Raw genomic sequence first — 56,928 nt, 5'->3', positions numbered from 1 at the left:
CGGCTGAGGAGCAGGCCGAGGCCGCCGGCCAGGACCCGGCCGAGGTCGTCGCCAAGCTCGGCGGCACGACGCAGAACGACATCATCAAGGAGTACCTCAGCCGCGGGACGCACGTCTTCCCGCCCGGCCCCTCCATGCGCCTGATCACCGACATGGTCACCTACACGGTCGGGGAGATCCCCAAGTGGAACCCGATCAACATCTGCAGCTACCACCTGCAGGAGGCCGGCGCGACGCCCGTGCAGGAGGTCGCCTACGCGATGTCCACGGCCATCGCCGTCCTGGACGCCGTGCGCGACTCCGGTCGGGTGCCGCAGGAGGAGTTCGGCAGGGTCGTCGCCCGCATCTCCTTCTTCGTCAACGCGGGCGTGCGTTTCGTCGAGGAGATGTGCAAGATGCGCGCCTTCGTCGAGCTGTGGGACGAGATCACCCGGGAGCGCTACGGCGTCACCGAGGCCAAGCAGCGCCGCTTCCGCTACGGCGTCCAGGTCAACAGCCTGGGCCTGACCGAGGCGCAGCCGGAGAACAACGTCCAGCGCATTGTCCTGGAGATGCTCGCGGTGACGCTGAGCAAGGACGCCCGCGCCCGCGCCGTGCAGCTGCCGGCGTGGAACGAGGCGCTCGGTCTGCCGCGCCCGTGGGACCAGCAGTGGGCACTGCGTCTGCAGCAGGTCCTGGCCTTCGAGTCCGACCTGCTCGAGTACGACGACCTCTTCGCCGGCTCCCCGGTCGTGGAGGCCAAGGTCGCCGACATCGTCGCGGGCGCCAAGGCGGAGATCGATCGCATCCAGGACATGGGCGGCGCCGTCCCGGCCGTCGAGTCCGGCTACATGAAGTCGGCGCTCGTCGCGAGCCATGCCAAGCGACGCCAGCGCATCGAGGCCGGCGAGGACATCGTCGTCGGCGTCAACAAGTTCGAGACCACCGAACCGAATCCGCTGACCGCCGACCTGGACACCGCGATCCAGACGGTCGACGAGGGCGTCGAGGAGGCCGCGATCGAGGCCGTGCGCGCCTGGCGTTCCGAGCGTGACGCTGACCCCGAGCGCGGTGGGCGCGCCACGGCCTCCCTGGAGAGCCTGCGCGAGACCGCCCGGACCGACGAGAACCTCATGGAGGCCTCCCTCGAGTGCGCCCGCGCGGGTGTCACGGTCGGGGAGTGGGCCCAGGCGCTGCGCGAGGTCTTCGGTGAGTTCCGCGCCCCGACCGGTGTCTCCGGCTCGGTCGGTGTCGCCGACGGCGGCTCGCAGGAGCTGCAGGCCGTGCGCGACCGGGTCGCCAGGACGCAGGAGGAGCTCGGTGAGAAGCTGCGCGTCCTCGTCGGCAAGCCCGGACTGGACGGTCACTCCAACGGCGCCGAGCAGATCGCGGTGCGGGCGCGCGACGCCGGCTTCGAGGTCATCTACCAGGGCATCCGCCTCACACCCGACCAGGTGGTCTCCGCCGCGGTCGCCGAGGACGTGCACCTCGTCGGTGTCTCGATCCTCTCCGGCTCGCACATGGAGCTCGTCCCTGACGTCCTCGAGGGGCTGAAGGCGCAGGGAGCCGGTGACATCCCGGTCATCGTCGGCGGGATCATCCCCGAGTCCGACGCGAAGCGGCTGACGGAGATGGGCGTGGCCGCGGTGTTCACGCCCAAGGACTTCGGTCTCAACGAGATCATGGATCGCTTCGTCGACATCATCCGCGAGCAGCGCGGCCTGCCGGCACAGGAGCCCGCCACCGCCTGATCCTCGGCCGTCCTAGAGTGGCGGGGTGACCATGCACTGTCCCGCGACGCTTCTGCTCACCGGCACACCGGAGGGCGAAGGGGGCGTGCCCGTCCTCGTCGAGCGGCTCGCCGGCGAGCGGGTCCTGACGGTCGTGACCGCCCCGGGTGATGCCCGGGGGGCGGCGGTGGCTGCCGGGCTGGACGTGCCGCTGGAGCAGGAGCCCGGCCTGGCTGCGGGCCCACCCTCGTCGTCCGTGCTCGGGGAGATCGCCGACCTGCACCGGGGCGAGACCGTGCTCGTGCTCAGCGGCGGCACCGGCAACGCAGCAGCCACCATCACGCGGATCGAGCTCGGCGAGGCCTTCTAGAGGGTCACTCCCGGTCGCCGCTTTCGTGGCCGACCGGTCCGGGGTGGTCGCCCTGCGGCGGTGCCTCGTGCCCGTCGTCCGACCATGCGCCGTGGTGGGTGGTCGCGCCCTGAGCCGCTGGCCGTGCGGCCGGGTCGTCTGCTGCCGGCCCGCCGGAGGTTGGCCCACCGGCTGCAGGTGCGGCGGTGCTGCCCGCTGGGGCATCCCCCTTCGCCGTGCCGGATTGGCCTCCCAGCGCCGTGCCGGCGGCGTCGAAGAGGCGCAGCAGCTCCATCGGCAGCGGGAAGACGACCGTGGAGTTCTGCTCCGCGCCCAGCTCGAGCATCGAGGAGAGGGTGCGCAGGTGCATCGCGGCCGGGTGGGCCTCCATGACCTCCGCGGCCCGGGCGAGGTTCTCGGCGGCCTCCTGCTCACCGATGGCGTGGATGACCTTGGCGCGACGGTCGCGCTCGGACTCCGCCTGGCGGGCCATGGCGCGCCGCATGCTCTCCGGGAGCATCACGTCCTTGACCTCGACGATCGTGACCTTGATGCCCCACGGGTTGGTCACCTCGTCGATGATCTGCTGCAACTTGGAGTTGATCTCCTCGCGCTTGGTCAGCAGGTCGTCCAGGGTGGTCTGGCCGATGATGCTGCGCAGGGTCGTCTGGGCCACCTGTTGGGTACCGACCTGGTAGTTCTCGATGGACAGCACGGAGCGGACCGGGTCGACGACGTTGTAGTAGGTCACCGCGTTGACCTGCACCGTGACGTTGTCCTTGGTGATCAGGTCCTGCGGCGGGATGTCGTAGGTGTGCGTGCGCAGGTCGATCTTGTTCACCTTGTCCACGATGGGCGCGACGATGATGATCCCCGGGCCCTTCGCTTCCTGGATGCGCCCGAGCCGGAAGACCACCGCCCGCTCGTACTCGGTGATGACTCTCACCGCCCGGGTGACGATGTAGATCACGACCAGGGCCGCGATCACCAGACCGATCAGGGTGGTGTTGATCATGACTCCTCCTTGTCACGCGACGACTCGAGGGGTTCGACGAGCAGCTCCAGCCGCTCCACGGCGGTGATCCGCACGTCCTGGCCGGGGCGCAGGGGCACGTCGCTGCGTACCGACCACCAGCTGCCCTCGACGAAGACCTGACCGTGGCTGCCCTCCGCCGAGCGCAGGGCGACCACCTGGCCCGGGAAGACGTCGGCGCCGGTGCTGCTCGAGGGGGAGCGGCTGTACCGCCGCCACAGCAGTGCGGTCAGGACGAGACCGACGGCGGCCAGGACGAGCAACGGCACGACCAGGCCCCAGAGCAGGCCCCACCCGATCCCGAGCTCGTCGGCCAGCCAGGACAGCACGTCACCGGCGTCCGGTTCGAGCGAAGGGGGATGGAGTGGCTGCGTGGTCGCCATGCCTCGTCCTTCCCTCGGCTGCTGTGGCCAGCCTAGTCTCAAGGGGGTTTCGCGGCTCGTCCCTCGCACCTCAACCACCGGTGGTTGAGGGGGAGGGAGCGTCTGCGGCCGAGCCCCGCAGCGAGGCTCAGAAGAGGCGGTGCATGCTCGTGTCGATGCCCTTCAGCTCGTCGTAGTCGAGGGTGACGCAGCGGATGCCGCGGTCCTGCGCGAGCGTGCGCGCCTGGGGTTTGATCACCTGGGCGGCGAAGACGCCGTTGACCGGCCGCAGCGCCGGGTCGCGGTTCATCAGCTCGAGATAGCGCGTCAGCTGCTCGACGCCGTCGATCTCGCCGCGGCGCTTGATCTCCACGGCGACCGAGACCCCCTTCGCGTCCTTGGCCAGGATGTCCACCGGCCCGATGGCCGTCATGTACTCCCGGCGCACGAGGGTGTAGCCCTCGCCGAGGGTCCCGATGTGCTCGGCGAGCAGTTTCTGCAGGTGGGCCTCGACGCCGTCCTTGACCAGGCCAGGGTCCACCCCCAGCTCGTGGGAGGAGTCGTGGTGGATCTCGTGCAGGCGCACCCGCAGGTGGTCCTCGGTCTTGGCGTGCTGGACGTTCCACACGGCGACGACGCCCTCGCTGGCCTGGGTCTCGTCGGGCTCCACCTCGGCCATGGCGCACGGGGGAGCCATCCAGTTCAGCGGCTTGTAGGAGCCGCCGTCACTGTGGATGAGCACGGAGCCGTCCGCCTTGACGATGAGCAGACGGGTCGCCAGGGGCAGGTGGGCGTTCAGCCGGCCCTCGTACTCGACACTGCAGGTCGCAATCACCACTCGCACGGGGTTGACCCTACGACCCCGGCGGGCAGGGCCCAAGCGGGTCCACCGGTCCCGGATCGGGTGCGGTGTCGCGGATCACCTGTGCCCACTGTCACGCCGCTGCGCACTACCCGGTGGCCGGCCGGACTGCAACACTCCCAGACATGTCTGAATCGCCCTCTCTCGCCGACGTCCTCGTCTTCCCGTACCTGAACCACGCGGCCTCGATGTTCGAGGAGAAGTATGCCTCCCGGGAGGACCTCGACAACGGCATGCGCTTCGGGTGCGGCCTGCCCAGAGGCCCCCTGACCGTCATCGACGAGCTCGGCCTCGAGACCGTCCGCGACGCCCTCGACGCGCGCTTCGCCGAGACCGGCGATCCGCGCCACCAGCCGAACGCGGCCTTCGAGCGGCTCATCGCCGACGGCCGCACCGGCAAGGCGGCCGGCAAGGGCTTCTACACCTATGAGGGTGACGAGGTCGTCGCCGACGACCTGACCCCCTCCACGGGCGGCGGCGGCGCGGCCCGTGAGGTCGAGGCCGTCGGCGTGGTCGGCTCCGGCACGATGGCCACCGGCATGGTCGAGGTCTTCGCGACCAGCGGGTTCCCGGTCACCTACGTCGCCCGCAGCCAGGAGAAGGTGGACGCGGTTGCCGCGAAGATCGCCAAGAACCTCACCCGCAAGGTCGACAAGGGCCGGATGGAGCAGGCCGACGCCGACGCGGTCCTGGGCCGCCTCACCGGGTCCCTCGAGCGCGAGTCCCTCGCCGACGTCGACCTCGTCGTCGAGGCGATCGCCGAGGAGATCGGCATCAAGAACCAGCTCTTCGCCGACTTGGACCGCATCTGCAAGGACGGTGCCGTGCTCGCCACGACGACCTCCTCGCTGTCCATCGCCGACCTGGCCGCCCGGACGAAGCGTCCGCAGGACGTCGTCGGCATGCACTTCTTCAACCCCGCACCGGTGATGAAGCTCGTGGAGGTCATCGATCAGGAGCACACCGGTCAGGACGTCCTGGACACGGTCGTCGAGCTGTGCAAGCGCACCCGCAAGGTCCCCGTCCGCTGCTCCGACCGGGCCGGTTTCATCGTCAACGCGCTGCTCTTCCCCTACCTCAACGACGCCATCAAGGCGCACGAGGCGGGCTCCTCCCTCGATGAGATCGACGCCGCGATCACCGCGGGTTACGGCTACCCGATGGGACCCTTCGCGCTGCTGGACGTCGTCGGTAACGACGTCGCCCTGGCGATCGAGGAGGAACTGCTCGCCGAGTTCGGGCACGAGTCGCTCACCCCGGCGCCGCTCCTGCGCGAGGTCGTGGCGGCAGGCAAGCTCGGCCGCAAGACCGGTGAGGGCTTCCGCAGCTACTGACGCCTGCACCACCTGTGCACAAAAGGGACTCCCGGAGCAGTAGCACCCCGATTCGTCGGGGGTCGGTCTTCGGGAGTCCCTTTTGTGCGCGTGCCGGCGCCGGGAGACGATGGGCGCATGCCTCGCTCCAACCGCCGTCGTCGTGACGAGCACCGCCCGTTGCGGATGGGGGCCATGGGGTCGCAGACGACGCAGTCGTGGATGGGGCGCTCCTGGGTGGTGCGCCAGCTGAGTGGCCACAGCTCGACCCGCAGCTACACCTGCCCGGGGTGCACGCACGAGATCGCCCCCGGCACACCGCACGTCGTCGTCTGGCCCGACGACGGCCTCGGGGGAGTCGACGACCGCCGGCACTGGCACGGCAAGTGCTGGAAGGCCCGCGACCACGGGCGCTACGGCCGCTGAACCTCCCTTCGCCCACCTCTGCAAGAGAAACCCCGGGTGTGCAGGAGTATGAAACTCATGCACACCCGGGGTTTCGCGGGTGACCCGATAATCGTGGGCGTCAGGCGTCCTGGAAGCGGTTGATCTGCTTGACGAACCGGGCGCGCTTCTCGGTGTTGGTGACACCGAGACCGGCCTCGGGGGCGAGGGTGAGCACGCCGACCTTGCCCTGGTGCTTGTTGTGGTGCACGTCGAGCGTGGCCTGGCCGACCTCGTCGAGGGAGTAGGTGCGGCTCAGCGTCGGGTGGATCAGGCCGCGGCTGATGAGCGCGTTGGCCTCCCAGGACTCGCGGTAGTTGGCGAAGTGGCTGGAGATGATGCTCTTGAGGTTCATCCACAGGTACCGGTTGTCGTACTCGTGCATGTAGCCCGAGGTCGAGGCGCAGGTGACGATCTTGCCGCCCTTGCGCGCGACGTAGACCGAGGCACCGAAGGTCTCACGACCCGGGTGCTCGAAGACGATGTCCACGTCGTGGCCGCCGGTGAGCTCGCGGATCTTCTTGCCCAGGCGCTTCCACTCCTTGGGGTTCTGCTTGGTGCCGTCCTCGTTCCAGAACTGGTAACCCTCCGCGCGCCGGTCGATGATCAGCTCGGCGCCCATGGCGCGGCACATCTCGGCCTTCTCGGGGGAGGAGACGACGCAGATCGGCTCGGCGCCGGCGGCCAGCGCCATCTGGACGGCGTAGGAGCCCAGGCCACCGGACGCGCCCCAGATCAGCACGCGGTCACCGAGCTTGAGCGAGGCGCCGTTCTTGGAGATCAGCTGGCGGTAGGCGGTGGAGTTGACCAGACCGGGGGAGGCGGACTCCTCCCAGGTGAGGTGGTCGGCCTTGGGCATCAGCTGGTTGGCCTTGACGATGGCCAGCTCGGCCAGGCCACCGAAGTTGGTCTCGAAGCCCCAGATGCGCTGCTGCGGGTCCATCATCGTGTCGTCGTGGCCGTCGGCGTCCTCGAGCTCGACGGACAGGCAGTGCGCGACGACCTCCTGACCGGGCTTCCACTTGGAGACGTGGCCACCGGTGCGCAGCACGACGCCGGACAGGTCGGAGCCGACGACGTGGTACGGCAGGTCGTGGCGCTTGGAGTACTTGTTCAGCTTGCCGTAGCGCTCGAGGAAGGAGAAGGTCGACACCGGCTCGAAGATCGAGGTCCACACGGTGTTGAAGTTGATCGCGCTGGCCATGACCGCCACGAGCGCCTCGTCCGGGGCGAGCTCGGGGATCTCGACGTCGTCGATGTGCAGCGACTTGCGCGGGTCCTTGTCGCGGCTGGCCAGTCCCTCGAACATGTCGGCGTCGGCCTTGTGGACGGTCGCGGCGCGGTAGGTCTGCGGGAGGGGGAGGTTCGCGTAGGTCTCCTCGCTCCGGTCACCGGAGAGGATCGCGTCGCGGATCTGGTCGATTGCCATGTGGGTGGGCTCCTCGGCCTCGTGGGGTCGGTCGGTCAGCTGCCGTCGGGGCGACAGTCACTGCGTGCAACTTAAGGGGGTCGCGGCGCCGTTGGGACGGTGCCATGACTGACTTCACACGCCGGGCTCGTGGGGCGGGCCCACACCCCGGGGCGAAGGGGGATGAGGGCTCAGTGGGCCCGGGCCCCGGTCTGATCGGGCTCCACGAGCTCGACGAGGACGCCGCGGGCGTCCTTGGGATGGATGAAGTTCACCCGGGAATTGCTCGTCCCGCGCTTGGGGGTGTCGTAGAGCAGACGCAGGCCGCGCTCGCGCAGGGTCGCGCAGACCGCGTCGATGTCCTCGACGCGGTAGGCGAGCTGCTGCATGCCCTGGCCGTTGCGGTCGAGGAACTTCGCGATCGTCGACTCGGGGGACAGCGGCGCGAGCAGCTGGATGCACGACCCGGAGTCGCCGACGCGCATCATCGCCTCCCGCACGCCCTGCTCCTCGTTGGTCTCCTCGTGCGCGAGCTCCATGCCCAGGGAGTCCCGGTAGAAGGCGATCGCGTCGTCGAGGTCGGGCACGGCGACACCGACGTGATCGATGGCGGTGAAAAGATCAGTCATGCGTCGCAGCCTATTGACGCGACTCCCGCAAGGGGAGCCCATCGCCCTGTGAGGCCCACCACCGCCGGTGCCCGGGCAGCGGGGATGACGCGGTCCCGGATCCTGAGGTGCGACGAAGGAGCCTCGAAGGGCACTCCCTGAGTCGGGCCACCACCCGCCACCCCCGCCACGCCGGTGGTGTACTCGTTGCCTCGCGGTTGTGGCCTGCCCCACCGTCCGGGGGCCTGCCCTCCCTTCGTCCGCGTCGATAGAATCGAGACAACACACGCGGTGTCGCTCCGGTGCCGCGCACCCCACGAATGTTGGAGGCATCCACATGTCCGAGCGTCCCGTGTCCGTCATCGTTGCCGGGGCCCGCACCCCGATGGGCCGCATGAGCGGCTCCCTCAAGGGTTTCTCCGGGTCCGACCTCGGTGGCTTCGCCATCAAGGGGGCCCTGGAGAAGGCCGGTATCTCGGGCGAGCAGGTCGACTACGTGATCATGGGCCAGGTGCTCACCGCCGGTGAGGGCCAGATCCCCGCACGCCAGGCCGCGATCAAGGGCGGTATCCCGAAGAACGTGCCGGCGCTGACCGTCAACAAGGTCTGCCTCTCCGGCATGGACGCGATCGCCCTGGCCGCCCAGCTCGTCCGCGCCGGCGAGTTCGACGTCATCGTCGCCGGTGGCCAGGAGTCGATGACCAACGCCCCGCACCTGCTGCCCAAGAGCCGCGAGGGCATCAAGTACGGCGACACCAAGCTGAAGGACTCGATGGCCTACGACGGCCTGCACGACATCATCACCGACCAGGCGATGGGCTCGCTGACCGAGGCCAAGAACGCCGACAACTCCGAGTTCTCCCGCCAGGAGCAGGACGCCTTCGCCGCTGCGAGCCACGCCAAGGCCGCCAAGGCCTGGTCGGAGGGCAAGTTCGCCGACGAGGTCGTCGCCGTGGAGGTCCCGCAGCGCAAGGGCGACCCGGTCGTCTTCGACACCGACGAGGGTGTGCGCCCTGAGACCACCGCCGAGTCGCTGGGCAAGCTGCGGCCGGCCTTCGCCAAGGAGGGCACCATCACCGCCGGCTCCGCCTCGCAGATCTCCGACGGTGCTGCCGCGGTCGTCGTGATGAGCAAGGCCAAGGCGCAGGAGCTCGGCCTGGACTACCTCGCCGAGATCGGCGCACACGGCGTCGTCGCCGGCCCGGACTCCACGCTGCAGGCCCAGCCGGCCAACGCGATCGAGGCCGCGCTGAAGAAGGACGGCATCTCCGTGAATGACCTCGACGTCGTCGAGATCAACGAGGCCTTCGCCGCTGTCGGCCTCTCCTCGACCAAGCAGCTGGGCCTCGACCCGGAGAAGGTCAACCCCAACGGTGGCGCCATCGCCATGGGGCACCCGCTGGGTATGTCCGGCGCGCGCATCACGCTCGCGCTCGCCCACGAGCTCAAGCGTCGCGGTGGCGGCACGGGCGCGGCCTCCCTCTGTGGTGGTGGCGGTCAGGGCGACGCCCTGATCGTGCGCGTACCGAGCGCCTGAGTGTGATCCGCAGCGTCGACGTCCCCGTCCTGGTCGAGCAGTCCAGGGCGGGGATGCCGCGTGCCATCGGGCGGTTGATCTCGCTGGTCGACGACCAGCACCCCGCGCTGCGGGAGACGATGGCCGCCCTGGCGCCGCACACCGGTGGGGCGCACGTCATCGGCCTGACCGGCTCTCCGGGCGTCGGCAAGTCAACGACGACCAACGCCCTGGTCGGGGCATTCCGGAAGGCCGGCAAGAGCGTCGCCGTGCTCGCGGTGGACCCCTCGTCCCCCTTCTCCGGCGGAGCGCTGCTCGGTGACCGCATCCGGATGAGTGAGGCGGCCACCGACCCGGGCGTCTACATCCGCTCGCTCGCCTCGCGGGGGCACCTCGGCGGACTCTCGGTGGCCACACCGCAGGCGATCCGGGTCCTCGATGCCGCCGGCTTCGACGTGGTCCTCGTCGAGACGGTCGGCGTCGGCCAGTCCGAGGTCGCGGTCGCCGGCTCCGCCGACACCACGCTCGTCCTGCTCGCGCCCGGGATGGGCGACGGGATCCAGGCCGCCAAGGCCGGCATCCTGGAGATCGGCGACGTCTTCGTCGTCAACAAGGCCGACCGCGAGGGGGCCGACGCGACCGTTCGCGACCTGCGGCACATGATCCGGATGGGAGAGGGGACCGCTCCCCGCGGCTGGCGCCGCCCGGTCGTGCGCGCCTGCGCCATGGACGGCACCGGCATCGACGACATCGCCGCGTCCGTCGGCGACCACCTCGACTGGTTGGCCGCCAGCGGTGAGCTGCGCCGGCGGCGCACCGCGCGTGCCCGCGACGAGATCTCCGCGCTCGCCGTCGCCGAGCTGCGCTCGCGGATGGGTGACCTGGGGGCGGGCGGGACACTCGAGCAGCTCGCCGCTGATGTCGTCGACGGCGCGAGCGACCCCTTCGCCGCCGCTGACGCCCTGCTCGAGTCCGTCGTCGGCTGACTCGTCAGGAAGCCTGCCGCAGGGTCAGCTGGAGTCGCTCCAGGAGTTCGCTGCGCGTCTGCGCGCCGCTGCGCTGCCGGATGCGGGCCATGTGGTGCTCGACCGTCCGCGGGGAGAGATAGAGCATCTCGCCCACCTCGCGGTAGGTCTTGCCGTCGAGCACGAGCCGGACGACCTCCACCTCCCGCTCGGAGAGCAGGACCGAGCCGGGGACCGACTGACCGACGGCCGACTCACCGCGGTCCTGGTCCGGGTCGCGCAGGGACCGAGCCAGCTCGCGAAGGGCGGCAGCCTCCCGTGGGTCCTCGCAGCGGGCGGCGGCGTGGGCCGCCAGTCGGGCGCCGTCCCAGGCTTGGCCGACACGGGTCAGTCCGATGACGGCTGAGTGGACCTCGGCCGGATCGACGTTGCGAGCCAGCACGTGCATCCACGCCTTCCCGGCACTGGCCAGACGCGCGGCGAAGGGGTGGTGCTCCGCCGCGTGGAGCAGCGCGGTGGCGTGGGGCGCGATGGCAGCGGGCTGATTGGCCAGGATGGCGGCCTGCACGCTGGACCAGTTCAGTGGCGTGCTCCACAGCGGCGGTGAACCGAGGTTCTCCAGCAGCTCGTGTGCCCGGTCGAGGTCGGCCGTCAGGACCTCCGCCTGGTGCATCCGGACGGCAGCGATGTTCAGCTCACCGAGCGCGAGGAGCATGAAGAGGTCGGGCTCGACTCGACCGAGGCACTGGGTCGCGTCGGTCCACGCGTGCACGGCTGCCGCCTCGTCGGTGGTGCGACGGGCGATCCCCGACCTGAGCCCGGCCAGGACGAGGCGGTTGCGCAACTGGCTGTCGTGCAGGCCGGAGGCGGCCCGGTCGGCGTGGTCCCGCGCGCCCGGTGGGTTCCCCTGCCACAGCGCCGCCCATCCCAGGAGCAGCTCGCGCTGGACGATGTGGGGCCGCAACGACGGTCGAGCGCGCTCGGCAACGGCACGGGCGGTCGCGGAGTCGCCCAGGTGCAGGGCCGCCCACCCGGCAACGAGGGAGATCGGGTAGGGACTCAGCGCGGAGGGGGCCGGCGGTAGGAGGTGAGCGGCCTTGACCAGCTGGCCGACGGCGTCCGCGGTGGCCCCGGTCAGGGAGTCCTGCAGCCCTTGGTACGCGGTCCTGGCGGCCATTTTTCCCAGCGTCGGCGCACCCGCACCCGCAGCCGTGGCGGTGGCCGCACCCGTGTCCTCGGGCACGTCATTCTGCGCAGGATCCCCTGCGGCCTGACGCGCGGCGAGGAGGTCGACGGCGGGGACCGTGCCCAGGGCACTGCTCGCCCACAGTGCCAACGCTCGAGCCTGAGATGCCAGCCCACGCTCGACGTGCGCCACGATGGCCGTGGAGACGGCACGGTCGAGGTCGACGTCGTGGCCGGAGGCGAGCATGCGGTCGCAGGTGTGGGCTGCAGCGTCCACGTCCCCGATGCGAAGGAGGGCCTCGGCGCGACGTGACGCAAGGTGCGAGGGGGAGGCCCCGGATGCCTGCGAGCGGTCGTACCACGCGAGGGCCATCTCGGGTGAGGACTGCAGCTCGCTGTCGCCGAGATCGCGGGTGATGTCGACCAGACGCTCGCAGCGTGCCCCGCCCGCGACCAGTTCCTCGATGACACCGGCATGCGGTGTGGGGTCGCTGATCCCCTCGACCACGGCGTGCCCGATGCGCATGATGCGGTGGACCGGCATGCCGCTGCGCACCGTGATCCGTACCAGCGGGAGCAACTCGCCGTCCCCGCCGAGGAGGGCGTGGTGGTCGAGCTCCTCGACGAGCCGGTCGCGTCGGTCGGACTCGGCGAGGGAGGGCGCCAGCGGGGCCGTGTGCACCCTGAAGCCGATCGCGAGCTCGTCCACCAGGGTGAGTGCCGTTGGGTCCAGGGTCGTCATCTGGCGGTCGAGCGCGTGCTCCCACAGCGCGGGATCGAGCACGGGCGAGGGCTCGACGGGTGAGTGCCGCAGGGACGCGAAGTGTCGGATGTATGCCGGGTGCCCGCCGGTCGCCTCGGCCAGGGACCGGACCAGCTCGTCCTCGGGTACGACGTCGTGACAGTGCTCGAGGTACTCGGCCACCTCCTGCTCGGACCACGGCCGCAGCCGCAGGGTCGAGCAGGAGGCGAGGAGTTCCTTCGGCACCGCAGGCGTCTTGATCAACGGCACCACGACCAGGCGGGCACCACGGCCCGCCAGTTGGCGCACCCGGTCGTGCGCATCCTCGCCGCCGAGATCGTCGCCCTCCAGCACGAGGACGTCCTGTGGCCCGGTGTCATCGACCATGCGCTCTGCCAGTAGATGCGCCACCACCGACTGCCCGTCTCCGGCCCGACCCAGCACGACGGTGTGCGGAGCGGAGTCGTTGAGGACGGTCTCGATGTCGTCGATGAGCGAGGTCGGCAGCCAGGCGTCGGCGTTGGTGCGGGTCATGACTGGCCGGGCGCCGGCGAGGTCGTCTGCTCGGACGTGGCCGGGGCCGTCGCGGTCGTGGACGGGGAACTCGTGACGCTCGGCTCGCTGCTCGTCGGGGTGCTGGTGCTCGGTTCCGGATCCGGGGTCGGGTCGGGATCGGGGGTCGTGCTCGGTTCAGGATCCGGGGTCTTCGTGGGCGCCGGTGTGCTCGTGGATGGCGACGTCGTGGGGTTGGCAGGCGTGCCGGACGTCGAGCTCGGCGTGTTCGGGGAAGAGGGGGTGTGGCCCGAGGACTTCGAGGGCGTGTTGGGAGTCTTGGCCTTGCTCGAGGAGGACTTGCTCGAGGAGGACTTGCTCGGGGATGCCTTGTCGGACCCGTTGCCGCGTGCCGTCTTGCTCTCGCTCGCCTTGCCCTTGTCCTTCTTGCCGGTCTCGTCGCTCTTCTTCTTGCCCTTCTTCGACTCCTCGCGGTCCTTGGAGTCCTTGTCCTTCTTCTTCTCCGCCGGGTCACCGTGGGTGGAGGTCGGAGAGGGGCTCTTCGTGCCGTCATCGGCGGTGCCGCCGCCGGGCTCGGCGCTCTCACCCGTGTCGCCGGTCGCGGCAGAGTTGCCTTCGTCATCATCGGCGTCGTTCGAGTCGCCCCACGGCAGTGCGGGGAGCATGGCGGCGTCGGCCAGACTGCCCAACACGTCACTGTTGGCACGGTCGGGGGAGGACGAGTCCTGCGGCACGACGCCGTCGACGAGGGAGAGCAGGGTGGCCTCCCCGGCATCGGTCATCGTCATGGCCACCGCTGCGACGGGGGCGGCCACGGCGAGTGCGGCCGCGACCAGGACCGCAGTGCGTCGACGGTGCCCCTGGTGCCGAGCGGGTGGGAGCGGTGCGATCGGTAGCAGCTGGGTGTCCTGGACGTCGTGCCCGTCCGTGTCCGCGGGCTCGGCGACCGTGCTCGACTCCATCGCGGCGGCACCGGCATCGGCGTACCGCTGGAGGGCCTGCCCGTCGGTGACGTGCGTGACGGACATGCCCAGGGCGCCGGAGACGGCCTCGACGACCATCGGTAGCGATGCCAGGGAGCCGGTGACGAGCACCTTGGCAGGACGGACGCCGTTCGGGTCGATGACGTCGGCCACCAGCTGGTCGACGATGTCGGTGACAGCACCGCCTGCCAGGAGCTCGAGGTCTGCGCGGACGAGCCGGACCGGGTCCCGCCCGGGCAGATCCACCTCCGTCGCGGTCCGTTGAGCGAGATCCGCGCGTGCATTCGTGCATGCGGCACGGACGGCGAAGGCGTCGTGTGCCCCCTTCGCCGGAACCGACGGTGAGCGGTCGCCCACGAAGTCAAGCAGCGCGTCGTCGATGTCGTTGCCGCCCCAGTCGGAGCAGCTCGTGCGCGTCACCCGCCAGCCATCGTCCCCGTGGATGAAGGTGTGCGCACGGAAGGACTCGTCCCCGGCTGCGAGCACGAGGACGGGACCGTCCACGTGCTCTCCAGCCCGCTGGTCCACGATGCCCAGGCCCGCATCGACCATGGTCACCGACTGCTCGGTGAGCCCGACGACCGCGTCGCGGAGCGCTGCTCGGCGGTGGGCACGCCATTCGTCCGGGACGACGAGGACGAGGTGCTCGGCAGGCTCGTCGGCAACGGCTGCGGCCGCATCGGCGATGACGACGGCCACGAGGGTCTCGGCCGGCCAGGACCGGGATCCCACCCGGACCGGGACGGGGTCGCCCACCCGGGCGAGGAGTCCGTCGACCGCCGGGCTCTGTGCACCCGACGCGCCGGCCGGGGTCGGAGTGCCGAGTTCGTCGACGACTGCCAGAGGTTTGCGGACCAGCTCGCTGGCTGGTTGCGCGGCTCCGGCGGATGAGCGCGTCATGTGGATGGCGCACACCTCCGCCGTGCCGATGGTCACGACAACCTGATCCCCCGACAAGACATTTCCCCCTAGTTCAACCGATGCGTGCCGGATCGGATCCCCTCCACAACCAGCACGTATGGCCAGCATAGGGTCGATTTCATGGTTACCGGTAGGTAACTCTGACTTTTCCTTGACCCCCTAATGACTCCGTGTGGAAAGTACCCAACCCCCTAATGCCCCGGCGCGGGAATCCCCCTTCGTCCGCGGACCGGGGAGGGGGCCCTGACCGGATCTCCCAGAGCTCACCGCCTCCCTAGGTTGATCAGTGGCGCCAACAGGGCGTCGAGCAAGAACCGACTTAGGGGGAAGGACCCGTCATGGCCGTCTCGACCAGCGATCTGCTTGACTTCATTCTCAACCTGCTCCGCGACCCGCAGGCCGCAGCAGACTTCAACGACGACCCGCAGGCTGCGCTCGATGAGGCCGGCCTCGGTGACGTCTCGTGCGACGACGTCGACGCGGTCATGCCCGTCGTCGTCGACTACGCGCCGGTGAACACGACCACCACGACGAACGCCTCCAGCTTCGACCGGAACTTCGACACCGGTGCTCACGTCAGCGCCCCGGGCGGTGACTCCTGGACCCAGGCCAACTCGGACAACGACGCCGGCGGTGGTTGGGGCGGTCACCACGGCGGCAACGGCGGCAACGGTGGCAACGGCGGTAATGGTGGCGACGGCGGTGGCGGCTGGGGCGGTAACCACGGCGGCGGTAACGGCGGCGACGGCGGCGACGGCGGCGACGGCGGCAGCTGGGGTGGCCACATGGACGACCACGGTCACGCCGTGCAGCAGCTGCACCACGTGGTGAACAACTACAGCTACACCAGCACCGTGGACGACCGCGACACCACGCTCGACCAGTCCGTGAACCAGAACATCTGGGCCGAGGGAGACGTCTCCCAGATGTTCGACAACGATGCGATCATCGCGTCCGGTGACGGCTCGGTCGCGGCTGGCGACGACGGCATGATCGACAACTCGGTGAACGACTCGAACAACGACAACTCGGACAACTCCATCAACGGGTCGTACAACGACAGCTCCGACAACTCGGACAACTCGGACAACTCCATCAACGGGTCGTACAACGACAACTCGGACAACTCCGACAACTCGGACAACTCCGACAACTCGGACAACTCCGACAACTCGACCAACATCAACGACTCGTTCAAGATCGATGCGTCGGACAACTCGGACAACTCGGACAACTCGGACAACTCGGACAACTCGGACAACTCCGACAACTCGGACAACTCCGACAACTCGGACAACTCCGACAACTCGGACAACTCGGACAACTCGGACAACTCGGACAACTCGGACAACTCCGACAACTCCGACAACTCGGTGAACGACTCGATGAACGACAACTTCAGCGACAACTTCAGCGACAACTTCAGCGACAACGAGGACAACTCCGACAACTCCGACAACTCGGACAACTCGGACAACTCGATGTCTGCGGAGGACTCCTTCAACGACAACTCCGACAACTCGGACAACTCCGACAACTCGGACAACTCGGACAACTCCGACAACTCCGACAACTCGGTCGACCTGGATCTGGACGCTTCGGACAACTCGATGAACGACTCGATGAACGACAACTTCAGCGACAACTTCAGCGACAACTTCAGCGACAACGAAGACAACTCGATGAACGCCGAGGACTCGTTCAACGACAACTCCGACAACTCGGACAACTCCTCGGACGACGACCTGATCGACGTCGGCTGACCGACAGCTCGTCCACGACGAGCGCACGGCCCGGACCGATCCGACCACCTGGTCGGGTCGGTCCGGGCCATTTCGGGGGTCCCGCAGGTGTGGGACAGTGGAGGCAGTCGGTGCCGACACGGGCAACGAGGCATGGGGATCGATGCGCTGGGGGAGTGCGGATGGAACCTGGATCGATGATCGAGCGGGCGAGCGAACTGGTCGCTGCTGTTGATCGGGAGGACCTGCAACGCAGGCTGGCCGCCGCACGCGAGCGATATGACGACCCGACCACGCGGGTCCTCGTCGTCGGCGAGTTCAAGCAGGGCAAGAGCGCCTTGGTCAACGCCTTGGTCAATGCTCCGGTGTGCCAGGTGGGTGATGATGTCGCGACGGCTGTTCCGACGGTGGTGTCCTGGGCGCAGTCGCCGACAGCCACTCTCGTCGAGGGCGATGAGCAGCTCGACGACGAGGGCGAGGCCCCGCTGCGGACGACTCGTCGCGAGGTCCCGTTGGAGCGGTTCGACCAGGAGATCCGCCTTGCCACCGGCACCGAGCGACGTCAACGACTCCTCCACGCCGAGGCAGGTCTGCCGCGCGAGATCCTCTCCGGAGGCCTGACCATCATCGACACCCCGGGCGTCGGCGGGCTGCGGACCAGCCACGCTGCGGCCACCGTCGCCGCGCTTCCGTCGGCCGACGCGGTGCTCTTCGTCTCCGATGCCTCCGCCGAGCTGTCCGCAGCGGAGCTGAAGTTCCTGCACGACGTCGTCGACGCCTGCCCGCACGTCACCTGTGTGATGTCGAAGACCGACATCGCACCCGAGTGGCGGCGACTGGCGGACATCAACCGCGGCCACCTGCGGGACGCCGGAATCGACGCCACCGTCGTGCCCGTCTCCTCCGTCCTGCGGGACGCGGCCATGCGCTCGAAGGACGTGGCCCTGAACGAGGAGTCCGGTTTCCCCGAGCTGGTGCGGGTGCTGCGCCAGGGCATCCTCGCCCAGTCGCGGGACCTCGCCCGCCAGACACTGACCCAGGACGTGCGGCTGGTCAGCCGGCACCTGCGACTCGCGGTGGAGTCCGAGTTGGACGCTCTGCAGAACCCGGAGGAGCTACCCGCGCGCATTGCCGACCTGGAGCGCGCCAAGGCACAGGCGGATGCCCTCCGCAACCGTGGCTCGCGCTGGCAGGTGACCCTCGGGGACGGGATGGCAGACCTCATGTCCGACCTGGAGCATGACCTGAGGGACCGTCTGCGTGGAGTCGTGCATGACGCCGAGGACAGCATCGACACCGGCGATCCGGGCAAGGAGTGGGAGGCGTTCTCCCAGTGGCTGGAGGAGCAGGTGGGTGACGCACTGACCGAGACCTTCCGGTGGACAGAGGACAACACGCGCTGGATCACCACGCAGGTGGCGCAGCACTTCGCCGACGACGCAGCGCAGTCCGTGCCGCGCATGGCCGTCGGGAGCACCTCCGGACTCACTGACCGGGCCAGGCCCCTCGTCGACATCGACCCGGGGGTGCTCAACGTCGGGCAGAAGGTCCTCATCGGCATGAGGGGCTCCTACGGAGGGGTGCTGATGTTCGGTCTGCTCACCGGCCTCGCGGGTTTCGCGTTGGTCAACCCGATCTCGATCAGCGCGGGCCTCCTGCTCGGTACCAAGGCCTATTCCGACGACCGGGCCAACCGGCTCAAGCGTCGGCAGAACGAAGCGAAGGTGGCCGTGCGTCGTTACATCGACGACGTGACCTTCCAGGTGACCAAGCAGCTGAAGGACCGGTTGCGGCTGGTGCACCGCACCCTGCGTGATCACTTCACCGAGGTGGCCGGGGATCTGCAGCGCTCGTCCGCCGACGCCCTTCGTCAGGCCAACACGGCGGCCAAGGCCTCGGACGCCGAGCGGGCCGAACGCATCCGGTTCCTGAAGAAGCATCGGGGCAGGGTCGTCGAGCTCGAGGAGGCGCTCGGCACCGCTCGCCCGCAGGCGCAGAGAGCGGTCGCATCATGACCTGGGGTGCCAAGGGCTCGCAGGACCGGGCACGGCGGGTCCTGGTCGAGGCGATCGCGGCCTATGAGGGGTGCGAGGCGGAGCAGCAGATCCTGCGGGCTCACCTGACCCGGCTCGACGAACCCCTGCGGATCGCCCTCGCGGGGAAGGTCAAGGCCGGCAAGTCCACCCTGATCAACGCCCTGATCGGTGAGGAGGTCGCACCCACCGACGCAGGCGAGTGCACCATGGTCACGACGTGGTACCGCCACGGCCCCGCACCGCGCTCCCGGCTGATCCGGGCCGACGGCGACTCCCTCGAGCTGCCGCTCACCCGACGTCACGGTCGTCTGCAGCACACGCTCCTGGGTCTGACGCCCCAGCAGGTCGCCCGCATCGAGGTCGAGTGGCCATCACCGATGCTGCAGCAGGTCACGCTCGTCGACACCCCGGGGATCGGCTCGTTGACCGCCGAGGCCTCCCGGCACACCACGGACCTGCTCGCCGCGGAGGCGACGGGGCGTCCGGTGGACGCCGTCATCTATCTCTTCAAGAGCCGCCACGCGGACGACCTCACCATGCTGCAGGAGTTGCGTGGGGGTGCCGTCACCGACGCCGCACACGCCGTCGCGACCACCATCGGCGTGCTCTCGCGCGCGGACGAGGTCGGGGGCGGGCGACTCGACAGCCTCATCTCCGCCAAGGACATCGCGACCAGGCACGCGGAGGATCCGCAGATGCAGGCCCTGTGCTCGGACGTCCTGCCCGTGGCGGGCCTCCTCGCGCAGGGCGGACGCACCCTGCGGCAGGACGACTTCGACATCCTCGCCGCGCTCGCGCGGATGGAGCGTGTCGACCGGGAGGCGGTGCTCGTCTCGGTGGGGCGGTTCCAGGACGCGGATGCGGTCGGTGGCACACCGCAGTCCCGCACCGCGCTCGTCGCCCGACTCGGGCTCTTCGGCGTCCGACTGGGCACGGTGCTCGTCCGTCAGGGGATCAGCCGGCCCGGCGAGCTGGCCGACGAACTCGCCCGGCGCAGTGGGTTGGGGATGGTCGAGCGTGTCATCGCCACCCAGTTCACGCCGCGTGCCGCAGCCCTGACCAGTCTGGGCGCCGTCTCGGCGCTGGAGCGTCTGCTGCGCGTGCGCCCCGTGCCGGATGCGGAGGCACTGCTCGCGCAGTGCGAGGCGATCAGGGCGGGGGAGTACGCGCCCCAGGAGATGCGTCTGCTCGCGGACGTGCGTCAGGCCACGGTCCCGGGTCTGGACGAGCGCCGCACCGCGGCGGCGCTCCGGCTGCTCGGCGACCAGGGCGTCCAGCCCTGGCGTCGTCTGGGCCTGCGGGAGACGGCGAGCGCGGACGACGTCGCGCGGGCGGCCAGCGAGTCCTTGGCTGAGTGGCGGGCGCTCGCGGCCGACTCCTGGGCCACCCAGTCCACACGGCGCGCGGCCAGGGTCCTGGCCCGCGCGTGCGAGGAACTCCTGGACGGCCTGCCCGTCCTCAGTCCTCCCAGCGGGCCCCCGGTAGCCACATGAGGACGGCGCCGACGGCGCCGAGCACGGCTTGCAGGACGAACAGGACCGTGGTGACCCAGCCCTCCCACTGCCAGGCGGTGAGGACCGGCACCACGATGGGCGTGGCGATCACCTGAAGGAGCGCCAGCACGGTCAGCGAGATGCGGGTGGGTAAGCCACCGTGGGGCAGTCGTGTCGTCACGAGGATCGTGAGCGCGAGCAACACGACGAGCACCGCGAAGGTGGCGATGATCAGCAGTCGGATCGCCTGTTCCCCGTCGGCCTTGTCCACGTCGGGGCCCAGGACCGCGGTGAGCTCCTCGTGGCGCTCGTCACGCCACAGGGCCGCGGTCACCAGGGCAAGGACACCACTGAGGTAGCCGGCCTTCCAGACGGCCAGGGCGCGGGTCAGACCGGCCGGCCGCCGCTGGGCATCGATGGGCGAGGACTCCCGGATCCGCGTCGGCGGCCTCTCCGGTCGGTCCTCGAAGTCTTCGTCGGTCTCGCTCCCCCTGGTCATGCCAGCAGGCTATGCGTCCCGGGCCCATCGTGGAAGGGCGCCGCGAGGGTTGGGCGGCGCCACCGGTCCACGTGACCGTTCACCTCATGGGCCATCTACGCTGGAGCGGACATGACTGCCCACAATCCCCCCGCCGTGATCGGCGGTCGCTACGAGACCGTGCGACCGATCGGACGCGGCGGCATGGGAGTCGTGTGGCTCGCGCGGGACACCGTGCTCGGCCGCGCGGTCGCCGCCAAGCAGATCGGTGCCTTCCCCGGCGAGAGCGAGGGCGAGACCCACCGCGCGATGCGCGAGGCCCGTGCTGCCGCAGCGCTCAACCACCCCAACGTCGTCGCCGTCTACGACGTCGTCGAGCACGAGGGCAGCCCGTGGTTGGTCATGGAGTTCGTCGCGGGACCGACGCTGGCCACGGCGATCCGGCAGCGCGGTCCGATGACGGCGAAGGGAGCGGCGGACCTGGGCGCGCAGCTGGCCGGAGCCCTCGACGCCGCGCACCAAGCGGGGATCGTGCACCGCGACATCAAGCCCGCCAATGTCCTCATCGGCGGTGGCCTGCCCAAGCTCGGTGACTTCGGCATCGCCCGGGCCGGCACGGAGGAGCAGACGACCGGCAGCGGTCTGGTCACCGGCACCCCCAACTACATGGCTCCCGAGGTCGCGGTCGGCGGGGCCCATCGAGAGGCCGCGGACGTGTGGGCGCTCGGTGCGACCATCTACTTCGCGGTGGAGGGGCAGGACGCCCACGAGAACCAGGACACCGCGCTCGCCACCCTGCAGAACATCGCCTCCCAGGCACCGCGCCGTCCTGAGCGCGCCGGCCCGCTCGAGCCCGTCCTCGCTGACATGCTCGCCCGTGATCCCGCGCGTCGAGGCACCATGCGCCAGGTCCTGCGGCGCCTGGAGAGCATCGCCGCCGGTGGTGCGGACGTGCCCGCGACCCCGCGGATGACAGCCGCTGCGCCGCAGTCGGGCCCGCGCACCGTTTCCCCTCCCGCCGCGGACGGCACAGCACCCACCCCCGGCAGGACGAAGGGGGTCGGCACCCTTCTGCTGTGGCTGCTGCTCGGCATCATCGCGGGGGCGGTCATCGCCGGAGCGATCGTCCTCGGCACCCGGGGCGGTGGGGCCGGGGACACCTCGGGCGCAGCAGCGCCCGAGCAGACGCAGGCCCCGCCGGCCACGACGAGTTCTGGGGCGGGATCGGGTCGGCCACCCCCAGCGACATCTCCGTCGATCCCGGCGAGGGCACCATCGTCGTCGCCCTCGCCCTCCAGCCCCTGGAGGGTGACCCCGTGACCGAGGACCACACATACTTGCTCACTCGCGTCGACGGCGACCTGAAGATCGACGCCAGCGACTGACACCACGACACCAGGAGGACCCCGTGCTGCTCGCCTTCTCCATCGCCCCCGCCGGCCCCGGTGAGGACGGCTCCTACGCTCCCGCGGTCGCGGCCGCACTGCAGGTCGTCCGCGACAGTGGCCTGCCCCACGACCTCGGGTCGATGTTCACGACGATCGAGGGGGAGTGGGACGAGGTCATGGCCGTGATCAAACGGTGCGTCGATGCCATGGAGCCGTACGGGGACCGTGTCTCGCTGGTGATGAAGGCCGACATCCGCTCCGGTCGCATCGGCCAGCTCACCGCCAAGGTCGACCGGGTCCAAGGCCTCCTCGACGACCCGGGAACGCCGTGACCAATTTGTGACCTTGCGGAAACTTTGTCATCGTGGATCGTCCGCCGCGTGTGGCGGGCCCTCCTGACCCTCCAGACGAAAGCAGCGACATGAGTGCGCTCATCCTGCGCATCGCCGGGACGATCGTGGCCCTGCTCGGGCTCGTCGGTGTCATCGTCGGTGGTTGGTTCCTCAGTTCCCTGGGGACCTCCGGCACCGCGACCTTCACCGCCGCGCCGGACCAACGCGTCGTCGTCCTCGCCCCCGACGTCCTCAACCGCCTCGACTCCCCGATCGAGGTCACCGCGACCGGCAAGGGCAGCGTGTGGGCCGGGACCGCCCGCCCCTCCGACGTCGAGGCGCTCCTGGGTGACGGTCCCCGGGTCGAGGTGACCGGCGTCGACGTCTCCGAGTGGGCCCTGACCTCCACCGACGTCGGCGAGGGGGACGCGATGGACGTGCGCGGCCTCGACATCTGGCAGTCCTCCACGAGCGAGGACGGGACGGTGAGCACGACGATCGAGCAGGATGACGCCCCCCAGACGCTCGTGATCACCGCAGCCGATGGTGAGCAGGTCCAGCAGGTCGAGTACCGGGTCAGCGACGAACGATGGAGCACGATCGCGATCGTCGTGCTCGTCGTCGGGGTCGTCCTGCTGCTCCTGGGCCTCGCGCTGGCCCTCGGTCCCCGCATGCTGCGCGCCCGTCGTGGCCGACCGGCCGCCCCCACCCACGAGGAGGTCGGAGCATGAGCCGGCGCACCCCCTTCGTCGCCACCGTCGTGGCCCTGCCGCTCGCGCTCGCCGGATGCGGCGCCGGTCCTGCCATCGTCGGCATGCACGCCGCCCCGGCCGAGAGCTCCGACGGCGGATCGATCTCCCAGCAGAGCGCGAGTGATGTCGCCGCCCGCGTGCTCGAGGACGCAGCCGCGATCCGCAAGGAAGGCGGCAAGGCATCGCAGGAGGAGCGTACGGCGGTCTACTCCGGGCCCGCTCTGCGTGCGCTCGACGCCGCGGCCAAGAGCAAGGACGAGCAGAACCATACCGGAGGCACGCCCGAGGACCTCCAGGTGCTGGGTGTCAGCCGCGGCACCGACTGGCCCCGCGCCGTGCTCGCGACCTCGCTGGACGAGGGCACCCAGTTCCTCCACGTCTTCGTCGCGAAGGCCGCCGACCAGCCGTACCGCCTCTTCGCCGACGTGCCGATGGCGGCCGGTGCCAGTGTCCCCGCCCTGGCGCCCGTCACCGAGGGCTCTGCGGTGACCATCGGCAAGAAGCCGGACAAGGACGTGACCGCAGCGGTAGAGGGCTGGGCCACGGGTGTGTCGTACAAGCCGCCGAAGAAGGCGCCGGAGGGTGTCTCCTTCGACGACGCGTTCTCCACGGCGCTGAAGAAGAACGCCAAGGCCAAGGACAAGGACCTCGGCGATCTGGGCAAGTACCGTCAGAAGCAGTCGACCGTCGACGCGGACTCCGTCAGCTTCGAGCTCGCCGCCGGTGGGCACCTGAGTTTCGTCCCGATGACGCGCACGGACACGATCACCGCGAGCAAGAAGCTCAAGGTGCTCAAGATCCAGGACAAAGCGATCCGTCGCGTCCTCGACGCGAACAAGGTCAAGAAGAAGCTGTCCATCGAGCACGCCGAGACCCTCGCGATGGTCACTCCGGCGACGGGGGATGCCACCGTCGTCGGCGTCAGCGACGTGCTGGAGTCGGCGAAGGGCGAGTAGACCTCCCCGGCTTGATCCCAGGACGCACCCGTGGGGAATGATGGGGGCATGACCGACCCGACCCACACCCTCCGTGGAGCCGTCGACCTCTCCGGCCTCGGCGGCCCAGCCCAGCCCAACGCCGCACCCGCTGCGGGTGCGCCTGCCGCACCGCCCGCCCAGGCCGGCGGTGGTGCCCCCGCCCCTGGTGGCAGCCCCGACGGTCTGCTCATCGAGGCCGACGACGCCTCCTTCAACCAGGTGGTCTCCCGCACCGCCGTCGTGCCTGCCCTGGCGATCATCTGGTCCTCGCAGCACCCCCAGAGCCGGACCCTCGTCGACGACGCCGTGGACATCGCGGGTTCCCTCGAGGGGCGGCTGCAGGTCGTGGCGATCGACCTCGTCAGCAGCCCCGGGGTCGCCCAGGCGCTCCAGGCGCAGGAGGTCCCGCTCGCACTCGGTCTGGTCTCCGGGCAGCCGGTCCAGCTCTTCAGCGGTCTCGTCGACAAGGAGCAGTTCCGCCAGGTCGTCGACCAGCTGCTCCAGCTCGCCGTCCAGCAAGGGGTGACCGGACGGATCGACGTCGGTGATGCCGCGCCCGAGGGGGGTGAGGAGGAACTGCCGCCGCTGCACCTTCAGGCCTTCGAGGCCATCGAGCGCGACGACCTCGATGCTGCGACGGCTGCCTACGAGAAGGCCCTCGCGGAGAACCCCAAGGACACCGACGCCGAGCTCGGCCTCGCCCAGGTCGCCCTGATGAAGCGCACTCGTGGCGTGGACCTCCAGGCGGCCCGGGCAGCCGCCGCGCAGGACCCGAAGGACATCGACGCAGCCCTCGTCGTCGCCGACATGGACGTCCTCGGTGGGCACGTCGAGGACGCCTTCATCCGACTCATCGACCTCGTGCGCGTCACTGCGGGCGAGGAGCGCGACCGGGTGAAGAACCACCTGCTCGACCTCTTCGCCGTCGTCGGCAACCAGGACGAGCGGGTGCGCAAGGGGCGCACGACCCTGATGAGCGCGTTGTTCTGAGGGGGCACGGGTCCCGAGAGCCATAATCTCGGGGCGAGTGTCAGGCCGGCACGAGGTAGATCGCGCTGAGGCGCGCAATCGAGATCTCGACTGAGAACGGCTGGTCCTGCCAGGGGCGTTCCTGTGCCACGAGCTCGGTGCCGGCCCGGCTCGGGGAGCTGGCCGCGTCGAAGCCGCTGGTGTCGAGGTCGATGCGCCAGGTCCCTGCGCGGGGGAGGCCGATACGCAGGTCACGGTCGGCACCACCGAAGTTGACGACGACGACGACATTGCCGACATCGCCCGTGCCAGTTGTGCCGGCGGCCGAGCGCACGAACGAGACGGTGTTGCCTGCGGCGTCGTCCGCGTCCAGCCAGCGGAAGCCCTCCGGCCGGTCGTCCAGGGCCCACATGGCGGGGTGCCGGGCGGCGAAGGAGTTCAGCGCGCGGACCAGCTCCTGCACCCGACGGTGCGCCGGGTACTCCAGCAGGTGCCAGTCGAGGGAGCGGCCATCGGCCCACTCCGACGTCTGCGCGAACTCGGTGCCCATGAAGACCAGGTGCTTGCCCGGGAAGGCCCACTGGTAGGCGTAGAAGGCGCGCAGCGTCGCGAGGCGGTCGGCCTCGCCACCGGGGATCTTGTACGGCATCGAGCCCTTGCCGTGGACGACCTCGTCATGGCTGATGGGCAGCAGGTAGTGCTCCGCGTAGGCGTACATCATCGCGAAGGTCAGCAGCGTGTGGTGGTGTGCGCGGTTGATCGGGTCCTCGCCCAGATAGCGCAGGGCGTCGTTCATCCACCCCATGTTCCACTTCAGGCCGAAGCCGAGCCCCCCTTCGTCCGTGGCGCGGGTCACGCCCGGCCAGGCGGTCGACTCCTCGGCCACGGTGATGATCCCGGGGGAGCGACGGTAGGCGGTGGCGTTGATCTCCTGCAGGAGGGCGATCGCCTCGAGGTTCTCCCGGCCGCCGTGGATGTTGGGGACCCACTCGCCGTCGTCGCGCGAGTAGTCGAGGTAGAGCATCGAGGCCACACCGTCCACGCGCAGCCCGTCGACGTGGAACTCCTCGAGCCAGTACAGCGCGTTGGCGACGAGGAAGTTGCGCACCTCCGGTCGCCCGAAGTCGAAGACGTAGCTGCCCCAGTCCGGCTGCCACCCACGCCGCGGGTCCGGGTGCTCGTACAGCGGCAGGCCATCGAAGCGCACCAACGCCCACTCGTCGGTCGCGAAGTGGCCGGGCACCCAGTCGAGGACCACCCCGATGTCGGCGCCGTGCAGGGCATCGACGAGGTGGCGGAAGTCGTCGGGGGAGCCGAAGCGGGAGTTCGGCGCGAAGTAGCTGGTCACGTGGTAGCCCCACGACGGCGGGTAGGGGTGGTCCATCACCGGCATCAGCTCGACGTGGGTGAAGCCCTGCTCGCGCACGTAGTCGACCAGCTCGATGGCCAGCTCGCGGTAGGTCAGCCCGGGGCGCCACGATCCCAGGTGCACCTCGTAGACACTCATTCGTCCCGCCTGCGGGTCGCGGTCGGCCCGTGCGGTGAGCCAGGCGTGGTCGCCCCACTCGTAGGTCGAGCAGGTCACCACCGAGCCGGTGGCGGGCGCGGTCTCCGCGAGGCGGGCCATCGGGTCGGCCTTGTGCCGCAGCACGTCGTCGGCCCCGCGCACGGCGAACTTGTAGACCGTCCCGGCGCCGACGTCGGGCACGAAGAGCTCCCAGACCCCGGACTGCCCGAGCGTGCGCATCGGGTGCGCCAACTCGTCCCAGCCGTTGAAGTCACCGATGACGTGCACGGCCTTGGCCCGCGGTGCCCACACGGCGAAGGAGACGCCGGTCACCGCGCCGAGCGGCCCCTCGTACTCGCGCACGTGGGCACCGAGCACGCTCCACAGCTGCTCGTGGCGGCCCTCGTTGATCAGGTGCAGGTCCATCTCGCCGAGCGTCGGCACGAAGCGGTACGGATCATCCTGGACGTGCTCGACCCCGTCCGCCCAGGTCACCAGGACGCGGTAGTCCATCGCCCGGGTCGCGCCGGTGCGCACCCCGGAGAAGATCCCGTCCTGCTCGTGGGCCAGGTCGAGGACGACGTCGTCCTCGAAGCGCACCCGCACGCGCCTCGCCAGCGGCCGGCGCACCCGCACCTGCAGTCCGCCCTCCTGGAGGTGTTGGCCGAGCACGTCGTGCGGTTGGGTGCTTCGGCCGTGCGCGACGGCCCAGAGGGCGCCGGGCAGGGCGGAGTCGGGGATCGGTGTCACGGGTGTGCCTCCTTCAGCAGCCGGTCGATCGCCTCGAGCGGCAGGGGCAGCCACGAGGGGCGGTTGCGTGCCTCGTAGATGACCTCGTAGAGGGCCTTGTCGAGGACGAAGGCGGTGAGCAGGGTCTCGCGCTCGCGCGGGTCGGTGTCGATCTCCCCGTAGCCGTCGAGGAAGGCCTCTTGGGCCCGGGTGCACCACTGACGCACGTCGACGCCCGGGGCGGTCCGGGCACCGGGGCGCGTCAGCGTCCCGGCGACGTAGTCGAGCGAGCGCAGCAGTCCGGCGACATCGCGAAGGGGGGAGTCCAGGGCATTGCGCTCGGCCAGGGGGCGCAGCGGCTCGCCCTCGAAGTCGATGAGCACCCAGCCGCGCCGGGGCGAGTCGAGGACCTGACCGAGGTGCAGGTCGCCATGGATGCGTTGCAGCACAGGCCAATCCGCCTTCTCGGCAGCCCTGAGCAGACGATTGATCTGCCCCTCGTGGGCGGCCAGTGCGGGGACCTCACCGAGTGCGATGCCGGCACGACGACGCATCCGGCCCACGTGCTCGCTCACCGCCGCGGCGTCCGCGGTCCGGGTGGGCAGCACCCTGGCGAGGGTCGAGTGGACCTGCGCGGTCACCCGGCCGAGCTCGCGCGCACGATCGGCGAAGGCGATGTCCTGAGGTGCGACGGAGTGGGTCCCACGCACCGCGTGGGCGCCTCGAAGGGGGGTGCCGCCCGCCGCCTGCTCCAGACCGACCTGCCAGGCGTCGGTCGAGTCCGCGAGGTACTCCTGCACGAAGGCGATCTGGCCGTGATCCCGCTGCTCGCCGTCGGGGCGCGTCCAGGCGCCTTCCACGTGGCCGATGCTGGCCGGGACGAAGGGGGACTGGGCCTGTGCCAGCGCCTCCTGGAGGGTGATGTCGGGGTTGTCTCCCGCGGCGAGGGTGCGGAAGATCTTGACCACCACCGGGCTGGGCGTGGCATCGACGACGACCGAGGTGTTGGACTGCTCACCGCCGTGGACCCGGCTGGAGCGCACGACGGGGTCATTGGGCCAGGTCGGGTGCGGCACCCCGCGCACATCCGGCTCGGGGGTGTCCGACACGGACCCGTGCTGCGCGGCGGCACGCCCCCGGGCCAGCGCGAGGAGTTGCTCGACGTAGACCGGGTCGTGCGGGGCGTCGTAGACCCACCGCCGGCCCAGCACCGAGTGGTCCATCTCGCCGACGAGGGCGGCGCCGCCCCCTTCCAGCGGCGCACCCCGGTAGGTCAGCGGTACCTGGTAGACGACCGAGTCGACCTCGTCGAGCAGGACGAGCGTCTCGATGCCGACCTCGCCCGCGGGATCGTCGAGTCGCCACGAGTCGAGAGCGCGCAACCGGGGCCGACCGGTGCCGGTGTACCAGCGTTGCGCGCCGATCCACCCCGCGACGAGCTCGACCTTGCCGGGGGAGAGCGTGGCGTCGTGGACCGTGGCCATCAAGTCACCGTACCGAGACGATGTGGACCGGCTCGCCCTCGGAGCCGAGGCGCACGTAGTTGGCTTCGCCCCACTCCCAGTGCGCCCCGGTGACGAGGTCGGTGACCTGCAGGGTGGCGTCCCACGCCAGGCCGAGGGCACCCATGTCCAGGCGCAGCGTCGAGGAGCGGGTGCCGTGCGGGTCGAGGTTGGCGACGACGATGACGAGGTCCTGGCTGCCGTCGGCCAGGACGCGTGACCGGGAGTAGGCGATGAGGTTCTCGTCGTCGACGTGGTGGAAGGTCAGGTTGCGCAGCAGCTGCAGGCTCGGGTGCTCGCGCCGGATCGTGTTGAGCATCGTCAGCCAGCCGGTGAGCGACTCCCCGGACTCGGCGACCTCGTCCCAGCGCCGGTCCTTGTACTCGTACTTCTCGTTGTCGATCTGCTCCTCGGAGCCGGGGCGGGCGACGTGCTCCATCAGCTCGTAGCCGCTGTAGACCCCCCACGTCGGGACCATCGTCGCGGCCAGTGCCGCGCGCACCTTCCACGCCGCCGGTCCGCCGAACTGCATGTACGGGGTGAGGATGTCGTGCGTCGTCGGCCAGAAGCTGGGCCGCATGTACGCCGCGGCCTCGCCCGAGACCTCGGCGCCGTACTCGGTCAGCTCGGCGACGGTGTTGCGCCAGGCGAAGTAGGTGTAGCTCTGCTGGAAGCCGGCCTTGGCCAGGGTGTGCATCATCGCCGGCGTCGTGAAGGCCTCGGCCAGCCAGATGACATCGGGCGCCACGGCTGCGACATCCTGGATCAGCCACTGCCAGAACTCGACCGGCTTGGTGTGCGGGTTGTCCACGCGAAAGAGCGTCACGCCGTGGTCGATCCACACCTGCACGACGCGTCGTACCTCGGCGTAGATGCCGGCCGGGTCGTTGTCGAAGTTGACCGGGTAGATGTCCTGGTACTTCTTGGGCGGGTTCTCCGCGTAGGCGATCGTGCCGTCGGCTCGCGTGGTGAACCATTCCGGGTGCTCGGTGACCCACGGGTGGTCGGGGGAGCACTGCAGGGCCAGGTCGAGGGCCACCTCGAGGCCGAGGTCCCGCGCGTCGGCGACGAAGGCGTCGAAGTCGGCGAAGGTTCCCAGGTCCGGGTGGATCGCGTCGTGCCCGCCGTCGGGTGAGCCGATCGCGTACGGGGAGCCGGGGTCGTGCGGACCGGCGTCGAGGGTGTTGTTGGGGCCCTTGCGTGCGGTCGTGCCGATCGGGTGGACGGGCGTGAGGTAGACGACGTCGAAGCCCATCCCGGCGATCGCCGGCAGTCGCTTCGCAGCGGTGCGCAGCGTGCCGGTGACCCAGCGACCGGTGGCCTCGTCGAAGCGCGCGCCCTCGCTGCGCGGGAAGATCTCGTACCACGAGCCGTACAGCGCCAGCTCGCGCTCGACGAGGAGCGGCAGGTCCGCGCTCGGGCTGATCATCTCGCGCAGGGGGCGCTCGGCGAGCTCTTCGGAGGCCGGCCCGGTCGTCACGAGGTGGAGGGCCGCCTCCGGGCGGTGCGAGGGGTCGCGCAGGATGTCCGCGGCGGAGCGAAGGGCGCGGCGCCCCCCTTCGTCCCGGGAGGGCTCGTCCGCGGCGCGGGTGAGGACGCGCTCGCCCTCGGCCCGCATCAGCTCGACGTCGATGCCCGCGGGGATCTTGATCGAGGCGTCGTGCACCCAGCTCGCCCACGGGTGCGACCAGCCCTCGACGCGGTAGGTCCACGTGCCCCGGACGTCCGCGCTCACCTGCGCCTCCCAGTGGCTCAGGCCGGGATTGGTGCAGGTCATCGACCGGTGGTGGGTGGTGCCGTCGGGGGCGGTGAGCACCACGCTCGCGCCGACGGCGTCGTGGCCCTCGCGGAAGACCGTGGCGGTCACCGCGAAGGGCTCGCCGACGACGGACTTCGCTGGGCGGCAACCGTGGTCGACGCACGGCCGCACGTCGAGCACCGGGATCCGGCCGAGCGGGTGCTGCGGCGGGACGGACGCAGGGGCGGTGGGCGAAGGGGGCGGGTCGCCGAGGACGTCGGGGCTCACCCCCCCGACGTTACCCGCGACAACGCGCCGGAGGACTTGGCGCGGCCCCTGTCGACCCCCCAAGATGAAGTCGTGAAGGCCATTCGACGTTTCAGCGTCCGTACCGACCTCCCCGCGCCCATCGCAGCACTCGGGGACCTGTCGATGAACCTGCGGTGGAGCTGGCACTCACCGACCAGCGACCTCTTCGCGGGCATCGACCCGCAGCTGTGGCAGGAGGTGAACCGGGACCCGGTGCGCCTGCTGTCCGAGCTGGCCGGGGCCCGCCTGGAGGAGCTGGCGCAGGACGGGGACTTCTGCGCCCGCGTCGACGCCGCCAAGGCCGACCTCGACCGCTACCTCGACGCGACGCGTTGGTACCAGCAGACGACCCCGGACGAGGGCGTCGTCCTGAGGAGCGACGAAGGCGGCGTCCTGAGGAGCGAGGAACGCGGCGTCCTGAGGTGCGAGGAACGCGGCGTCCTGAGGTGCGAGGAACGAGCCTCGAAGGGAGCCTCGAAGGGAGCCTCGAAGGGCAGCCTGCCGGCCGCGATCGCCTACTTCAGCCCCGAGTACGGGATCACCGAGGTGCTGCCGCAGTACTCCGGCGGTCTGGGGATCCTCGCCGGCGACCACCTCAAGGCGGCCTCCGACCTCGGTGTCCCGATCGTCGGCGTGGGCCTGTTCTACAAGACGGGCTACTTCAAGCAGAGCCTCAACCTCGAGGGGTGGCAGCAGGAGACGTACCCGGTCCTCGACCCGCAGGGCCTGCCGCTGCACCTGCTGCGTGAGGACGACGGCAGCCCGTGCGTCGTCACCGTCGCCATGCCCGGTGGTGGCCAGTTGCATGCCCACGTGTGGCGCGCCCAGGTCGGTCGCGTCCCGCTGCTGCTGCTCGACTCCGACGTGCCCGGCAACGACGACGCGATGCGCGCGGTCACCGAGCGCCTCTACGGCGGCGGCGGCGAGCAGCGCCTCCAGCAGGAGATGCTCCTGGGCATCGGTGGCGTGCGTGCACTGCGGCTGTGGTCGCGCCTGACCGGTGCGCCCGAGCCGGAGGTCTTCCACACCAACGAGGGCCACGCGGGCTTCCTCGGCATCGAGCGGATCAGCGAGTTCACTCAGGGTGCGGGAATGAGCTTCGACGAGGCCGCCGAGGCCACCCGAGCCGGCACCGTCTTCACCACGCACACGCCGGTCCCCGCCGGCATCGACCGCTTCGACGTCGAGCTGCTGGAGCGCTACTTCGGTGGATCGCAGGAGCTGCCCGGCGTCCCGCTGGAGAAGCTGCGTGCCCTGGGCGCCGAGACCTACGACGGCGGCTCCGACGACGTGTTCAACATGGCGGTCATGGGGCTGCGCCTGGCCGTGCGGGCCAACGGTGTCTCCCGCCTGCACGGACACGTCTCGCGCGAGATGTTCGAGGGGCTGTGGCCGGGCTTCGACTTCACGGAGGTGCCGATCACCTCGATCACCAACGGGGTGCACGCCCCGACCTGGGTCGACGAGCGCGTTTACGAGGTCGCCGCGAAGCACCTCGGCGGTCGTGACCTCGACGCCTCCGACCGCTGGGAGGAGATCCCCGACGTGCCCGGGGAGGCCATCTGGTCGGCCAAGCGGCAGATGCGGGCCGCGCTCGTCGACGACGTGCGGGCCCGTCTGCGCTCGAGCTGGTCCAAGCGCGGGGCCACCGACGCCGAGCTCGGCTGGACCGACTCCGTACTCGACCCCGACGTGCTGACGATCGGCTTCGCCCGACGGGTGCCGACGTACAAGCGCCTGACGCTGATGCTGCGTGACCCGGAGCGGCTGCGAGCCCTGCTGCTCCACCCGGAGCGGCCGATCCAGCTCGTCATCGCCGGCAAGGCCCACCCCGCCGACGAGACCGGCAAGCAGCTCATCCAGCAGATGGTCCAGTTCGCCGACCAGCACGACGTGCGCCACCGCATCGTCTTCCTGCCCAACTACGACATCGCGATGGCCCGCACCCTCTACCCGGGCTGCGACGTCTGGCTGAACAACCCCCTTCGCCCGCTCGAGGCCTGCGGCACGTCCGGCATGAAGGCCGCGCTCAACGGCGGTCTCAACCTCTCCATCCTCGACGGCTGGTGGGACGAGTGGTACGACGGGGAGAACGGCTGGGCCATCCCTACCGCCGACGGCCTCGACGACGAGTCCCGCCGCGACGACATCGAGGCCGCAGCGCTCTACGACCTGATCGAGGCCGAGGTCGCGGCGCGTTTCTACGACGTCGACGAGGCGGGGTTGCCGCAGCGGTGGCTGTCGATGCTGCGGCACACCGTGACCACCCTCGGCCCGAAGGTCCTGGCCACCCGCATGGTCCGCGACTACGTCGAGCAGCTCTACGTCCCCGCCGCCGATCAGAACGCCCGCGTCAACGCCGACGACCACGCCGGCGCCCGGGCGCTCGCCGACTACAAGGCGCGGGTGCGCGCCGGGTGGCCGTCCGTGCACGTCGACCACGTCGAGGGGTCCGGGGTCTCCGACTCGCCGGTGGTGGGGGAGTCCCTGCGCGTCGACGCCTACGTCGCCCTCGACGGCCTCGACCCCGTGGAGGTCGACGTCCAGGTCGTGGCCGGCCGCGTGGCGCTGGGCACCGACGACCTCGTCGACTGGGACGCGACCTCACTCGACTTCGTCGAGTCCTACCAGGACGGGAAGGCGAAGTTCGCCGGGCAGGTCCCGATCGAGCGCACCGGCCAGTTCGGCTGGACCGTGCGCGTAATGCCCCGGCACGAGCTCATGGCCTTCGCCGCGAGCATGGGGCTGGTCGCCAACGCCTGATCCACTCCGGGGGCTCCGGTTGCTTGCGGGTACGACGGGCACTTGTCGCCACCCGTCAGGACAGGCCCCCGGAACTGCGGGCTTCCGAGCAATCGCGCTCGGGCAAATGCCCGTCATACCAGACAGTCACGAGCGGTGACCCGGGACCGCCGTGATGGCGGCGCGAGAGCGGAGCGGACGAAGGGAGGGGTTGGTCCGACTCAGGCTCCAGCCCGCACCGTGCACCCGGGTGAGATGACAGATCTCCAGTGCGGGCTGGACGCCAAGGACCGGCCCCTCCCTTTGTCCGCGCAGCCAACTACGCCGGACCCGGGAATAGAACCGCAGGCGCCCGGGTTGGCGCGGTCGTGAGATGGAACCGGTGGGATCTGACCCGGCGGCTGGACGTGGACCTGAAGCGCCACTCCACCTGCCGATAACGCGCGTGCCCTGACGCAGCCACCCCCACCCCCCTCACAGCAAGGACCCCATCACTCATGCTCGCTTCACTGCGCCGCATCTCCTTCGGCCAGCAGGTGCTCATCGGTCTCGTCCTCGGTGTCATCCTCGGCATCGTCGCCCGCAACATGGGCGGCAGCGCGGACGACCCGAACTGGCTGAGCCAGACCCTGACGATCGTCGGCACCTCCTTCGTCAGCCTCCTGCGCACGATCGTCCCGGCCCTGGTCTTCCTCGCGATCGTCACCTCGATCGCCAACCTCAAGCAGGTCACCGGGGCCGCTCGCCTCGCGTGGCAGACGCTCCTGTGGTTCGCCGTCACCGCGCTCATCGCGGTCGGTATCGGCATCACCCTCGGACTGGTCATCGACCCGGCCCGCGGTGCTCAGGTCAGCGCCGATGGCGCGGTCGCACCGGACAGCACCGGCAGCTGGCTGGACTTCCTCACCGGCCTGGTCCCGGCCAACCTCCTGGGCCTGGAGGGCTCCGCCGGTGCGGAGGGTGACGTCGGCTTCAGCTTCAACGTCCTGCAGATCCTGATCATGGCGATCGCCGTCGGCATCGCCGCCCTCAAGGTCGGCGAGGAGGCCGAGCCCTTCCTCACCTTCGCCCGCTCCGCGCTGTCGGTCGTGCAGAAGGTCCTGTGGTGGGTCATCCGCCTCGCCCCGATCGCGACCGTGGGCCTGCTGGGCAACGCGGTCGCGAGCTACGGCTGGGACGCCATCAGCTCGCTCGGTCGCTTCACCGGTGCGATCTACCTCGGTCTTGCGATCGTGCTGCTCGTGGTGTACCCGGTCCTGCTGCGCCTGAACGGCCTGTCCGTGCGCCGCTTCTACGCCGGTGCCTGGCCCGCGATCCAGCTCGGCTTCGTCTCCCGCTCCTCGATCGGGACGCTGCCGGTCACCCAGAGCGTCACCGAGCGCAACCTCGGCGTGCCCCGCTCCTACGCGTCCTTCTCCGTGCCGTTGGGTGCGACGACGAAGATGGACGGCTGCGCGGCCATCTACCCGGCGATCGCCGCGATCTTCGTGGCGCAGTTCTTCGGCGTCCCCCTGGGCGCGACCGACTACCTGCTCATCGCCTTCGTCTCGGTCCTGGGGTCCGCGGCGACGGCCGGCGTCACCGGCGCCGTCGTCATGCTCACCCTGACCCTGTCGACGCTGGGCCTGCCGCTCGAGGGCGTCGGCCTGCTGCTCGCGGTCGACCCGATCCTCGACATGGGCCGCACCGCCACCAACGTCGCCGGTCAGGCGCTCGTGCCGACGATCGTCGCCCGCCGAGAGGGCATCCTCGACCAGGCGGCCTACGACGCGACGACCCACGGCGAGGCCTACACCCCCGAGAGCAGCGTCCGGGAGCCGGCGGCGGCCCCGGCCTGATCGAGGCAGGGTCCCGGGATGAGGTGAAGGGGCGGGGATACACGCACCTCTTCACCTCATCCGCACGCTGGCAACGACGCCGGACGAAGGGGGCGGCTCAGGTCGTGTAGAGCCGCAGGCTGAGCGGGGTGAGGACCTGTGGCTCGTCGCCTGCGGTCCCGGGCGCCTTCCCGGGCCGCTCCCACGCGCTGTCCCACCGCAGTCGCCACGCACCGCCACCCGGGACCTCGGGCAAGGCCACCTCGATCTCGTCGAGACCCCCGTGGGCGACGAGCAGCGCGCAGGGCCGGCCCTCGAGCCGCAGCTGCAGCGTGCGGCGCTCGTCCTGCGCCCATGCCTCGTCGTCCATCTGCGCGCCGGTCTCGTCGAACCAGCCGATGACCGACTCGTCGTGGTCGCGCAGGACGGGGACCTCGCGTCGCAGGGCGGTCAGGGACGACGTGGTCGCGAGCAGGTCCCGTCGGGCGTCGTCGAGGTCCCAGTCCAACCAGGTGATCTCGTTGTCCTGGCAGTAGGGGTTGTTGTTGCCGCCGTGGGTGCGGCCGATCTCGTCACCGGAGGAGAGCATCGGCACGCCGGCCGACAGCAGCAGCGTCCCCAGGAGGTTGCGCACCGAGCGGCGGCGGGCGAGCGAGATGACCTCGTCGTCGGTCGGTCCCTCGGCGCCGTGGTTCCACGAGAGGTTGTGGTCGCTGCCGTCGCGGTTGTCCTCGCCGTTGGCCTCGTTGTGCTTCTCCCCGTAGCTGACGAGGTCGGCGAGGGTGAAGCCGTCGTGCGCGGTGACGAAGTTGACCGACGCCAGGGGAGTGCGCTCGGCGAACAGGTCGCGGCTGCCGACGAGGCGGGTGGCGAGGTCGCGCACGCCGTGGCCGGGTTCCTCACCGGCCGAGACGGCACCGGCGCTGCCGAGCCAGAACTCGCGCGCGGTGTCGCGGAAGCGGTCGTTCCACTCGGCCCACGCGCCCGGGAACTGCCCGGTGCGCCACCCGTCGGGACCGATGTCCCAGGGTTCGGCGACGTGCAGCACGCCCGAGAGCACCGGGTCATCTCGCAGGGCGAGGAAGAAGGGGTGGTCGGGGTCGAACCGCAGGTCCTCCCCGCGTCCCAGCGCGACCGCCAGGTCGTAGCGGAATCCGTCGACGTGGCACTCCTGCACCCAGTAGCGAAGGGAGTCGAGCACCATCTCCAGCGTCACCGGGTCGGTGAGGTCGAGCGTGTTGCCGCACCCGGTGACATCCACGTCCCCGCCCTCGTCGTCGAGCCGGTAGTACGTCGGCGCGGCGAGCCCGCGCCAGGAGATCGTCGCGCCGGCCGTGCTCTGCTCCGCCGTGTGGTTGTAGACGACGTCGAGGAGGACCTCGATACCGGCGGCGTGGAGCAGCTTGACCATGCCCTTGAACTCGCGCAGCACCTCGTGCGGGTCGTCGCTGCTCGCGTAGGCGGCGTGCGGGGCGAAGAACCCGATCGTGTTGTAACCCCAGTGGTTGGTCAGGGCGAGGTCGCGCAGGTGCGGCTCGTCGACGTGGGCGTGCACCGGCAGCAGCTCGAGCGTCGTGACGCCCAGGCCGGTGAGGTGCTCGATCGTCACCGGGTGCGCCAGGCCGGCGTAGGTACCACGCAGGTGCTCGGGCACACCCGGCAGGCGCATGGTGAGCTCACGCACGTGCGCCTCGTAGACGACGCGCTCGTCCCGGGCGGGCGAAGGCGATGTCCTGAGGTGCGACGAAGTGGGTCCCACGCTCCGCGTGGGCGCCTCGAAGGGGGGAGTGTCCCCTCCCCAGTCGAAGTCGGTCTCGACGACCACGCACCGCGGGACGAAGGGGGCGGAGTCCGGGTCGGAGCGCACGGACGCATCGTCGAGGTCGTGCGCGAAAACACCTGGCTCGTAGTCGAGGTCACCCTCGATCGAGCGCGCGTACGGGTCGAGGAGGAGCTTGGCCGGGTTGAAGCGCTGGCCCTCACCCGGTTCCCACGGACCGTCCGCACGGAAGCCGTACCGGGTGCCGGGCGTGATGTTCGGCACGTACCCGCCGAACCACCCCCGCCCGGCATCCGGGAGCGCATGACGGGACTCGACCCCCTTCGCGGCTCCGTCGTCGTCGAAGGTGCACAGCCACACCTGGGTGGCCCCGGCCGCGAAGACGGCTGCTTCGACACCGCCCGTGACGGGGCGGACGCCGGGGGCGGGGCAGGGGTCGAGCGCTCGGGCGCCGGTGGTCGACATGGCTCACAGGCTATGCAGTCGGTACGTTGGGGACATGAGCGATCCCACCGCCCTTCCGAACTTCAACAACGAGCCCGCCGGCAACGACGGCGCCGAGACCGAGGCCCAGCCGTCGCTGCGCGACCAGGTCGTCACCGCCCTGAAGGCGATCGAGCTCGAGCCGACCATCGACAAGGAGGGCGACGTCGCGTTCGCCTTCTCCGAGCAGCAGATGTTCGTGCGCTGCACCGACGACGACTCCAACGTCCTGCGCATCTTCGGCCAGTGGGCCCTGGAGGACCCGGTCCCGGCCGACCCGATGGAGCGCCTGCAGGTCTGCAACGACCTCAACGTCGCCTTCAACCTCGTCAAGACCGCCGTCGCCGGGGACACCCTCCTGGTGACCAGCGAGCACATCCTCCCGCGCGGCGCCGACGTGCGCGGCCTGCTCGGCCTGGCCGTCCCGCTCGTCCTGCAGGGCGTGCAGCTGTGGCACCAGCGCGCGACCGGTCAGGATGCCGAGGGGCAGCAGGCGGACGGAGAGCCGCAGGCATGAGCGACGTCGTCCGCCTCGAGGTCGCCGACGGCATCGGCACGATCGTCCTCGACCGCCCGAAGATGAACGCCCTCGACTCGACGATGCAGCATCGCCTCGTCGAGGTCGCCGAGGAGGCCGACCAGCGGTCGGACATCTCCGCGGTCATCCTCTGGGGCGGCGAGAAGGTCTTCGCCGCCGGGGCGGACGTGAAGGAGATGGCCGAGATGTCCTACACGGACATGTCGGCCCACGTGCGACTGCTGCAGCGGTTCTCCCGCGCGATCGCCGCGATCGGCAAGCCGACGGTGGCCGCGATCACCGGCTTCGCCCTCGGTGGCGGCCTCGAGCTCGCGATGTGCTGCGACTTCCGCATCGTCGCGAGCAACGCCAAGCTCGGCCAGCCCGAGATCGCCCTGGGGATCATCCCCGGGGCCGGTGGCACCCAGCGACTGCCGCGCCTGGTCGGCCCGGCCAAGGCGAAACAGATGGTCTTCACCGGTCGCCCCGTCAGCGCGCAGGAGGCGCTGTCCATCGGTCTGGCCGACCAGGTCGTCGAGCCGGACGAGGTCCTGGGTGCCGCGCAGGCGATGGTCGCCCCCTTCGTCGGGGGACCCGCCCAGGCACTCAAGGCCGCCAAGGAGAGCATCGACCGCGGCCTCGAGGTCGACCTGCAGACGGGTCTGGAGATCGAGGCCCTGCAGTTCACCGGTCTCTTCGCCACCAAGGACCAGAAGAGCGGCATGCGCAGCTTCGTCGAGAACGGCCCGGGCAAGGCCACCTTCGAGGGCATCTGATGGTGCCGGACCCGGTGGCCACACCGGCCGCCAGCGCCCGGGACGTGGCGCGCGCCTTCGAGGACAACAAGCTCGCCCAGGTGCTCTACCACGACTGGGAGGCACAGACCTACGACGAGAAGTGGTCGATCTCCTTCGACGAGCGCTGTAGGTCGATCGTGCGCGAGCGGTTCATGCGCGTGCTCGAGTCGACCCGGCACCCGGGGGAGTCGCTGCCGTACGGCACAGTCCTCGAGCTCGGGGCCGGGACGGGGTTCTTCTCCCTCAACCTCAAGCAGGCGGGTCTCGTCGAGGACGTCCACGTCTGCGACCTGTCCCCGGGCATGGTCGCCGCGGCCAAGGCCAACGCGCAGCGCCTCGGCTTCACCATCGAGGGGCAGGTCGCCGACGCAGAGGCGCTGCCCTTCCGCGACGACAGCTTCGACCTCGTCGTCGGGCACGCGGTGCTCCACCACATCCCCGACGTCGAGGCCGCCCTGCGCGAGGTGCTGCGGGTGCTGCGCCCCGGCGGGCGCTTCGTCATCGCCGGAGAGCCGACGACCATCGGCCACTGGTACGCCCGTCATCTCGGTCGCCTCACCTGGGAGACCGCCACCCGCGTGACCCGGCTGCCCTTCCTGAGGGACAAGTGGGCCCGCGAGCAGGCCGAGCTCGACGAGTCCTCCCGCGCCGCCGCACTCGAGGCCGTCGTCGACCTGCACACCTTCGACCCCGCAGAGCTCGCCGAGACGGCACGTCGCGCGGGGGCGGACGCGGTCGGCACGGCCACCGAGGAGCTCCTCTCGGCCTTCGCCGGCTGGCCGATCCGCACCTTCGAGTACGCGGTACCCGAGGGGGCGCTCGGCTTCGGCTGGGCGAAGTTCGCCTACCGCACGTGGACGACGCTGATGAAGGTCGACTCGGCGCTCGACGGCGTCGTGCCGCAGAGGTTCTTCTACAACGTCGGCGTGAGCGGTGTGAAGCCCCAGAAGACCCCCGGGCGATGAGTCGGGGCCACGGGTTCACGTGGTGGCACTGGGCCCGGTGGGTGGTGGCCAACCGCGCCTGGAGCCACCACCACGTCCTCGGGTACCTGCGGATGGTCCGGGCGCGGATGACCACCCCGGGGCTCGTCTTCGAAGGGCCGTGCTTCATCGGCCCGGACGTGCAGTTCCAGGTCACCCCCGGCACGGCACGGCTCGTCATCGGCGCCTACACCCACATCGGCGGCGGGACCGCCCTGCGCGCGCACGAGGGCACACTGCGCATCGGTGAGAAGACGGTGCTGGGCATCCGCAACACGGTCAACACCTGGCTCGACATCGAGATCGGGGCGTCGTGCATCTTCGCCGACGACGTCTACGTGTGCGACTTCGACCATCGCACCGACGACCTCGACCAGCCGATCAAGGACCAGGGCCTGGTGAAGTCCCCGGTCCGCATCGGCGACGACGTGTGGGTCGCCACGAAGTGCGTGGTCACCCGCGGCACCGACATCGGTGACCACTCGGTGGTCGGTGCCGGCGCCGTCGTCCGGGGGGCCCATCCCCCCTTCGTCGTCCTCGGGGGAGTACCCGCCCGGGTGCTCAAGGTGCGCCGCCCGGTGGCCGTCTCCGCGGCCGAGCTCGACCTGCCGGAGGGCTGGTGACATGAGCGAGGTACCCCGCGAGCCGCTGGACGTGCTCGTCGTGCACATCCCGCAGGAGTCGACCCGTGCGGTGCTCACCGCGCTCTTCGCCGCCGGCGCCGGGGAGGTGGGGGAGTACCGGGAGTGCGCCTTCGTCATCCCCGGTCAGGGGCAGTTCCGCCCCGTGGGATCGGCCAACCCCACGATCGGAACCGTCGGTGAGCTCGAGCACGTCCGCGAGGACCGCGCCGAGGTCACCTTCCCCAGATCGCGAAGGGGGCTGGTGGTCAGTGCTCTTCGTCGGGCCCACCCCTACGAGGAGCCCTCCTTCCACGTGCTGGAGAACGCCGCGGACTGACCTGATTCGTCCGTTCCCTGCCCTTCGAGGCTCCTTCGTCGCACCTCAGGAGCCGGAGTTTGCGCAGCAAGCGTCTCGAAGGGTGTGGTGAAGGGCACGCCTTGGCGCCTTGGTGCTCCCGCTGTTCGCTCGTTAGCGTGAGAGCGCTGGGAGACTCCTCACACCTTTGGTCCGAGCAGGTCTCGAGGTGGCAGGATCGGCCCGGTACCCAAGCCCCCTGACCCAGGAAGAGGACGATTCACCGATGAACATCGTCGTCTGCGTGAAGCACGTGCCGGACGCCCAGTCCGAGCGTGGATTCAACGAGGACAACACGACCGACCGCGACGGCGTCGACGGGCTCCTCTCCGAGCTCGACGAGTACGCCGTGGAGCAGGCGCTCCAGATCGCCGAAGCCGGCGAGGGAGAGGTCACCGTCCTGACGGTCGGCCCGGCCGACGCCGCGGACGCCGTCAAGAAGTCCCTCCAGATGGGTGCCGACAAGGGTGTCCACGTCTGCGACGACGCGATCGCCGGGTCCGACGCCCCCGCCACCTCGTTGATCCTCGCCGAGGCCATCAAGAAGGCCGGCTCGCCCGACCTCGTGATCACCGGTATGGCCTCGACCGACGGCACCATGGGTGTCGTCCCGGCGATGCTCGCCGAGCGACTCGGCCTCCCGCAGGTCACCTACGCCTCGGAGCTGACCGTCGAGGACGGCACCGCCACGATCCGTCGTGACGGGGACACCGCGAGCGAGACCGTGCAGGCATCCCTCCCGGCGCTGGTCTCGGTCACCGACCAGATCAACGAGCCGCGCTACCCCTCCTTCAAGGGCATCATGGCCGCGAAGAAGAAGCCGGTCGAGGAGTGGGCGCTCGCCGACCTCGGCGTCGACGCCGGTCAGGTCGGTCTCGCGAACGCGTGGACCGCGGTCGAGCAGACCACCAAGCGTCCGCCCCGCGAGCAGGGCACCATCGTCACCGACGAGGGCGATGGCGGCACCAAGCTCGCCGAGTTCCTCACCACCCACAAGTTCGTCTGAGCGACGACTCCACAGATTCAAGGAGCACAGACATGGCTGAAGTCCTCGTCCTCGTCGACCACGCAAACGGTGAGGTGAAGAAGCCCGCCGCGGAGATGTTGACCCTCGCCCGTCGTCTGGGTGAGCCGTCCGCCGTCTTCATCGGCCCCGGCGCCGAGACCGCCAAGGACCTCCTCGCGCGTTACGGCGCGGAGAAGGTCTACAGCGTCTCCGACCCGGCCGCGCTGGAGTCCCTCGTCGCCCCCCAGGCCGAGATCCTCGCGCAGCTGGTGGCGGAGAAGCAGCCCGCCGCGGTCCTGATCCCGAGCAACTCCGGCGGCAAGGAGATCGGCGCCCGCCTCGCCGTCAAGACCGAGTCCGGTCTGATCACGGACGCAGAGGACATCCAGGCCGGCGACTCCGGCCCGGTCACCCTGCAGTCCGTCTTCGCCGGCAGCTACACCGTCAACGCGAAGGTCACCAAGGGCACCCCGATCATCTGCGTCAAGCCCAACTCCGCCACCCCGGAGCAGGCCAACGGCGCCGGTGCCTTCGAGGAGCTGGCCGCGAGCATCTCCGAGGAGGCCAAGGCCGCCAAGATCACCGCGTCCGAGCCGAGGAAGTCCTCCGGTCGTCCCGAGCTGGCCGAGGCGGCGATCGTCGTCTCCGGCGGTCGTGGCACCGGCGGTGACTTCTCCCCGGTCGAGACCTTCGCGGACACCCTCGGTGCCGCCGTCGGCGCCTCGCGTGCCGCGGTCGACGCCGGCTGGTACCCGCACTCCTCGCAGGTCGGCCAGACCGGCAAGCAGGTCTCCCCGCAGCTGTACGTGGCCGCGGGCATCTCCGGTGCGATCCAGCACCGCGCCGGCATGCAGACGTCCAAGACGATCGTCGCGGTCAACAAGGACGAGGAGGCCCCGATCTTCGAGCTCGTCGACTTCGGTGTCGTCGGTGACCTCTTCCAGGTCCTGCCGCAGGCGACCGAGGCCGTCAAGGGCAAGTGATCGATCCGTCCTGACGGTCGCGCTTCCCTGAGGCGCGCGCAGGACCCTCGAAGGGGGCTCCGCACCAATTCGGTGCGGAGCCCCCTTCGTTGTGCCGGCGCTGTCATCCCACGGGTACTGCCTGCACACGTGGTCCGGATGTGGCGACAGCGCCGTTTGCGGGTAAGGTCGCTGGTCGTTTCGCCTTGACGGTCGTTGATGCCCGGGGGCGAGGCCGAGGCGCAGTGGCACCACAGTTCTTCCCGCCCGCGCTCGTTCCCACCACGGTGACCCACCGTCGGCGCGGGGTGCTTTCTCATTTTCCCTCCACACCAGCTGAGGCACAGATCATCGAACACCAAGCAGTCCATGACGTCCCGAGTACCACGAGCGAGGACGCCATGCGGTCACCGGTCGACGGGCAACGGGCCACGCCCCGGGGACGAGATCGGGTGGTGACGGGGGTCAGCGCGGGTGGCCTCGCCCTCTTCGTCGCGGCCGCCCTCGTCGTGCCCGACAGGGTCAGCACCTGGGTCGCCGAGGGCTCGTCGTTCAGCGGCCGATGGTTCGGCCTGTTCTGGCAGGTGCTGCTGCTGGTGACGTTCGCCATGGCCGTGCTGCTGGCGGCCACTCCGTGGGCCAAGGCGCGGCTGGGGGGCCTCGCCGCGCCGGAGTTCGGCCGGTTCAAGTGGGTGGCCATGATCATGTGCACCCTGCTGGCCGGTGGTGGCGTCTTCTGGGCCGCCGCGGAACCGATGTACCACTACGTGTCCACCCCGCCCTACTTCGGGGACGGTGGCGGTACTGACCCGGCCGCCGCCGCGCTGGGGCAGAGTTTCGTGGACTGGGGTTTCCTGGTGTGGGCCATCCTGGGCTCACTGGGCGCGGTGGTGATGCTCTACGGCGCTGAGCGCGGGATGCCGCTGCGGCCACGGACGCTGCTCTACCCGGTGATGGGGGAGCGCATCCGCACCAGCTGGGTCGGCTCGCTCGTCGACATCGTCTGCATCATCTCGGTGGTCGCCGGGACCGTGGGTCCGATCGGTTTTCTGGGGCTGCAGGTCGCCTATGGTCTGCACGGACTCTTCGACGTCCCCAACACCTATGGTGTCCAGCTTCTCGTCATCCTCGGGCTGAGTGCGATAGCGCTCCTTTCGGTGCTCTCGGGCATCGACAAGGGGATCCAGCTGCTCAGTCGGTTCAACGTCTGGATGGCCGTCGCGCTGATGGCCGTCGTCCTGGCGGTCGGATCGCTCGGGTTCGTGCTGAAGGCCTGGGTCGCCGGGATGGGCACCTACGCCGCCGACTTCGTCGGCATGTCGCTCTACCAAGGTGACCAGGAGTGGCTGGGTGGGTGGACCATCTTCTTCTTCGGTTGGTTCCTGGGCTACGCGCCGCTGATGTCGATCTTCATCGCGCGGATCTCCCGGGGGCGCACCGCCCGCGACCTGCTGGTCGCCACCTCGATCATCGCCCCGCTGGCGACGACGCTCTGGTTCAGCGTGCTCGGCGGGACCGCCATCTGGATCGAGCAGGGCAGTGCGGGGGCGATCTCCGAGCCGTTGCAGAGCGATGGGCTGCCCGCCGCGGTCATGGCCATCTCGCAGAACCTGCCCCTGAGCACCCTGCTCGCCGTGGGATTCCTGGTCCTGACGCTCACCTTCGTCGCGACCACCACCGACTCGATGTCCTACGCCGTCGCCCAGGCCTGCACCGCGCACGACTCACCCTCGCGGTGGCTGCGGGGGCTGTGGACGCTCCTGATGGGAGGGGGCGCGGCCACCCTGATCTCGGTTGGCGACGGGGGCATCTCCGCGCTGCAGTCCTTCATCGTCATCACCGCTGTGCCGGTCGGCTTCGTCATGCTCCCCAGCGTCGTCGCTGCTCCGGTCTACCTGCGCCGCTTGGCCATCGAGCAGGCCGCCCGGCGGGACGGGGCCGATGAGTCGGCTCCACGGGGCGAGTCCGACGAGGACCTTCGCCCCGAAATCGCCTTTACCGAAACGTGACTTTCGGGCGTTTGGTCGGTTACGGTCGCACTTGGCCATTCGGGCCGTCCCTGCACCACTCGTCTCGAGGTTCCTTGTGATTTCGTCCCGCTACGTCGGCCGGCACGGCAGTGCTGGTCGTCGCCGCGTCTCCGTGCCGTCGGTCGATGCCTCCCGGCTCACCCGCACGGCCGTGAAGTCCGTCGCCGGGGTGGGCATCGTCCTGGGGTCCGGGGCCTTCGTGATCGCGCCGTCGTCGGCCATCGGTGATGTCGAGCCGAGCGTCCTGGGTGCCGAGCAGTCCAACTCCGCAGCGGACCTTCTCGCCGGCCGCGACGCCGCAGAGGGCCCCGAGGTGTCCACGGTTTCACGCTCGGCCCAGCGCAGCGCACCGGCTGCGATCACCGCCCCCGACAAGGCCTCCGAGCAGGCCGACACGGGCGACCTGGAGGTCGAGCCGGTGGCCAAGCCGAAGCCGAAGCCGGAGACGCAGGAGGAGACGGAGGAGGCTGGCGCCGAGGGGACTGGTACCGAGGGGACTGGTACCGAGGACACCGAGTCGACGCAGCCCTCCGCCGGCGAGCAGTCCACGCCCGAGCCGCAGACCTCCCAGCCGACCGAGTCGGAGAGCCAGGAGAGCGCGACCCCGGAGCCGAGCAGTGGTGTGCAGACCGGTGGCTACGCTTCGCAGGCGGCGGCGATCGGCCTCGGCCCGAACGCGAGCGCTGTCTACTCGGCCGTGCGCAACCAGTTCCCCGACATCACCAACATCGGTGGCTACCGCGCCGGCGACCCCGGCGACCACGGCTCCGGTCGGGCGGCAGACATCATGGTCAGCGGCGCCCGCGGGGACCAGGTCGCCGCCTGGCTGCAGCAGAACGCCGGCAGCCTGAACATCAAGTACGTGATCTGGAAGCAGCGCATCTGGCGCCCGGGGTCCTCCTGGAGCTACATGGAGGACCGGGGGTCGGCCACGGCCAACCATTACGACCACGTGCACGTCTCGGTGCACTGACAGCATCAGAAGTCGTCGAATGTTGCCGCGATCAGGGTGACCACCCCGAACGAGTGACCATGCGCGGCCCGGTCCGACGAGGTCGGCGGTTCCCAGTTGCCGCTACGCCGTGGGCCACTGAGTCGGGATGATCGACTCAGTGGCCCACGGCGTGCATGCGTCATCTGACATCGTGCGTCAGAGGCGAGCGCCCTTGCGCTGGCGCGTCATGACGACCGCACCGACGCTGATGCCCGCGAGCAGCAGCCCGCCCAAGGCGAGAGCGGAGGTGTTGTCGTCGGTGGTGAAGCCATCCGTCTGGACAACGGCCGGGGTCTCGGCCCCAACGGTGTCGTCGGTGCTGGTGGTCGCGTCATCGGTACCGGTTGCGTTGTCGGTGCCCGTGCTGCCGTCGGTGCCGGTCGCGTCGTCGGTGCCCGTGCTGCCGTCGGTACCGGTTGCGTCGTCGGTGCCCGTGCTGTCATCGGTACCGGTTGCGTCGCCGTTCTGCGAGTCGTCATCAGCGTCGCCGGTGTCGCTCGGGAAGGCGCCGCTGAGGTCGATCGCCTGGCGCACGTTCTGCGACGGGTCGGCCGACGACTGGCCGTGGGCCTTCTGGGAGTGGACCTCGTAGGAGGCGTTCGGGTCGAGGGTGGTGACCTCATCGGCGCTCAGCTCGAGGGTGGCGCTGAAGCTGCCGCCGCTGATCTGTCCGGGTTGGACCCACGCTGTTCCCCGGTACGCGCTGGCGTCACCGGTGTTGATGGGGCCCGCCTCCGTCACGCCGACATAGACGCCGGGGGCCTCGCCGGAGTAGCCGCTGCCCTGGACGGCGACCTGCACTCCGTCCGGGCCGGCTTGGGTCACCGACACCGACAGGGACGGCGACGCGGCACTGCGTGCCGTGGCTCCGGGAGCGACTGCCAGCAGTGCCGCCATGAGGAGGAGGGAGAAGAGGCCGGCGAAGGCGGTGCGTGACCGCATCGAAGCCAAGGGGTGATTCATTCTGCGTGCCTTTCGAGGTGGTGGGGCGGGTCGGAATCTGACGCACCCTTCGAACAAAGGTGAGGCTAACCTAAATTAGGGTAGCCTCACCACAGTTTGCAGGATGTTCGTCAAAGGAGAGGCCGGGTACGTCGAATGTGGTCCGCAAAGGCATGGGTTCGCCGGATCTGTCTCGTACTGGCGACTCCCTTCGCTCTTGTCCTCCTGGGGACGGGAACGGTGTACGCCGACAGCAGCAGCTCCCCGGCCTCGCCGAGTCGGCAGTGCCGGGCGCAGGGCACCGACCTGACATGGGGCTTCAAGGAGAGCTTCCGCTCCTACATCTCCAGCTCGATCGCCGACGGGGACTGGTCCACCAGTGGGGACGCCACCTACGCGACCCCGCACTTCATCTGGGCGAAGGGGAAGGGTGCCTTCGAGAGCGGGTCCGGCACCGGCTCGGTCGCCTTCGAGGGGTCGATCACCTTCACCGGTCACGACGGTGCCTTGGGCGTGACGATGAGTGATCCGCGGGTGCGCGTCGACGGCGAGAGCGCCGTGCTCGTGCTCGACATCGTCAGCGGGACGATGGAGGCGGCGATGGCGGGGGAAGACGACACGACGACCCAGTCGGACGTCCCCTTCGTCACTCTTGACCTGAGCGACGCCGAGGTCGACACCGCATCCGGCCAGACGACGATCACGGTCACTGATGCCCCGACGACGCTCACGACGAAGGGCGAGGAGGCCTTCTCCAACTACCCTCCCGGCACTGCCTTCGACCCGATCTCCCTGACGATCACCACAGATTCCCAGTGCCGTCCCGAGATGGCCGCGGCGGCATCGTCTGACCCGACGGAGTCGGATGACGACGGTATGGCCCTGGCCGTGGTCGGTGGGGCAGGGCTCGCCGTGTGTGCGGGGGCGGCCACGCTGGTGCTTCGTCGACGGAGGCACGCCGCATGACCGGGTCTGCACAGGTGCGTTGCCGACTCCTGATGCTGCTCACGGCCTCGCTGGTCGCCCTCGCGGGCTGTGGCACCAGTACCGGTCAGCCGGTCGGTGACGACGGTGCCAGTGCGGTGACGACGACGCCACTGTCGCAGGTGACACCCATCGACTCGCCGCGCACCCACCAGGGGCCGAGCACTGCCCTGCTCACTGACGAGCACGTCGATCCGATCACGACGGACACGACGCCACAGCTACCGGCGAGCGTGACCTCCCATGACCGCGGGGGCGACCGGCCGGTCGATGTCACCGATGCCTCTCGCGTCATCGCGATGGATCTCTCCGGAGCCTTGGCAGCGACCGTCCACGGCCTGGGTTTGGGCAAGACCCTTGTCGGGCGGGATCAATCAACGACCTTCCCCGGTGCGGAGGATCTGCCGGTGGTGACCTCCGGTGGTCATTCGATCAATGCCGAGGCCGTGCTCGCACTGGAGCCCTCACTGGTGATCACGGACGGCTCCATCGGTCCCAGGGACGTCGTGGAGCAACTGCAGGACGTGGGGGTGACGGTCGTCTTCGTCGAGAACGATGCCTCCTTCGCCGGGGCGGCACGTCTGGCCGAGGACGTCGGCGCGATCTACGGAGTACCAGGCGTGGGTGCCCAACTCGCGCAGCGGATCACTGACGAAGTCGAGCAGACCACGCAGCAGATCGAACGACTCGCGCCGCATGCCCGCAAGGAGAAGGCCCGAATGATCTTCCTCTACATCCGGGGCAACTCCGGGGTGTACTACCTCTTCGGCGACGAGTCCGGCGCGGACGACCTGATCGAGGGTCTCGGCGGGATCGACGTCGCATCCGAGCAGGGATGGCCGGGGCAGCGCCCGATGACCGACGAGGCGATCACCTCCGCCAACCCGGACCTGATCCTCGTCATGACCGACGGGCTCACGTCCGCCGGCGGCATCGACCATCTGCTGCAGGACAAGCCGGCGCTCGCGCTGACGAATGCCGGCCAGAACCGCCGCTTCGTCGACATGGCCGACGGCGACATCCTCTCCTTCGGTCCCCGCAGTGCCCGGATCCTCGCAGCGCTGGCGCGAGCGGTCTACGCACCCGAGGGTGGGGCCTCGTGATCCGCAGCACGTCCATCCACGTGGTCCTGCTCCTCCTGGTGGTCGTCGGTCTGCTTCTCTCCGTGTCCATCGGCCAGCTCGGGGTCGGGGCGAAGGGGGCGGCCGGCAGCCTGCTCGACGCCCTGGGCTGGTCGACGACATGGGTGCCGCAGCCGGAGATCATGAATGCCTCGCTGCAGCAGATCCGCTTCCCCCGGGCCCTGATGAGCATGCTCGTCGGCGCCGGTCTTGCCGTGGCCGGCGCGGTCATGCAGGCGATCTTCGGCAACCCCCTTGCCGAGCCGGGCGTCGTCGGAGTCTCCGCCGGAGCCGCGCTCGGCGCCGCTGTCGCCATCGCGGCCGGGGCCACGTTCCTGGGTGTGTGGGCGATCGCGGCGGCCGCCTTCGTCGGTGGATTCGCCTCGACACTGCTGGTCTACCTCGTCTCCCGCAGCCACGGCCGCACCGAGGTCGTCACCCTGCTGCTCACCGGCATCGCGGTCAATGCCTTCGCCGGTGCGGGCATGGCGCTGGTGATGTTCGCCGGCAGCACCGGTACCCGTGAGCAGATCGTCTTCTTCCAGCTCGGCACCCTCAATGGAGCGCGCTGGCCCGAGGTCGTCGTGGTCCTGCTGGTCACTCTGCCGGCGGTCGCCGCCTGCTGGGTCCTGGCCCGGCAGTACGACCTGCTCTCGCTGGGGGAGCGGACAGCCGCCCACCTGGGTATCCGGGTGGAGCGATTGCGCAGCGGGTCGATCGTCCTCGTCGCGCTGCTCACCGCAGTGGGGGTCGCCTTCGCCGGGATCATCGCCTTCGTCGGGCTCGTGGTGCCGCACCTGCTGCGGATGGTCCTCGGCCCCGGGCACCGGATGCTCATCCCGGCAAGCATGCTCGGCGGAGCCGTGCTGCTGGTGTGGGCCGACATCGTGGCCCGGACGGCCATGGAGGCCGCCGACCTGCCGATCGGTCTCCTCACCTCGCTCATCGGTGGTCCGTTCTTCCTGTACCTCATCATCCGCTCCCGCCGCCGGGCGGGGGGCTGGGCATGACCGACATCGTCCTGACCGACATCGGCTGCCACCGCGGGGGCCGGGAGGTGCTCAGCGGCGTATCGCTGCGGGTGGAGCCGGGACGCCTGCTCGCCCTCGTAGGTCCCAACGGCGCAGGCAAGTCGACCCTGCTGGCGTTGATGTGCGGCGACCTGCCGCTCTCCAGCGGGGAAGTGCTCATCGGCGGCCGTCCCCTGCGGCAGTGGTCGGCGAGCGAGCTGGCGCGGGAGCGTGCGGTTCTCCTGCAGAGCAACGAGGTGAGCTTCGGCTTCACCGGACGCCAGGTCGTCGAGATGGGCCGCAATCCTTGGTCGGGGCGACCCGAGGCGGACGAGGACGAGCAGGCCGTGGACGAGGCGATGACTGCAGCCGATGTCCACCACCTCGCCCATCGGCCCTTCAGCACCCTGTCCGGGGGCGAGCGGGCGCGCGTCAGCCTCGCCCGGGTGCTCGCCCAACGCACCGCCACCGTCCTTCTCGACGAGCCGACCGCGGCACTCGACCTGCGCCACCAGGAAGAGATCATGACGCTCGCCCGACGTCTGACCCACGAAGGGAAGGCGGTCATCGTCGTCCTGCACGACCTGTCCCTCGCCGCCGCCTACGCCGACCAGATCGCCGTCATCGCCAACGGCACCCTCGGTACGGTCGGCAGCCCGACCGAGGTCCTCACCCCGCAGCTGGTGCGCTGCGTCTACGGAGTGGACGCGCACCTGCTCACCTCACCCGACGGCCACCTCGTCGTCGTGCCCGATCGCGAATTCGTCACCACCCCACCACCATTGGAGTCATCATGACCATCAGCACACCGGCGCCGATCATCACGTTGTCCACCCTCGTTCGCGAGGGCTCGAAGGTCGAGCACGAGGCCGCAGAGGGCTCGACCTTCATGTCCGAGCTGCTCGCCGGACGCCTCGACGCGGAGGGGTACGCCCATTACCTCGCCGTGCTTCGCCCGGTGTACGCCGCGCTGGAGGAGGTCGGGCGCGAGCTGGCCTCGAACCCACTGGTCGCGGTGGTCCTGGACCCGGAGCTGGAGCGTCTCGCCGCACTCGACGCGGACCTGGACTTCTGGACGAAGGGGGAGGGGTGCGCAGTCACCAGTCGGGCCGCTGACGCCTACGTCGCCCGGATCGAGGCCACTCGGCGGGACCCCAAGCTCTACATCGCGCACCACTACACCCGCTACCTCGGTGATCTCTCCGGCGGTCAGGCGATCGGCCGGATCCTCACGCGCACCTACGAGCTCGAGCGGCCAGAGGGTGTGCGCTTCTACGAGTTCACCGAGATCCCCAAGCCCAAGCCCTACAAAGACGCCTACCGTGCCCGTCTGGACGCACTGCCCCTGACCGAAGAGGACAAGGACGCAGTTCTCGCAGAGGTCAAGGACGTCTTCGGCCTCAACGGAGCACTCTTCACCGAATTGTCGACGAACATCGTCAAGCAGTAGCCAGCCAAGGCCGGGAGTGCCGATGCCGCCCGCAGGGGTCGCGTCAGGTGACACGGTGATCATCAAGGTGACCTTCGTGCCACCTGATCAGCGTGCACCTGGGAAGGGTGCGCATCGCCGGAAAGGGGCAGTTCGCATGCACCCCAACCCGAGCAATTCGCGCAAATCGAATATGGGACGTCACCAATAAAGCATCAGAAGCAGCATCTGATCGGCAGATACATCGGTGAGTGGCGTCCAACTCGTCGCAGACAACCGCGCCATCTTGGAGGTGAAGCGACTGTGTCAGTCGCTCCCGCGGGTGACGGCCGAGTTCAACGACGGAGCGGACGATGCGCATGGCCGAGGCCACCGGTACTCCAAGAAGCGCCGCGTGCGCACCACGGACCGCACCTTCTGCCCCGGGGCAGAAGGTGCGGGACCTGCTGGAGCGTGACTTCACGGACGATGACCCAGTCGCCGCTACGTCGGCGACATCGCTCACCTGCCGGTCGCTGAAGGAAGCAACCTATTCCTGGCTGCTGTCTTGGCGCACCCTCGCGTCATCACAGCCACGACCCGATGTCAGTGCTCGCCGAATACCTCATGCAGCTTCGCCTCGTCCTCTGCGGAAAGGTTGGTGTGCACGAGTTCGGCGTTCAGGTCACCGAAGGCATCGTGGACCTTGTCCTGTACGGCGTCAGAGGTAAGGACGAAGAGCGCAGACGTCCCGGGCGTCACCGACTTCTTGGTTTCTTCGATGAACTCGTCGTCGATCCCGACGTCGCGCAGCGAGCCGGCGAGTGCGCCACCCGCCGCGCCCAACGCAAAGCCGAGCAGCGGGATGAAGAACAGCAGGCCGAAGAGGAGACCCCAGAACGCCCCACCGAGCGCCCCGGCGCCCGTCAGGTCGTTCAGCTGTCGGGTCTTCGGCTTCTTCTTACCCTCGGTCCATTCGACCAGAGCCGCGTCGTGGATCTTGATCAGCTCCTGTCGCTGCAACCCTTCAAGGGTGTCAACGGCTCGTTGCGCATCGCCCTCTTGGGGGAACTTCCATACGGTCAATGTGGCCATGATGATCTCCTGGTTGTGAGTATCAGTACGGACCTTCGGATCATAGTCGCGACTCTCGCGGTGTGGTGAAAATCACAGCATGTGCTGGCTGAGGACCGATCCGGCCACCAGCAGCCTCTCGAGGTGTACCGCGCGACCCAGCGACTACCCTCCCGATCGGACCCTCAGTTGCCCTTCCCGCTCGTGTTGCCCAAACTCCGGATCGGTCTCGGCTACTAGACATGAGGAGCCTCGACATCCAGGCATGGATCTGATCGCGGTCATCTTGATGCCCGGAACCCCGCAGGCCAAGTCACGTGGCTCTGCCTTCGCCCTGGGCTGGGTCCTCGGGCTCGTCATCGTCAACGTGATCGTGGCATCCCTCGGCCTCGGTGCCCTGCTCTCGGGCCTCAACCCATCGCTGACGGACCCTCATCGGGGCCATGGTGCGTGGATACCATGACGCCATGGCGCCGCTTCGTCGAGGACTCATCTTGGCAGGTGCTGCCTCCGTCATTTTCGGGGTGATGGGCATCGCCTTGCTTGTCGAGGGGGACTCGGCCAATGCGCGAAGCACCTTCGCTGTAGGCGTGATTGTCGCGGCCACGAGCGGCGCCTCGGTCATCTACGGAGTCGACCGGTGGGAACTCCCGCGCCAATCGGCGATCCATTTCACGATCATGCTCTGCACGGTACTTCCTGCGCTGATCTTGAGCGGCTGGTTCCCCCTCAACAGTCCTCTCGCCTACCTCGTCGTGATCGGGATCTTCCTCATCACGGGGCTCGCGATATGGCTGGTGATGTTCTTCATCTTCGGCGTGGTCCTGCGTGGCCGCGGTGGCTGAACAGCTGGGATCTTGGAGATTGAGGCCTTCGATTCTGCAGTTGGACAGGCTGAACTCGATCGCGGCAAGGTTTCGGGTGCGGTTTGCTCGCACGGCCTTGGACACGGTCATGAACGCGGGACACGCGAGCGGCAGGCCCATGGAGTAGCACTGCACCGGCGCCGGCCCGGCTTCACAACAGTTTGGGCAGGACGGCCAGGAAGGCGATGCCGACGATCATGAGGACGGAGGTCATCGTCACAAGAGCCCACGCGAGGACGCGTGATTCGATGCGGGTGGTGAAGGCGGCGAAGAAGAGGACCAGCGCGAACAGCACCGTCAGCAGGGTGTAGCGGTCACCCCGCGCGTTGTCGTCCAGGCCTTCTTGGAAGAGAGCGTCGGCACGCTCGTCCGCGGTTGCGGCCCTGATGGACCCTGGTGGGAGGTAGGAGTCGAGCTGGAAGGGGCTCTTGGGGGCTGAGGGGTTCGTCAGGGGTTTCGTGGACTTCCACTCTTTGAAGGCCACCTCGAAGTGGGGGGTGAAACGCTCTTGCGCGAAGTCAGCGAGCCGTTGGTCATCTTCGGCAACGGCCTTCAGATAGATGCCGAAGATCTGCAGATCAATGGCGCGCGCGGCGTCGGCGTGCGTGGCCTGGCGGGATGCCTCGATCCGCTGCGCGGACGCCTTCGAGAAGTTGATGGACATGTTGCCGCCCCACTTGCTGCTCTCGAAGCCGCTCCACGCGGTGAGCACAGCCGTCAGGGACAGCACGATGACGATGATCGTCTCCCGGGCCTTCCCGGCACGGTCATCAGTCTGGGCAGACATGATGGGATACCAGCGGTCTAGCTCAAGGCTTTGCTCTTGAGCGAGTCGTACTCCTGCTGCGTGATGGTGCCCTCGTCCAGCAACGCCTTCGCCTTCTGAATCTGATCAGCGGGTGCAGGAGTGGCCACGGACTTGATGTAGGCGTCCTGCGCATCAACGGCCGACTGGACCGTCCGGGCACGTCGGCGCGCCATCCCGTCGCCACGAACGAGCAGGTACACCAGCGCGGTGAGCAATGGGACAACCAACAAGAAGACGACCCACACCACCTTGACGATGCCGCGGGTCTCATGGTCGGCGAACAAGTCGCCGATGATCGAGAACAACATCATCAGATAGAAGAGAAAGCCGAAACTCACGATGATGAGCCAGAGAACATCCCAGAACGACATCTACGCTCCCCTTTGAATCTCGCGAAGGCGTCCTTTGCCGTCGGCCCTCTTCGTGTTTCATTCTGTCAGCGTGATGTCTCCATGTCTACGCTGCAGGCTGATCCGCCATCAAGGGACGCCTCGAAATCTCGGCGACAGCTCACGTTTCTGAATTCTCGCCTCTCTCCTCTTACACACGAAACGACTGCACCCCGGAAACATCGTGCATTCGGAGAACCTCGGATCCTGCCTGACTGAGAGCGCGCAACTCGGCTGTATCGTTGCCTGCAGGGTGAGTTGACTCACCCTCAACAGGTGAAGATCGGATCGGTCTCAACAACCGGGGCCGCCTTGGCATCTGGGGCGCGGATGTGATCTGAAGGGAGTGGCTGTGGGCGCTGCGATCGGTGACATTCTGCCGCTGGCGTTGGGGGTTGCGCTGAGTCCGGTGCCGATCATCGCGGTCATCCTGATGCTCGGAACCCCGCAGGCCAAGTCACGTGGCTCTGCCTTCGCCCTGGGCTGGGTCCTCGGGCTCGTCATCGTCAACGTGATCGTGGTGCTGGCCGCCAGCGGCTCGGACGATCCCGACTCGGGTGCATCGATCGGGGTCGACATCCTCAAGATCGTGCTTGGTGCGCTGTTCCTGGTGATGGCCGCCGGGCAGTGGCGCAAACGCCCTAAGCCGGGCGAGGAACCCGTGATGCCCACGTGGATGGCCGCGATCGACGGTTTCGGCATGCCGGCATCCCTCGGCCTCGGTGCCCTGCTCTCGGGCCTCAATCCCAAGAACCTGGCGCTCACGCTCGCCGCGGCGGCCGGCATCGCCCAGGCGGGACTGTCCGGCGGACCGACCACCATCGCCATCACCGTTTTCGTCGTCATCGGCTCGGTCACTGTGGCCGGCCCCGTGTTGTTCTACGTGTTCGCTGCGTCGAAGGCCGCTGGCCCGCTCGCCTCGATCAAGGGGTTCATGTCCGATCACAACGCGGTCATCATGATGGTCGTCCTGCTCATCCTCGGCGCGAAGATGCTGGGCCAGGGCATCGGCGGACTGACCACCTGAGCGGTTTCGTCGGCCCGTGCGAAGCCCAACAGATGCGACAGACTGCTGAAGAGGCCATCGAACCACCGTTTACCCACGCCGCCGACCTTCTGTACAGATTTGCATTTTCGGGCCTTCCATGTTTTGGGTGACAGTGGAAGAGTCAGGCCATGTCAATCAGGCCAAAGCCGGCATCGTCCACCATGGCCGAGCAGCAGAGCGATCTGCGCGCGCGTCTACCGTTCGACGACACTCAGGACTTCGACGACGCCAAGCGCGGGTTCGTGGGGCGTCGCGAGCCCAATGCGGTCCTCGCCGAGGACGGGCGCACTGTGTGGGACAACGACACCTACGCCTTCATCCGGGGTGAGGCCCCGGACACGGTCAACCCCAGCCTGTGGCGGCAGTCGACCCTGGTCGCGACCGATGGCCTGTTCGAGGTCGTGCCAGGTATCTACCAGGTACGCGGGATGGACCTGTCGAACATCAGCTTCGTCGAGGGCGAGACCGGGGTGATCGTGATCGACCCGCTGATCTCCACCGAGACCGCCGCGGCGGCTCTCGCGCTCTACCGCGAGCACCGCGGTGACCGTCCGGTCGTGGGGGTGATCTACACCCACTCCCACGTCGACCACTTCGGCGGGGTCAAGGGAGTGATCACCCAGGAGGACGTAGATGCGGGCCGGGTGCCGGTGCTCGCTCCGGAGGGCTTCGTCGAGCACGCGGTCTCGGAAAACGTCTATGCAGGCACGGCGATGGGCCGGCGGGCCGGCTACATGTACGGCGCAGCCTTGCCCCGCAACGCCGAAGGCGCGCTCGGCGCCGGCCTCGGGCAGACGACCTCGACCGGCACGGTCACCTTCATCGCGCCGACCCTCGAGATCACCACGACCGGTCACGAAGAGGTCGTCGACGGCGTACGGATCGTCTTCCAGATGGCACCGGACACCGAGGCCCCCTCGGAGATGCTCTTCTACTTCCCCGACCACAAGGCACTGTGCGCGGCCGAGGACGCCACCCACAACCTGCACAACTTGCTGACGCTGCGCGGCGCCGTCGTTCGCGACCCGCACGTCTGGGCGAAGTACCTGACCGAGACCATCGACCTGTTCGGCGCCGAGGTGGAGGCGGTCTTCGCATCCCACCACTGGCCGACATGGGACAACGAGCGCGTCGTGGGCTTCCTGTCCCTGCAGCGTGATCTCTACGCCTATCTGCACGACCAGACGCTGAGGATGTTGAACAAGGGCCTGACCGGACCGGAGATCGCCGAGGAGATCACCCTCCCACCCGCTCTTGAGAACGCGTGGAGCACGCGCGGGTACTACGGCTCGGTGAGCCACAACGTCAAGGCCGTCTACCAGCG

At 69.4% G+C, this 56,928-nt stretch carries 50 protein-coding genes (2 of these 50 running past the window's edge); 34 read left to right on the top strand and 16 right to left on the bottom strand.

Annotation, left to right across the window (positions count from 1 at the left end):
- Both BJY20_RS03615 and BJY20_RS03610 read left to right on the top strand, forming a co-directional pair.
- On the top strand, positions 1 to 1,730 hold the 3' portion of the coding sequence (locus tag BJY20_RS03615; RefSeq protein WP_246297272.1) for a protein meaA. It extends 286 nt beyond the left edge of the window; 1,730 of the gene's 2,016 nt are visible here — the last part of the coding sequence; its start codon lies beyond the left edge, outside the window; its stop codon occupies positions 1,728 to 1,730.
- A gap of 25 nt (positions 1,731 to 1,755) precedes the next feature.
- Entirely contained in the window at positions 1,756 to 2,079 is a 324-nt protein-coding gene (locus BJY20_RS03610) for a hypothetical protein (protein WP_185990281.1), read from the top strand.
- Positions 2,080 to 2,083: 4 nt separating this feature from the next.
- Here the strand turns inward: BJY20_RS03610 and BJY20_RS03605 are convergent, their stop codons facing one another.
- The 3 genes from BJY20_RS03605 to nucS all read right to left on the bottom strand — a co-directional run bounded on the left by BJY20_RS03605 (position 2,084) and on the right by nucS (position 4,297).
- The gene (locus tag BJY20_RS03605) at positions 2,084 to 3,073 is read right to left on the bottom strand and encodes a slipin family protein (RefSeq protein ID WP_185990280.1); all 990 of its coding nucleotides are present in this window, start codon (positions 3,071 to 3,073) and stop codon (positions 2,084 to 2,086) included.
- Complete coding sequence (locus tag BJY20_RS03600; RefSeq protein WP_185990279.1) at positions 3,070 to 3,474, bottom strand: NfeD family protein; 405 nt, start codon at positions 3,472 to 3,474, stop codon at positions 3,070 to 3,072. Before BJY20_RS03600 ends, BJY20_RS03605 begins: the two co-directional genes overlap by 4 nt.
- 127 nt (positions 3,475 to 3,601) lie before the next feature.
- Positions 3,602 to 4,297 (bottom strand): endonuclease NucS, encoded by a 696-nt coding sequence (nucS, locus tag BJY20_RS03595; protein ID WP_185990278.1) that lies wholly within the window; start codon positions 4,295 to 4,297, stop codon positions 3,602 to 3,604.
- Positions 4,298 to 4,440: 143 nt separating this feature from the next.
- On the opposite strand from nucS, the gene BJY20_RS03590 reads away from it, so the two are divergent.
- Together BJY20_RS03590 and BJY20_RS03585 are read left to right on the top strand one after the other, a co-directional pair.
- Positions 4,441 to 5,649: a 3-hydroxyacyl-CoA dehydrogenase family protein gene (locus tag BJY20_RS03590; protein ID WP_185990277.1), complete on the top strand. Its 1,209-nt coding sequence runs from the start codon at positions 4,441 to 4,443 to the stop codon at positions 5,647 to 5,649.
- A gap of 117 nt (positions 5,650 to 5,766) precedes the next feature.
- Positions 5,767 to 6,054: a hypothetical protein gene (locus BJY20_RS03585; protein ID WP_185990276.1), complete on the top strand. Its 288-nt coding sequence runs from the start codon at positions 5,767 to 5,769 to the stop codon at positions 6,052 to 6,054.
- A gap of 100 nt (positions 6,055 to 6,154) precedes the next feature.
- On the opposite strand, the gene ccrA is transcribed toward BJY20_RS03585, so the two are convergent.
- Both ccrA and mce read right to left on the bottom strand, forming a co-directional pair.
- Positions 6,155 to 7,495 (bottom strand): crotonyl-CoA carboxylase/reductase, encoded by a 1,341-nt coding sequence (gene ccrA / locus BJY20_RS03580; protein ID WP_185992437.1) that lies wholly within the window; start codon positions 7,493 to 7,495, stop codon positions 6,155 to 6,157.
- A 176-nt stretch (positions 7,496 to 7,671) separates the two neighbouring features.
- Positions 7,672 to 8,109 carry a methylmalonyl-CoA epimerase gene (gene mce / locus BJY20_RS03575; RefSeq protein WP_185990275.1) on the bottom strand — a complete coding sequence of 146 codons (438 nt, stop codon included), beginning with the start codon at positions 8,107 to 8,109 and terminating at the stop codon, positions 7,672 to 7,674.
- Positions 8,110 to 8,425: 316 nt separating this feature from the next.
- Between mce and BJY20_RS03570 the strand changes: the two genes are divergently transcribed.
- On the top strand, positions 8,426 to 9,625 hold the full coding sequence (locus tag BJY20_RS03570; protein WP_185990274.1) for an acetyl-CoA C-acetyltransferase: 1,200 nt from the start codon (positions 8,426 to 8,428) through the stop codon (positions 9,623 to 9,625).
- A 2-nt stretch (positions 9,626 to 9,627) separates the two neighbouring features.
- Positions 9,628 to 10,590 (top strand): methylmalonyl Co-A mutase-associated GTPase MeaB, encoded by a 963-nt coding sequence (gene meaB, locus BJY20_RS03565; protein WP_343062762.1) that lies wholly within the window; start codon positions 9,628 to 9,630, stop codon positions 10,588 to 10,590.
- A gap of 4 nt (positions 10,591 to 10,594) precedes the next feature.
- Here the strand turns inward: meaB and BJY20_RS03560 are convergent, their stop codons facing one another.
- Both BJY20_RS03560 and BJY20_RS03555 read right to left on the bottom strand, forming a co-directional pair.
- Positions 10,595 to 13,030: a helix-turn-helix transcriptional regulator gene (locus BJY20_RS03560; protein WP_185990273.1), complete on the bottom strand. Its 2,436-nt coding sequence runs from the start codon at positions 13,028 to 13,030 to the stop codon at positions 10,595 to 10,597.
- Positions 13,027 to 14,928 (bottom strand): Hsp70 family protein, encoded by a 1,902-nt coding sequence (locus tag BJY20_RS03555; RefSeq protein WP_185990272.1) that lies wholly within the window; start codon positions 14,926 to 14,928, stop codon positions 13,027 to 13,029. Before BJY20_RS03555 ends, BJY20_RS03560 begins: the two co-directional genes overlap by 4 nt.
- Positions 14,929 to 15,251: 323 nt before the next feature.
- On the opposite strand from BJY20_RS03555, the gene BJY20_RS03550 reads away from it, so the two are divergent.
- From BJY20_RS03550 to BJY20_RS03540, 3 genes are all read left to right on the top strand, one after another.
- Positions 15,252 to 16,676: an IniB N-terminal domain-containing protein gene (locus BJY20_RS03550; RefSeq protein WP_185990271.1), complete on the top strand. Its 1,425-nt coding sequence runs from the start codon at positions 15,252 to 15,254 to the stop codon at positions 16,674 to 16,676.
- 161 nt (positions 16,677 to 16,837) lie between these two features.
- Positions 16,838 to 18,670, top strand: a complete 1,833-nt coding sequence (locus BJY20_RS03545; RefSeq protein WP_185990270.1) for a dynamin family protein — start codon at positions 16,838 to 16,840, stop codon at positions 18,668 to 18,670.
- Positions 18,667 to 20,184: a dynamin family protein gene (locus BJY20_RS03540; RefSeq protein ID WP_185990269.1), complete on the top strand. Its 1,518-nt coding sequence runs from the start codon at positions 18,667 to 18,669 to the stop codon at positions 20,182 to 20,184. The genes BJY20_RS03545 and BJY20_RS03540 overlap by 4 nt, the downstream gene beginning before the upstream one ends.
- On the opposite strand, the gene BJY20_RS03535 is transcribed toward BJY20_RS03540, so the two are convergent.
- Positions 20,150 to 20,683 (bottom strand): hypothetical protein, encoded by a 534-nt coding sequence (locus BJY20_RS03535; protein WP_185990268.1) that lies wholly within the window; start codon positions 20,681 to 20,683, stop codon positions 20,150 to 20,152. The two genes, BJY20_RS03540 and BJY20_RS03535, sit on opposite strands and share 35 nt — an antisense overlap.
- A gap of 111 nt (positions 20,684 to 20,794) precedes the next feature.
- Here BJY20_RS03535 and BJY20_RS03530 point away from each other — a divergent pair, with 111 nt between their 5' ends.
- From BJY20_RS03530 to BJY20_RS03510, 5 genes are all read left to right on the top strand, one after another.
- Entirely contained in the window at positions 20,795 to 21,982 is a 1,188-nt protein-coding gene (locus tag BJY20_RS03530; RefSeq protein ID WP_185990267.1) for a serine/threonine-protein kinase, read from the top strand.
- Positions 21,983 to 22,070: 88 nt separating this feature from the next.
- Positions 22,071 to 22,382 (top strand): thiamine-binding protein, encoded by a 312-nt coding sequence (locus BJY20_RS03525; protein WP_185990266.1) that lies wholly within the window; start codon positions 22,071 to 22,073, stop codon positions 22,380 to 22,382.
- Between the two features lie 89 nt (positions 22,383 to 22,471).
- Positions 22,472 to 23,113: a hypothetical protein gene (locus BJY20_RS03520; protein ID WP_185990265.1), complete on the top strand. Its 642-nt coding sequence runs from the start codon at positions 22,472 to 22,474 to the stop codon at positions 23,111 to 23,113.
- Positions 23,110 to 24,090, top strand: a complete 981-nt coding sequence (locus BJY20_RS03515; protein ID WP_185990264.1) for a hypothetical protein — start codon at positions 23,110 to 23,112, stop codon at positions 24,088 to 24,090. Before BJY20_RS03520 ends, BJY20_RS03515 begins: the two co-directional genes overlap by 4 nt.
- A gap of 48 nt (positions 24,091 to 24,138) precedes the next feature.
- Entirely contained in the window at positions 24,139 to 25,101 is a 963-nt protein-coding gene (locus BJY20_RS03510; protein WP_185990263.1) for a co-chaperone YbbN, read from the top strand.
- Between the two features lie 40 nt (positions 25,102 to 25,141).
- On the opposite strand, the gene glgB is transcribed toward BJY20_RS03510, so the two are convergent.
- From glgB to BJY20_RS03495, 3 genes are read right to left on the bottom strand one after another with little or no spacing between them, the layout of a single operon-like run.
- Positions 25,142 to 27,337, bottom strand: a complete 2,196-nt coding sequence (gene glgB, locus BJY20_RS03505; RefSeq protein WP_185990262.1) for a 1,4-alpha-glucan branching protein GlgB — start codon at positions 27,335 to 27,337, stop codon at positions 25,142 to 25,144.
- Positions 27,334 to 28,800 (bottom strand): maltokinase N-terminal cap-like domain-containing protein, encoded by a 1,467-nt coding sequence (locus BJY20_RS03500; RefSeq protein ID WP_185990261.1) that lies wholly within the window; start codon positions 28,798 to 28,800, stop codon positions 27,334 to 27,336. The genes glgB and BJY20_RS03500 overlap by 4 nt, the downstream gene beginning before the upstream one ends.
- A 4-nt stretch (positions 28,801 to 28,804) precedes the next feature.
- Positions 28,805 to 30,844: a maltotransferase domain-containing protein gene (locus BJY20_RS03495; protein ID WP_185990260.1), complete on the bottom strand. Its 2,040-nt coding sequence runs from the start codon at positions 30,842 to 30,844 to the stop codon at positions 28,805 to 28,807.
- Positions 30,845 to 30,916: 72 nt separating this feature from the next.
- Between BJY20_RS03495 and glgP the strand changes: the two genes are divergently transcribed.
- Together glgP and BJY20_RS03485 are read left to right on the top strand one after the other, a co-directional pair.
- Positions 30,917 to 33,628: an alpha-glucan family phosphorylase gene (gene glgP / locus BJY20_RS03490; RefSeq protein ID WP_343062761.1), complete on the top strand. Its 2,712-nt coding sequence runs from the start codon at positions 30,917 to 30,919 to the stop codon at positions 33,626 to 33,628.
- A 476-nt stretch (positions 33,629 to 34,104) separates the two neighbouring features.
- Positions 34,105 to 35,445: a dicarboxylate/amino acid:cation symporter gene (locus BJY20_RS03485; protein ID WP_185990259.1), complete on the top strand. Its 1,341-nt coding sequence runs from the start codon at positions 34,105 to 34,107 to the stop codon at positions 35,443 to 35,445.
- A gap of 97 nt (positions 35,446 to 35,542) precedes the next feature.
- Here BJY20_RS03485 and glgX read toward each other — a convergent pair whose 3' ends face one another.
- Entirely contained in the window at positions 35,543 to 37,669 is a 2,127-nt protein-coding gene (glgX, locus tag BJY20_RS03480; RefSeq protein ID WP_185990258.1) for a glycogen debranching protein GlgX, read from the bottom strand.
- A 34-nt stretch (positions 37,670 to 37,703) separates the two neighbouring features.
- Here glgX and BJY20_RS03475 point away from each other — a divergent pair, with 34 nt between their 5' ends.
- The 9 genes from BJY20_RS03475 (at position 37,704) to BJY20_RS15865 (ending at position 45,933) form a co-directional block, all read left to right on the top strand.
- On the top strand, positions 37,704 to 38,204 hold the full coding sequence (locus BJY20_RS03475; protein ID WP_185990257.1) for a T3SS (YopN, CesT) and YbjN peptide-binding chaperone 1: 501 nt from the start codon (positions 37,704 to 37,706) through the stop codon (positions 38,202 to 38,204).
- The gene (locus BJY20_RS03470) at positions 38,201 to 38,980 is read left to right on the top strand and encodes an enoyl-CoA hydratase/isomerase family protein (protein ID WP_185990256.1); all 780 of its coding nucleotides are present in this window, start codon (positions 38,201 to 38,203) and stop codon (positions 38,978 to 38,980) included. Before BJY20_RS03475 ends, BJY20_RS03470 begins: the two co-directional genes overlap by 4 nt.
- Positions 38,981 to 38,994: 14 nt before the next feature.
- Entirely contained in the window at positions 38,995 to 39,966 is a 972-nt protein-coding gene (locus tag BJY20_RS03465) for a class I SAM-dependent methyltransferase (RefSeq protein WP_343062760.1), read from the top strand.
- On the top strand, positions 39,963 to 40,607 hold the full coding sequence (locus BJY20_RS03460) for an acyltransferase (protein WP_246297093.1): 645 nt from the start codon (positions 39,963 to 39,965) through the stop codon (positions 40,605 to 40,607). Before BJY20_RS03465 ends, BJY20_RS03460 begins: the two co-directional genes overlap by 4 nt.
- A gap of 1 nt (position 40,608) precedes the next feature.
- Entirely contained in the window at positions 40,609 to 40,944 is a 336-nt protein-coding gene (locus tag BJY20_RS03455; RefSeq protein ID WP_185990254.1) for a YqfO family protein, read from the top strand.
- Between the two features lie 244 nt (positions 40,945 to 41,188).
- The gene (locus BJY20_RS03450) at positions 41,189 to 41,968 is read left to right on the top strand and encodes an electron transfer flavoprotein subunit beta/FixA family protein (RefSeq protein WP_185990253.1); all 780 of its coding nucleotides are present in this window, start codon (positions 41,189 to 41,191) and stop codon (positions 41,966 to 41,968) included.
- Between the two features lie 32 nt (positions 41,969 to 42,000).
- Complete coding sequence (locus BJY20_RS03445; protein ID WP_185990252.1) at positions 42,001 to 42,951, top strand: electron transfer flavoprotein subunit alpha/FixB family protein; 951 nt, start codon at positions 42,001 to 42,003, stop codon at positions 42,949 to 42,951.
- A 380-nt stretch (positions 42,952 to 43,331) separates the two neighbouring features.
- Positions 43,332 to 44,939, top strand: coding sequence for a BCCT family transporter (locus BJY20_RS03440; protein ID WP_185990251.1), 1,608 nt, complete (start codon positions 43,332 to 43,334; stop codon positions 44,937 to 44,939).
- 76 nt (positions 44,940 to 45,015) lie between these two features.
- A complete protein-coding gene (locus BJY20_RS15865) occupies positions 45,016 to 45,933 on the top strand; it encodes a VldE C-terminal domain-containing protein (RefSeq protein ID WP_185990250.1) in 918 nt (305 codons plus the stop codon).
- 177 nt (positions 45,934 to 46,110) lie between these two features.
- On the opposite strand, the gene BJY20_RS03430 is transcribed toward BJY20_RS15865, so the two are convergent.
- Positions 46,111 to 46,896 (bottom strand): hypothetical protein, encoded by a 786-nt coding sequence (locus BJY20_RS03430; protein ID WP_185990249.1) that lies wholly within the window; start codon positions 46,894 to 46,896, stop codon positions 46,111 to 46,113.
- A 240-nt stretch (positions 46,897 to 47,136) separates the two neighbouring features.
- Between BJY20_RS03430 and BJY20_RS03425 the strand changes: the two genes are divergently transcribed.
- Genes BJY20_RS03425 through BJY20_RS03410 form a run of 5 tightly spaced genes read left to right on the top strand, consistent with a single transcriptional unit; the run spans position 47,137 to position 51,461 of the window.
- Complete coding sequence (locus BJY20_RS03425) at positions 47,137 to 47,862, top strand: HtaA domain-containing protein (protein ID WP_185990248.1); 726 nt, start codon at positions 47,137 to 47,139, stop codon at positions 47,860 to 47,862.
- Positions 47,859 to 48,983 (top strand): heme/hemin ABC transporter substrate-binding protein, encoded by a 1,125-nt coding sequence (locus BJY20_RS15670; protein WP_246297091.1) that lies wholly within the window; start codon positions 47,859 to 47,861, stop codon positions 48,981 to 48,983. Before BJY20_RS03425 ends, BJY20_RS15670 begins: the two co-directional genes overlap by 4 nt.
- On the top strand, positions 48,980 to 50,011 hold the full coding sequence (locus tag BJY20_RS03420) for a FecCD family ABC transporter permease (protein WP_343062759.1): 1,032 nt from the start codon (positions 48,980 to 48,982) through the stop codon (positions 50,009 to 50,011). Before BJY20_RS15670 ends, BJY20_RS03420 begins: the two co-directional genes overlap by 4 nt.
- Complete coding sequence (locus BJY20_RS03415) at positions 50,008 to 50,808, top strand: heme ABC transporter ATP-binding protein (protein WP_185990246.1); 801 nt, start codon at positions 50,008 to 50,010, stop codon at positions 50,806 to 50,808. The genes BJY20_RS03420 and BJY20_RS03415 overlap by 4 nt, the downstream gene beginning before the upstream one ends.
- The gene (locus BJY20_RS03410; protein WP_185990245.1) at positions 50,805 to 51,461 is read left to right on the top strand and encodes a biliverdin-producing heme oxygenase; all 657 of its coding nucleotides are present in this window, start codon (positions 50,805 to 50,807) and stop codon (positions 51,459 to 51,461) included. Before BJY20_RS03415 ends, BJY20_RS03410 begins: the two co-directional genes overlap by 4 nt.
- A 564-nt stretch (positions 51,462 to 52,025) precedes the next feature.
- Here the strand turns inward: BJY20_RS03410 and BJY20_RS03405 are convergent.
- Positions 52,026 to 52,514: a DUF1269 domain-containing protein gene (locus BJY20_RS03405; protein WP_185990244.1), complete on the bottom strand. Its 489-nt coding sequence runs from the start codon at positions 52,512 to 52,514 to the stop codon at positions 52,026 to 52,028.
- A gap of 244 nt (positions 52,515 to 52,758) precedes the next feature.
- Here BJY20_RS03405 and BJY20_RS03400 point away from each other — a divergent pair, with 244 nt between their 5' ends.
- Both BJY20_RS03400 and BJY20_RS03395 read left to right on the top strand, forming a co-directional pair.
- A complete protein-coding gene (locus BJY20_RS03400) occupies positions 52,759 to 52,956 on the top strand; it encodes a hypothetical protein (protein WP_185990243.1) in 198 nt (65 codons plus the stop codon).
- Positions 52,957 to 52,960: 4 nt separating this feature from the next.
- The gene (locus BJY20_RS03395; protein ID WP_185990242.1) at positions 52,961 to 53,338 is read left to right on the top strand and encodes a DUF3021 family protein; all 378 of its coding nucleotides are present in this window, start codon (positions 52,961 to 52,963) and stop codon (positions 53,336 to 53,338) included.
- 172 nt (positions 53,339 to 53,510) lie between these two features.
- On the opposite strand, the gene BJY20_RS03390 is transcribed toward BJY20_RS03395, so the two are convergent.
- Positions 53,511 to 54,146: a hypothetical protein gene (locus BJY20_RS03390; protein WP_185990241.1), complete on the bottom strand. Its 636-nt coding sequence runs from the start codon at positions 54,144 to 54,146 to the stop codon at positions 53,511 to 53,513.
- Between the two features lie 17 nt (positions 54,147 to 54,163).
- Positions 54,164 to 54,538: an SHOCT domain-containing protein gene (locus BJY20_RS03385; RefSeq protein WP_185990240.1), complete on the bottom strand. Its 375-nt coding sequence runs from the start codon at positions 54,536 to 54,538 to the stop codon at positions 54,164 to 54,166.
- A 370-nt stretch (positions 54,539 to 54,908) separates the two neighbouring features.
- On the opposite strand from BJY20_RS03385, the gene BJY20_RS03380 reads away from it, so the two are divergent.
- Both BJY20_RS03380 and BJY20_RS03375 read left to right on the top strand, forming a co-directional pair.
- Complete coding sequence (locus BJY20_RS03380; RefSeq protein WP_185990239.1) at positions 54,909 to 55,583, top strand: GAP family protein; 675 nt, start codon at positions 54,909 to 54,911, stop codon at positions 55,581 to 55,583.
- Positions 55,584 to 55,732: 149 nt separating this feature from the next.
- On the top strand, positions 55,733 to 56,928 hold the 5' portion of the coding sequence (locus tag BJY20_RS03375; RefSeq protein ID WP_185990238.1) for an alkyl/aryl-sulfatase. 697 nt of this gene lie beyond the right edge of the window; the window shows 1,196 of its 1,893 coding nt (coding positions 1-1,196); the start codon lies at positions 55,733 to 55,735; its stop codon lies beyond the right edge, outside the window.

It is taken from the genome of Janibacter cremeus (assembly GCF_013409205.1).
Lineage (GTDB): Bacteria > Actinomycetota > Actinomycetes > Actinomycetales > Dermatophilaceae > Janibacter > Janibacter cremeus.
Note: the sequence above shows the minus strand (reverse complement) of the source record. Positions and strands in the feature narration are given on the sequence as shown.

What these genes read in the sequence shown, in the direction of transcription:
- BJY20_RS03605 (WP_185990280.1), bottom strand. Translation starts at nt 3,073, where the DNA reads ATGATCAACACCACCCTGATCGGTCTGGTGATCGCGGCCCTGGTCGTG.
- BJY20_RS03600 (WP_185990279.1), bottom strand. Translation starts at nt 3,474, where the DNA reads ATGGCGACCACGCAGCCACTCCATCCCCCTTCGCTCGAACCGGACGCC.
- BJY20_RS03590 (WP_185990277.1), top strand. Translation starts at nt 4,441, where the DNA reads ATGTCTGAATCGCCCTCTCTCGCCGACGTCCTCGTCTTCCCGTACCTG.
- BJY20_RS03585 (WP_185990276.1), top strand. Translation starts at nt 5,767, where the DNA reads ATGCCTCGCTCCAACCGCCGTCGTCGTGACGAGCACCGCCCGTTGCGG.
- mce (WP_185990275.1), bottom strand. Translation starts at nt 8,109, where the DNA reads ATGACTGATCTTTTCACCGCCATCGATCACGTCGGTGTCGCCGTGCCC.
- BJY20_RS03570 (WP_185990274.1), top strand. Translation starts at nt 8,426, where the DNA reads ATGTCCGAGCGTCCCGTGTCCGTCATCGTTGCCGGGGCCCGCACCCCG.
- BJY20_RS03560 (WP_185990273.1), bottom strand. Translation starts at nt 13,030, where the DNA reads ATGACCCGCACCAACGCCGACGCCTGGCTGCCGACCTCGCTCATCGAC.
- BJY20_RS03550 (WP_185990271.1), top strand. Translation starts at nt 15,252, where the DNA reads ATGGCCGTCTCGACCAGCGATCTGCTTGACTTCATTCTCAACCTGCTC.
- BJY20_RS03545 (WP_185990270.1), top strand. Translation starts at nt 16,838, where the DNA reads ATGGAACCTGGATCGATGATCGAGCGGGCGAGCGAACTGGTCGCTGCT.
- BJY20_RS03540 (WP_185990269.1), top strand. Translation starts at nt 18,667, where the DNA reads ATGACCTGGGGTGCCAAGGGCTCGCAGGACCGGGCACGGCGGGTCCTG.
- BJY20_RS03535 (WP_185990268.1), bottom strand. Translation starts at nt 20,683, where the DNA reads ATGACCAGGGGGAGCGAGACCGACGAAGACTTCGAGGACCGACCGGAG.
- BJY20_RS03530 (WP_185990267.1), top strand. Translation starts at nt 20,795, where the DNA reads ATGACTGCCCACAATCCCCCCGCCGTGATCGGCGGTCGCTACGAGACC.
- BJY20_RS03520 (WP_185990265.1), top strand. Translation starts at nt 22,472, where the DNA reads ATGAGTGCGCTCATCCTGCGCATCGCCGGGACGATCGTGGCCCTGCTC.
- BJY20_RS03515 (WP_185990264.1), top strand. Translation starts at nt 23,110, where the DNA reads ATGAGCCGGCGCACCCCCTTCGTCGCCACCGTCGTGGCCCTGCCGCTC.
- BJY20_RS03510 (WP_185990263.1), top strand. Translation starts at nt 24,139, where the DNA reads ATGACCGACCCGACCCACACCCTCCGTGGAGCCGTCGACCTCTCCGGC.
- BJY20_RS03500 (WP_185990261.1), bottom strand. Translation starts at nt 28,800, where the DNA reads ATGGCCACGGTCCACGACGCCACGCTCTCCCCCGGCAAGGTCGAGCTC.
- BJY20_RS03485 (WP_185990259.1), top strand. Translation starts at nt 34,105, where the DNA reads ATGCTCGCTTCACTGCGCCGCATCTCCTTCGGCCAGCAGGTGCTCATC.
- glgX (WP_185990258.1), bottom strand. Translation starts at nt 37,669, where the DNA reads ATGTCGACCACCGGCGCCCGAGCGCTCGACCCCTGCCCCGCCCCCGGC.
- BJY20_RS03475 (WP_185990257.1), top strand. Translation starts at nt 37,704, where the DNA reads ATGAGCGATCCCACCGCCCTTCCGAACTTCAACAACGAGCCCGCCGGC.
- BJY20_RS03470 (WP_185990256.1), top strand. Translation starts at nt 38,201, where the DNA reads ATGAGCGACGTCGTCCGCCTCGAGGTCGCCGACGGCATCGGCACGATC.
- BJY20_RS03460 (WP_246297093.1), top strand. Translation starts at nt 39,963, where the DNA reads ATGAGTCGGGGCCACGGGTTCACGTGGTGGCACTGGGCCCGGTGGGTG.
- BJY20_RS03455 (WP_185990254.1), top strand. Translation starts at nt 40,609, where the DNA reads ATGAGCGAGGTACCCCGCGAGCCGCTGGACGTGCTCGTCGTGCACATC.
- BJY20_RS03450 (WP_185990253.1), top strand. Translation starts at nt 41,189, where the DNA reads ATGAACATCGTCGTCTGCGTGAAGCACGTGCCGGACGCCCAGTCCGAG.
- BJY20_RS03445 (WP_185990252.1), top strand. Translation starts at nt 42,001, where the DNA reads ATGGCTGAAGTCCTCGTCCTCGTCGACCACGCAAACGGTGAGGTGAAG.
- BJY20_RS03440 (WP_185990251.1), top strand. Translation starts at nt 43,332, where the DNA reads ATGCGGTCACCGGTCGACGGGCAACGGGCCACGCCCCGGGGACGAGAT.
- BJY20_RS03430 (WP_185990249.1), bottom strand. Translation starts at nt 46,896, where the DNA reads ATGCGGTCACGCACCGCCTTCGCCGGCCTCTTCTCCCTCCTCCTCATG.
- BJY20_RS15670 (WP_246297091.1), top strand. Translation starts at nt 47,859, where the DNA reads ATGACCGGGTCTGCACAGGTGCGTTGCCGACTCCTGATGCTGCTCACG.
- BJY20_RS03415 (WP_185990246.1), top strand. Translation starts at nt 50,008, where the DNA reads ATGACCGACATCGTCCTGACCGACATCGGCTGCCACCGCGGGGGCCGG.
- BJY20_RS03410 (WP_185990245.1), top strand. Translation starts at nt 50,805, where the DNA reads ATGACCATCAGCACACCGGCGCCGATCATCACGTTGTCCACCCTCGTT.
- BJY20_RS03405 (WP_185990244.1), bottom strand. Translation starts at nt 52,514, where the DNA reads ATGGCCACATTGACCGTATGGAAGTTCCCCCAAGAGGGCGATGCGCAA.
- BJY20_RS03400 (WP_185990243.1), top strand. Translation starts at nt 52,759, where the DNA reads ATGGATCTGATCGCGGTCATCTTGATGCCCGGAACCCCGCAGGCCAAG.
- BJY20_RS03395 (WP_185990242.1), top strand. Translation starts at nt 52,961, where the DNA reads ATGGCGCCGCTTCGTCGAGGACTCATCTTGGCAGGTGCTGCCTCCGTC.
- BJY20_RS03390 (WP_185990241.1), bottom strand. Translation starts at nt 54,146, where the DNA reads ATGTCTGCCCAGACTGATGACCGTGCCGGGAAGGCCCGGGAGACGATC.
- BJY20_RS03385 (WP_185990240.1), bottom strand. Translation starts at nt 54,538, where the DNA reads ATGTCGTTCTGGGATGTTCTCTGGCTCATCATCGTGAGTTTCGGCTTT.